Source organism: Streptomyces sp. NPDC050610, assembly GCF_040654875.1.
Classification (GTDB): domain Bacteria; phylum Actinomycetota; class Actinomycetes; order Streptomycetales; family Streptomycetaceae; genus Streptomyces.
Window position 1 is genome coordinate 1 of record NZ_JBFAIV010000040.1, and the last position, 57671, is coordinate 57671.

Consider the following 57671-nt stretch of genomic DNA (forward strand, 5'->3'; position numbering starts at 1 on the left):
AGCACGACCGCCACGAACCGCTCCGCACCCACACCACGCTCCACCAGCACCCGCGCCAGACGGTTCACCCGAGCGTTCAACTCGGCGTAGGTGAGGGACTCGTCGCCGGAGACGAGCGCCGGGGCGTCTGGAGTGCGCGCCGCCTGCGCCTCGAACAGCTCGGGCAGCGTCGCGTCGGGGACCTCGCGGGCGGTGTCGTTCCAGCCTTCCAGCAGTTGGCGGCGTTCGTCCGCGCGCAGCACGCCGGTGCGGCCCACGGGCTGGTCCGGGTCGGCGGCGAAGGCGTCGAGGATCTGGAGGAGGCGGTCGCCGATGGTCTCGACGTCGGCCTCGGTGAGCAGGTCGGGCTGGTAGAAGAAGCGGAAGCCCAGGTCGGAGTGGGGCATCGCCACGAGGCTGAGCGTGTAGTGGTTCGCGGAGGTGCTCTCGGCGGCGGACACGCGCAGTTCGCCGGGGGCGGCGCCGGTCTGCTCGCGGGCCTGGTCGAGCGGGAAGTTCTCGAAGACCAGGGAGGTGTCGAAGAGTTCGCCGATGCCTGCCTGCCGCTGGATGTCGGCGAGGCCCAGGTGCTGGTGGTCCAGCAGCCGGGACTGCTCCTCCTGTACGCGCGCCAGGAACCGCGAGAGGGGTTCGGCGGGGCGCAGCCGGGCGCGCAGCGGGAGGGTGTTGATGAAGAGGCCCACCATGTCCTCGACGCCCGGCAGGTCCGCCGGGCGGCCGGAGACGGTGACGCCGAACACCGCGTCGTCGCTGCCGGTGAGACGGCCGAGCACCAGCGCCCAGGCGCCCTGGACCACGGTGTTGAGGGTCAGGCCGTGGGCGCGGGCCCGCTCGACGAGCGCGGCGGTCGCCTCGTGGGTGAGCCCGAACTCGTACCGCCGCGGCGCGGCCGGCAGCCGGCCCGCGTCCATGGGGGCGATGCGGGTCGGCTCGGTCAGTCCGGCCAGCGACTCCTGCCAGGCCCGTTCCGCCGCCGGCCGGTCCTGCTTGGCCAGCCAGTCGAGGTAGTGCCGGTAGGGCCGTGCCTCGGGCAGGCCACTTGCGTCGCCGCGGCTGATGTAGAGGGCGTAGAACTCGCGCAGCAGGACGGGCAGGGACCAGCCGTCGAGGAGGGTGTGGTGCATGGAGAGCACCAGCCGGTGCTGCCGTTCGGCGAGCTTGACCAGCAGGAACCGTACGAGCGGCGGGCGGCTCAGGTCGAAGCGGCGGGCGCGGTCCGCGGCGACGAGGCGGTCGGCCTCGGCGGTGCGTTCCGTCGCGTCGGCGATGGTGCTGAGGTCGGCGTCCTCCCAGGGCAGCGGGACGGTGCGGGCGACGAGCTGGGCCCATTCGCCGGTCTTGCGCTGCCGGAAGGCGACCCGGAGGTTGGAGTGGCGCTGGAGCAGCGCGCCGCCGGCGGCGCGCATCGCCTCGTGGTCCAGCTCGCCGTCCAGCTGGAAGACGAGCTGGACGGTGTACACGTCCGGTGCCGCCTCGTCGTACACGCTGTGGAAGAGCAGCCCTTCCTGCAACGGGGACAGCGGCAGAATGTCCTCGATTACCCGCGACTGTCGGCTCACGTTCAGATCTCCCACTCGGCTACCAGGTCGTCTTCGAATTCATCGATCTCGTGCTGCGTGATCGAGCCGAGGCCGACGTCGGAGGGGGTGAGCCCGCCCGCGTCGGGGTGTTCGGCGTGTTCGGCCAGCGCGGTCAGCGCCCGGAACCAGCCCTCGGCCAGTTCCCGCACGCTCTTCTCGTCCAGCAGTCGCTCGGCGAAGGTCCAGGACGCGACCAGCTCCGGGCCGCGCGCGCCGTCCTCGGTGAGGGCGTTGAGGCCCAGGACGTGCGGGAGCGGCATCTTGTCGTCGGTGCCCGGGGCGTTGCCGTCCGCTTCGGGCGTGAGCGCCCAGTCGGCCGGCCGGGCGTCAGTGGCGGTCCCCGTAGCTGTGGCGAACCGCCCGAGGTAGTTGAAGCCGAGCTGCGGCGCGCCGAGGCCCGCCAGTTCGCGGCCGGTGTCCGGGTTCAGGTACCGCAGGAGGCCGTAGCCGATGCCGTTGTCCGGGACGGCCCGCAGCCCTTCCTTGACGCGCTTGAGCAGCGCGCCCGCGGCCGGTCCGGCGGCCCACGCCTGTGCGCGGTCCAGCCCCGACACATCCAACCGCACGGGGTACACGCTCGTGAACCACCCCACGGTGGCGGATACGTCGACGCCGCCGACGGCGTCCTCCTCGCGGCCGTGTCCTTCGAGGTCCACCAGGACGTCCGGGGACGCGGATCGGTCGTCGCCGCGCCACTCGGCGACGGCGAGCGCGAATGCCGACAGCAGGACGTCGTTGACTCCGGCGCGGAAGGTGCTCGGCACGGTCGTCAGGAGCGCGTCCGTGACCTCGGGTGCCAGCCGCAGTGTCACCGAGGCCGCCGATCCGTACGTGTCCAGCTCCGGGTCCAGCGGACCGGCGCCGATCACGGGGTCGGGTGCCGTGAGCGTCTGCCGCCACAGCTCCAACTCGCCTACGCGAGACGCCTTTTCGGACTCCTCGGCCAGCCGTCGGACCCAGCCCCGGAAGGACGTCGCCACCGGTTCCGGTTCCGCGGCGCGGCCCGCGGCGGCCGCCCGCCAGGCGTCGGCGAGGGCGGGCGCCAGCACCCGCCAGGACACGCCGTCCACCGCGAAGTGATGCACCATCACCAGCAGCCGGCCCGGCTCGTCCGGTCCCCGGTCGAACCAGACCACCTGCACCACCGCGCCGTCGGCGGGCGACAGGCGGTCGCGCGCCGCCGCGGCCTCGGCCGCGTACTGGGCGCTGCGGGCCGCGTCGTCCAGGCCGTACTGGTCGACGCGGAGGACGCGCTCCTCGGCCCGTACGGAGCCGGGGGCGGTGACCTCCATCGTCCAGTCGGCCGCGGCGGGCCCGGTGGCGACCTTCACGCGCAGCGCGTCGTGGTGGTCGAGCACGGTCTGCACGGCGGTCACCAGGTCCTCGCGGGCCATGCCGGCGGGGGCCTGGAGGACCGTCGACTGGTTGAACCGATCGAGGGGGCCGCCGCGTTCGGCGAGCCAGTGCATGACCGGCGTCAGCGGTACGGGGCCGGTTCCGGCGCCCGGCGCTTCGGCGACCGCGCCCCGGGCGACGGCGACGGCTCCGGCGAGTCCGGCGACGGTCTTGTGGTCGAAGACGTCGCGCGCCGACAGCTCCAGCCCCGCCCGGCGGGCGCGGCTGACCAGCTGGATGGACATGATGCTGTCCCCGCCCAGCTCGAAGAAGCTGTCGTCGATCCCCACCCGCTCCAGCCCCAGGACCTCGGCGAACAGCCCGCACAGCAGCTCCTCGCGCGGGGTGCGGGGGGCGCGACCGGTGAGTTCGGCTCGGTACTCGGGTGCGGGGAGCGCCTTGCGGTCGAGCTTGCCGTTCGGGGTGAGCGGCAGGGCGTCCAGGGGCACGAACGCGGCGGGCACCATGTAGTCGGGGAGCGTGGCGGACAGGAAGTCCCGCAGCTCGCCGGTGGCGGGGGCCTGGGCGCCGTCGGGTACGAGGTAGGCCACGAGCCGTTTCTCCCCCGGCCGGTCCTCGCGGACCAGGACGGTGCTCTGGGCGATGCGGGCGTGCGCGGAGAGGGCCGCTTCGATCTCGCCGAGTTCGATGCGGAAGCCGCGGACCTTGACCTGGTCGTCGGCGCGGCCGGCGTAGTCGAGTGCGCCGTCCTTGCGCCATCGGGCGAGGTCGCCGGTGCGGTACATGCGGGCGCCGGCCGGTCCGTACGGGTCGGCGACGAACCGCTGGGCGGTCAGTCCGGGGCGGCCGAGGTAGCCGCGGGCGAGGCCGCCGCCCGCGATGTACAGCTCGCCCGCCACGCCGGGCGCGACCGGCCGTAGCCCCGCGTCGAGCACGTACACCTGGGTGTTGTCGACCGGGCCGCCGATGGGCGGCAGGGCCGGGCCGGTGACGGGGGCGCTGATGGTGGCGGCGACGGTCGCCTCGGTCGGGCCGTAGGCGTTGACCATCCTGCGGCCGGGCGACCAGCGGGCGACGAGCTCCGCCGGGCAGGCTTCGGCGCCGACGACGAGGGTGCGGAAGTGGGGCAGTTCGCGTTCGGGCACGCTGCCGAGGACGGTCGGCGGGATCAGCGCGTGGGTGATCCGCCGGTCGGCCAGGATGTCGGCCAGTTCCTCGCCGGCGAGGGGGCCGGCGGGCGGTACGACGAGGGCGGCTCCGGCCGGGAAGGCCATGAGCAGTTCCATGACGGCGGCGTCGAAGCTCGGCGACGACAGTTGCAGGACGCGGCTGTCGGAGTCGATGGCCAGCCGTTCCACCTGGGTGGAGCCGAGGCTGGTGAGGCCGGCGTGGGTGACGGTGACGCCCTTGGGGCGGCCTGTGGAGCCGGAGGTGTAGATGACGTAGGCGGGGTGGCCGGCCGTCAGCGGTGCGGTGCGTTCGCTGTCCTGTACGTCGCCGTCGGCGCGGCCGTCCACGCCGTCCAGGGCCCGGATCGCGGGGGCCTCGTCGAGGAGCAGCCGCGGGGTGCCGGTGGCGGGGAGCCGTTCGGCGGTCTGCGTGGTGCTGATCAGGAGCACCGGGTCGGCGTCGTCGAGCATGTAGGCGATGCGGTCGTCCGGGTAGCCGGGGTCGACGGGCAGGTACGCGCCGCCCGCCTTGACGACCGCGAGGAGCGAGACGACGAGGTCGGCGGAGCGCGGCAGGGCGAGGGCGACGGTCGTCTCCGGGCCGACGCCGTGCCCGATGAGCAGCCGGGCCAGCCGGTTGGCCTGGGTGTTGAGCTCCGCGTAGGTGAGGACGGTCTCCCCGGCGAGCACCGCGGCGGCATCGGGGGTCCGGGCGGCCTGGGTCTCGACGAGCGCGCCGAGGGTGCGCCGGGGCAGGTCGCGGGCCGTGTCGTTCCAGTCGGCGAGGACGTGCCGGCGTTCGGCGGCGTCCATGATCTCCAGCGTGCCGAGGGGCTGCCGGGGGTCGGAGGCGACGGCGGACAGCAGTCGCACCAGCCGGTCGCCCATGGTGGCGGCGGTGTCCGCGTCGAAGAGGTCGGTGCTGTATTCGAGGTGTCCGGTGAGGCCGCCGGGCGTCCCGTCGTCGGTGTGATGCTCGGTGAAGGAGAACGCCAGGTCGAACTTGGCGGCGCCGGTGTCGACCGCGGCCGGGGCGACGCTGAGGCCGGGGAGACGGCCTATCACGTCGAGTGCGCCGCGGTGGTCGGTCTCGAAGGTCAGCGCGGTCTGGAACAGCGGGTGGCGGGCCATGGAGCGGGTCGGGCTCAGGACGTCCACGAGCCGTTCGAAGGGCACGTCCTGGTGCGCGTAGGCGGCTAGGTCCGCTTCCCGTACGCGTTCGGTCAGCTCGGCGAACGTCGGGTCGCCGGACACGTCGGTGCGCAGCACCAGCGTGTTGACGAAGAATCCGACGATTTCCTCCACCGCGCTGTCCGTGCGGCCCGCGATGGGCATGCCGATCGGTACGTCCGTCGAGCCGCTGAGCTTCGCCAGCAGCGTCGCCAGCGCCGCCTGGACGACCATGAACAGGCTGCCGCGGCTCTCCTTGGCGAGTGCGGCGAGGCCGTGGTGGACCTCGGCGGGGACGTCGAAGGAGATCCGGGCGCCCTGGTGGGTGGCCGTGGCGGGCCGCTGCCGGTCCCGGGGCAGCTCCAGCTCTTCGGGAAGGTACGCCAACTGATCGACCCAGTAAGCGAGTTGGCGGGATATCTCGCTGTCGGCGTCGTCCTCGCCGCCGAGCATCTCGCGCTGCCACAGCGCGTAGTCGGCGTACTGCGCGGCCAGCGGCGCCCAGTCGGGGGCCCCGCCGGCGCAGCGCGCCTCGTACGCGGTCATCAGGTGCTGTACGAGCACGGGCAGCGACCAGCCGTCGGCCGCGATGTGGTGCACCAGGACGAGCAGTACGTGGTCGTCGGCGCTCTCCTTGAAGAGGGTGGCCCGTACGGGGGCGGCGGCGGCCAGGTCGAAGCCGCGCCGGGACGCGGCGTCGAGCCGTTCGCGGAGGGCGGCGGGGGTGTCGGCGCTCGCGTCGACGGTCTCGACGGCGAGGCGGGCGCGCGGGTCGGCGGCGTCGAGCACCACCTGGTATCCGCCGTCGGCGTCCTCGGCGAAGAGGGTGCGCAGGCTCTCGTGGCGTGCGACGACGTCGGCGAGGGCGTGGCGCAGGGCTTCGTGGTCCAGGGCGCCGGACAGGCGCATCGCGATGGGCAGGTTGTAGGTGGCGCTGGGGCCGTCGAGGTGGCTGAGGAACCAGAGGCGCTGCTGTGCGTAGGACAGCGGGACGCGCTCCGGGCGCGGGCGGGCGGCGACGCCGGTGCGCGCGCCGCCCGCTCGGGCCAGGGTCCCGGCGAGCGCGGCCACGGTGGGCGTCTCGAAGAGCTGGCGGATGGCCAGTTCGGCGCCGAGGGCGGCGCGGACCCGGCTGACGAGGCGGGTCGCGAGCAGCGAGTGGCCGCCGAGGTCGAAGAAGCTGTCGTCGATGGTGACGTGGGCGACGCCGAGCACCTCGGCGAAGACGGCGCACAGGATCTCCTCCTGCGGGGAGCGCGGCGGGCGGCCGGTCGCTTCCATGCCGTATTCCGGTGCGGGCAGCGCCTTGCGGTCGAGCTTGCCGTTGAGGGTGAGCGGCAGCGCGTCGAGGGCGACGATCGCGGAGGGCACCATGTACTCGGGGAGCGCCTTGGCGATGTGCGCCCGCAGCGCGTCGCGGTCGAGGGCCGCCCCGGAGACGGCCACGGCGTAGCCGACGAGCCGCTTGTCGCCGGGGCGGTCCTCGCGGAGGATCACGGCGGCCTGCGCCACCTCCGGACGGGCGGCGAGCACACCCTCCACCTCGCCGAGTTCGACGCGGAAGCCGCGCAGCTTGACCTGGTCGTCGATACGGCCGACGAACTCCAGCCGCCCGTCCGCCAGCCACCGCACGACGTCGCCGGTCCGGTACATCCGGCCGCCGTCGCCCTTGAAGGGATCGGCGACGAACCGCTGCGCCGTCAGCTCCGCCCGGCCCAGATAGCCGCGGGCGAGGCCCGCGCCCGCGATGTACAGCTCACCGCTGACGCCGACGGGCACCGGGCGCAGCGCGCCGTCCAGGACGTAGACCTGGGTGTTCCACAGGGGGCGGCCGATGGGGACGACGGCCTCGGGCACGTCGTCCCCGGCGCGCAGCGGGTTGACGCTGGAGAAGACGGTGGTCTCCGTCGGCCCGTACTCGTTGGCGACGGTGATCCCCGGGCAGGCGTCAAGGACACGGCGTACGGCGGTCGGTGACACGACGTCACCTCCGGCCCAGATCTCGCGGACGCCCGCGAAGCACTCCGGGCGCTCCTCGGCCAGCACCCGGAACAGTCCGGCGCTGACGAAGAGGCCCGTCACTTCCTGTTCGGCGATCACCGTCGCGAGGTCGGCGGCGCCGAGGCGGCCGGCCGGGGCGACGACGACGCGGCCGCCGGTGAGCAGCGGCGTCCAGATCTCGAACGTCGAGGCGTCGAAGGCGTACGGGGAGTGCATCAGCACCCGCTCGTGGTTGCCGCCCCGCCAGTAACGGTCCGCCGCCAGATGCACCACATTGCGGTGCGTGTTGGCCACGCCCTTCGGCGCACCCGTGGAACCGGAGGTGTACATGGCGTAGACGAGCTGCTGGGCGTTCGTCGGCACGCCCGGGTCGGTGTCGGGCTCGTCGGCGAAGTCCTCACCGATGGCGTCGCCGACGCGGACGACGGGGGCGTAGACGGCGAACCCGGTCTCCTCGGGGTTCCGGTCGGTGAGCAGCGCCACCGCTTCCGTGTCGCGGAGGATGAATTCGGAGCGGCTCGCGGGCTGGTTCGGGTCCAGCGGTACGTACACGCCGCCCGCCTTGAGCACGGCGAGGCTGGAGACGACCACGTCGGCGGAGCGCTCCTGGAGCACCGCGACCCGGCTCTCGGCGCGTACCCCGAGGCCGATCAGCCGGTGCGCGAGGCGGTTGGCCCGCGCGTTCAGCTCGGCGTACGTGAGGGTGTCCGCACCCGAGACCACGGCCACCGCGTCGGGTGTCGCGGCCGCCTGCTCCTCGAAGAGCACATGGACGGCCGTGTCCGCCGGGAACTCGACGTCCGTGTCGTTCCACTCGGTCACCATGCGGCGCCGTTCGGCGGGGTCGAGGATGTCGACGGACGCGACGGGCCGGCCCGGGTCCTCGGTCATCGCGGTGAGGACGAGCACGAGCCGGTCGACGAGGCGCTGGACGCTGTCGCGGTCGAACAGCTCGGTGCTGTACTCCACGACGCCGCCGAGGCCCGCGGGCGCGCCCTCGGGGCCGTACAGCTCGGCGACGTTGAAGTCGAGGTCGAACTTGGCGACGCGGGTGTCCACCGGCTGCGGCACGGCGGTGAGCCCCGGCAGGGCGCCGATCGCGTCCAGGGCCTCGCGGCGGTCGGTGTCGAAGGTCAGGGAGGTCTGGAAGAGAGGGTGCCGGGACAGCGAACGGGCCGGGTTGACGACCTCGACCAGCCGCTCGAACGGCACGTCCTGGTGGGCGTAGGCCGCCAGGTCCGTCTCCCGCACCCGGTCGATCAGCTCGGCGAACGTCGGGTCGCCGGAGACGTCGGTGCGCAGCACCAGCGTGTTGACGAAGAACCCGACGAGGCCCTCCAGCGCGTCGTCCGTGCGGCCCGCGACGGGCGTGCCCAGGGGGATGTCGGTGCCGGCGCCCAGCCGTGCGTACAGCGTGGCGAGGGCCGCCTGGACCAGCATGAAGAGGCTGGCGCGGCGCTCCTTGGCCAGGGCGGCGAGCGCGGTGTGCAGGTCGGCGGGGATCTCGAAGGCGAGGTGGCCGCCCTGGTTGGCGGAGGCCGCGGGCCGCGGCCGGTCGGCGGGCAGCTCCAGCTCTTCCGGGAGGCCCGCCAACGCGCCCTTCCAGTAGGCGAGTTGCTGGGCCGCCGGGCTGTCGGGGTCGCTTTCGTCGCCGAGGGTCTCGCGCTGCCAGAGGGTGTAGTCGGCGTACTGGACGGGCAGCGGCGCCCAGTCGGGGGCCGCTCCCGTGCGGCGTGCGGCGTAGGCGGTGGAGAAGTCGGCGGCCAGGCGCCCCATCGACCAGCCGTCGCCCGCGATGTGGTGCACGAGCAGCAGCAGTACGTGCTCGTCGGGGGCGAGCTCGAACAGGGTGGCCCGCACGGGGATTTCGGCGGTGAGGTCGAAGCCGTGCCGGGCGGCGCGGCGCAGCTCCCCGGGCAGCTCCTCTTCGGTGACGGTCGCGACCGTCAGTTCGGGCCGGCTGGCGGCGGCGTCGACGACCCGCTGGTACGGGCCTTCGGCGTCCTCGGCGAACACGGTGCGCAGGCTCTCGTGCCGCTCCACGACGTCGTCGAGGGCGTGCCGTAGCGCCTCGCGGTCCAGACGGCCCGTCAGGCGGAGCGCGGCGGGCAGGTTGTAGGTGGCGTTGGGGCCCTCGAACTGGCCGAGAAACCAGAGGCGTTGCTGTGCGAAGGACGCGGGAATCCGTTCGCCGCGGTCCCTCGGCGCGAGGGCGGCGCGCGCGGTGCCGGCCGCCCCGATGGCCGCCGCGAGACCGGCGACGGTGGGCTCCTCGAAGAGCTGGCGGATGGACAGCTCGACGTCGAGCACTCCGCGCACGCGGCTGACGAGCTGGGTGGCGAGCAGCGAGTGGCCGCCGAGGTCGAAGAAGCTGTCGTCGATGGTCGCCTTGGGGACGCCGAGCACGTCGGCGAAGATCCCGCACAGGATCTCCTCCTGCGGGGAGCGCGGCGCGCGGCCGGCCGCCGTGCCGCCGTATTCGGGGGCGGGCAGCGCCTTGCGGTCGAGCTTGCCGTTCGGGGTGAGCGGCAGCGCGTCGAGGACGACGACGGCGGACGGCACCATGTAGTCGGGCAGCGTGTCGGCCACGTGCCGGCGGAGCTCTCCCGCTTCGGCGTCGCCGGAGGTCACCGCGTAGGCCACCAGGCGTTTGTCGCCGGGCCGGTCCTCGCGCACGATCACGGCGGCGCGGGCCACCGCCGGGTGTCCGGCGAGCGCCGCCTCGACCTCACCGGTCTCGACGCGGAAGCCGCGGACCTTGACCTGGCTGTCGGCGCGGCCGGCGAATTCGAGGTCGCCGTCGGGGCGGCGGACGGCCAGGTCGCCGGTGCGGTACATGCGGGCGCCGGCCGGCCCGTACGGGTCGGCGACGAACCGCTGGGCCGAGAGGGCCGGGCGGCGGTGGTAACCGCGGGCCAGCCCGTCGCCCGCGATGTACAGCTCGCCCGGGACGCCGGGCGCGGCAGGCCGCAGGGCCGAATCGAGCACGTACAGGCGGGTGTTGACGATCGGCCGGCCCATCGGGGGCACGACGGATCCGGCCAGCGGGCCGCTCATGCTCGCGCAGACGGTGGACTCGGTGGGGCCGTACGCGTTGATCATGCGTCGGCCGCGCGAGAAGCGCTCCACGAGGTGCGGCGGGCACGCCTCGCCCGCCACCGTCAGGGTCATGCGCGCGGGCAGGGCGTCGTCGGCCAGTTGCGCGAGGGCGGACGGCGGGAGCGTGGCGTGGGTGATCCGCTGTTCGGCGAGGAGCGCGGTCAGCGGCGCGCCCGGCAGCAGCCGGTCCGCGTCCGCGAGGACGAGGCAGGAGCCGGAGAGCAGGGCGATGCAGAGTTCGGAGACGGCGGCGTCGAAGCTGGGCGAGGCGAACAGCAGGACGCGGCTGCCGGGCTGCACCGCGAAGCCGTCGAGCTGCCCGGCGGCCAGGCTCGCCAGGCCGGTGTGCGTGACGACGACGCCCTTGGGGCGACCCGTGGAGCCCGAGGTGTAGATGGTGTACGCGGGGTGGGTCCGCTTGAGCGGCGCGGTCCGGTCGGCGTCCGTGGGGTCGGCGGCGTCGTAGCCGCTGGTGTCGGTGTGGTCGACGAGCAGCAGCGGCACGTCGGCGCCGCCGTAGCGCGCGGCGCGCGCGGTGTCCGTGAGGATCAGCGCGGGCGCGGCGTCGTCCAGCATGTAGGCGATGCGGTCGGCCGGGTACTCGGGGTCGACGGGCAGGTACGCGCCGCCCGCCTTGACGACGGCGAGGAGGGAGACGACGAGGTCGGCGGAGCGGGGCAGCGAGACCGCCACGGAGCGCTCCGGGCCGACGCCCCGGTCGATGAGCAGCCGGGCCAGCCGGTTGGCCCGCGCGTTGAGCTCGGCGTAGGTCAGCTCGCCGTCCTCGGACGCCGTGGCGGGCGCGTCGGGGGTGCGGGCGGTCTGGGCCTCGAAGAGCGCGGGCAGCGTCGCGGCCGGCACGTCGCGGCGGGTGTCGTTCCAGCCGGTCACCAGCGTCCGGTGCTCGGCGTCGGTCAGCAGGGCGATGCGGCCCACGGGCCGGTCCGAGTCCGTCCGCATCGTGTCCAGGACGCGGGTGAAGCGGTCGGCGACGGTCCGTACGGCCGCCGCGTCGAGCACGTCGCCCTGGTAGTCGAGCCGGAAGCCGAGGCTGTCGCCGGGCATGGCGACGAGGGCCAGGGTGTAGTGCGTGGAGTCGCTGATCGCGGCGTCCGCCACGCGCAGTCCGCCGAGGGCCGCGAGGTCGTCCAGCGCGTTCCGGTCGAGGGGATAGTTCTCGAACACCACGGAGGTGTCGAAGAGTTCGCCCGTTCCGGCCTGCTGCTGAATGGCCGTCAGGCCGAGGTGCTGGTGCTCCAGCAGCCGCGCCTGCTCGTCCTGGACGCGGGCGAGTAGGCGCGAGAGGGGTTCGGCGGGGCGCAGCCGGGCGCGCAGCGGGAGGGTGTTGATGAACAGGCCCACCATGGACTCGACGCCCGTCAGCTCCGGCGGCCGGCCGGAGACCACGAAGCCGAACGCCACGTCGTCCTGGCCGGTCAGGCTCGCCAGGACCAGCGCCCAGGCGCCCTGGACGACGGTGTTCAGCGTCAGCCCGTGCGTACGGGCCCGCTCCGCGAGCTCGGCCGTGGCCTGTTCGGACAGGGCGAACCGCAGGTGCTCGGGGGCGGCCGGGGGCCGCCCGGCGCGGTCGGCCGGGGCCAGCCGGGTCGGCTCCTCGAAGCCCGCCAGCGCCTCGCGCCAGGCCGCTTCGGCAGCGGGCCGGTCCTGCTCGGCGACCCAGCCGAGGTAGTCGCGGTACGGGCGTACGGGCGGCAGCGCGCCGGCGCCCGTGTAGAGCTGGAACAGCTCGCGGACGAGCACGGGCAGCGACCAGCCGTCGAGCAGCAGGTGGTGGTTGCTGAGCACCAGCCGGTGGTGTCCGGCGTCGAGCTTGAGCAGGGTGAAGCGCAGCAGCGGGGGCCGGGCCAGGTCGAAGCGGAGCGCGCGGTCCGCCGCGAGCAGCCGCTCGGCCTCGGCGGCCCGTTCCGTCTCGCCCAGGCCCGTCAGGTCCGCTTCGTGCCAGGGCAGGGGGACGCCGGCGGGGATCACCTGGACGGGGCGGGCGAGTCCTTCGTGCCGGAAGCCCGCGCGCAGGTTGGCGTGCCGGTCCAGCAGCGCCTGTCCGGCGGCCCGCATGGCGGAGGCGTCGAGGGCGCCGTCGAAGTCCAGGACCATCTGGACGGTGTAGACGTCCTGGGCGTGCTCGTCGAAGAGGCCGTGGAAGAGCAGGCCGGACTGGAGCGGGGAGAGCGGCAGCACGTCGGCGGTGTCCGGGTACGCGGCGAGGACGCCGTCGAGTTCGGGCTGGGTGAGGGAGGCCAGCGGCACGTCGGAGGGGGTGAGCCCGCCCGCGTCGGGGCGTTCGGCGTGCGCGGCCAGGGCGCGCAGCGCCCGGAACCAGCCCTCGGCCAGTTCGCGCACGCTCTCCTCGTCCAGCAGCCGTTCGGCGAAGGTCCAGGTCGCGACGAGCTCCGGGCCGCGCGCGCCGTCCTCGGTGAGCGCGTTGAGTTCGACGGTGTGGGTGAGCAGCAGCGCGTCGTCAGTGCCGCCGCTGCCCGCCGACCCGGCCAGTACGGACCAGTCGGCGGATTCGGCGGCGCTGTCCGCCGCGATGCGCCCGAGGTAGTTGAAGCCGAGCCGCGGCGTGCCGAGGCCCGCCAGTTCGCGGCCGGTGCCGGGGTTCAGGTACCGCAGGAGCCCGAAGCCGAGGCCGTTGTCGGGCACGGCCCGCAGCTCCTCCTTGACGCGCTTGAGCAGGGTCCCGGCGGCGGGCCCGCCGTCCCACGCCTGCGTCCGGTCGAGTCCGGAGACGTCCAGCCGCACCGGGTAGAGGCTGGTGAACCAGCCCACGGTCTCCGACACGTCCACGCCGCCGACCGCTTCCTCCTCGCGGCCGTGGCTCTCCAGGTCCACCAGGACGTGCGGGGAGATGTCGTCGCCGCGCCAGTCGGCGACGGCCAGCGCGAACGCGGAGAGCAGCACGTCGTTGACTCCGGCCCGGAAGACGCCCGGAACGGTCGTCAGGAGCGCGTCCGTGGTCTCGGCGGGCAGCCGGAGCGTCACGGAGCCGGCCGAGCCGTACGTGTCCAGCGCCGGGTCCAACGGCCCGGAACCGATGACCGGGTCGGGGGTGTCGAGCACGCCTCGCCACTGCTCCAACTCGGCGGTGCGCGAAGGCTGTTGTGCTTCCTCGGTCAGACGCTGGGCCCAGCCGCGGAAGGACGTCGCCACGGACCTCGGCTCCGCGTCACGGCCGGTAGAGGCAGTCCGCCAGGCGTCGGCGAGGGCGGGAACCAGCAGTCGCCAGGACACGCCGTCCACCGCGAAGTGATGCACCATCACCAGCAGTCGGCCCGGCTCGTCCGGTCCCCGGTCGAACCACACGATCTGCACCATGACGCCGTCGGCGGGCGACAGGCGGTCACGTGCCGCGTCCGCCTCGGCCGCGTAACGGGCCTCGCGGGCCGCCGCGTCGAGCCGCGTCTCGTCCACGCGCAGCACGCAGTCCCCGGCCCGTACGGAACCGGGCGCGGTGACCTCCGCCGACCAGTCGCCGGCTCCGGAGACCACCCGCATGCGCAGCACGTCGTGCTGGTCGAGCAGGGTCTGCACGGCGGCCACCAGGTCGCGCTCCGCCATCCCGGCGGGTACCCGCAGCGCCAGCGACTGGTTGAACCGCTCGACGGGCCCGCCGCTCTCCGCGAACCGGCGCATGATCGGCGTCAGCGGTACGGGGCCGGTCCCGGCGCCCGCCTCCTCCGCCACCGTCTCGTGGGCGTCGCCCACCGCCGTGGCGAGCGCCGCGACGGTCTTGTGGTCGAAGACGTCGCGCGCCGACAGCTCCAGCCCCGCCCGACGGGCGCGGCTGACCAGCTGGATGGACATGATGCTGTCCCCGCCCAGCTCGAAGAAGCTGTCGTCGACGCCGACCCGCTCCAGCCCCAGGACCTCGGCGAACAGCCCGCACAGCAGCTCCTCGCGCGGGGTGCGCGGCGCGCGGCCGTCGGTCTCCGTGCCGTATTCGGGTGCGGGCAGCGCCCTGCGGTCCAGCTTGCCGTTCAGGGTGAGCGGCAGCGTGTCGAGGGGGACGATCGCCGACGGGACCATGTACTCGGGCAGCGACTCGGCGGCGTGGGCCCGCAGCGCGTCGGGGTCGACGTCCGCACCGGAGGCCGCGACGACGTAGCCGACGAGCCGTTTCGCGCCGGGCCGGTCCTCGCGGAGGATCACGGCGGCCTGCGCCACCTCGGGGCGGCCGGCGAGCACGCCCTCCACCTCGCCGGGTTCGATGCGGAAGCCGCGCAGCTTGACCTGGTCGTCGACGCGGCCGACGAACTCCAGCCGCCCGTCCGCCAGCCACCGCACGACATCGCCGGTCCGGTACATCCGGCCGCCGTCGCCTTGGCCGTCTGAGCCGCCGAACGGATCGGCCACGAACCGCTGCGCCGTCAGCTCCGCCCGGCCCAGATAGCCGCGCGCCAGACCGTCGCCCGCGATGTACAGCTCACCGCTGACGCCCGGCGCGACGGGTCGGAGGCCCGTGTCGAGGACGTACACCTGCGTGTTCCACAGGGGCCGGCCGATCGGCACGACCGCCTCGGGGACCTCGTCGGCGGCGCGCATCGGGTTGACGCTGGAGAAGACGGTGGTCTCCGTCGGCCCGTACTCGTTGGCGACGGTGATCCCCGGGCAGGCCGCCAGCACCCGGCGCATGGCCGTGGGAGAGGCGATGTCGCCGCCCGCCCAGATCTCGCGGACGCCCGCGAAGCACTCCGGGCGCTCCTCGGCCAGCACCCGGAACAGCCCGGCGCTCACGAACATGCCGGTGACGGACTGCTCGGTGATCACATCCGCCAGCTCCGCACCGCTGAGGCGGCCCGCCGGAGCGACCACGACCCGGCCGCCGGTGAGCAGCGGCGTCCAGATCTCGAACGTCGAGGCGTCGAAGGCGTACGGGGAGTGCATCAGCACCCGCTCGTGGTTGCCGCCCCGCCAGTACCGGTCCGCCGCCAGATGCACCACATTGCGGTGCGTGTTCGCCACGCCCTTCGGCGCACCCGTGGAACCGGACGTGAACATCACGTAGACGAGCTGCTCGGCGTCCGTCCGGACCTCGGGGTTCGTGTCCGGCTCACCTGTGAAGTCCTCGCCGTCGTCGAAGCGGACGATCGGGGCGTCGACCGCGAATCCGACCTCGTCGGGGTCCCGGTCGGTGAGGAGCGCCACCGCGTCCGTGCTGCCGAGGATGAACTCGGAGCGGCTCGCGGGCTGGTTCGGGTCGAGCGGTACGTACACGCCGCCCGCCTTGAGCACGGCGAGGCTGGAGACGACCACCGCCGTCGACCGCTCCTGGAGGACCGCCACCCGGCTCTCCTGGCGCACGCCCAGGCCGATCAGCCGGTGCGCGAGCCGGTTGGCCCACGCGTTCAGCTCCGCGTACGTGAGGGACCGCGCGCCCGAGACCACGGCCACCGCGTCGGGCGTCTCGGTCGCCCGCTCCTCGAACAGCACATGGACCGCGATGTCGGCCGGGTACTGCACGTCCGTGTCGTTCCACTCGGTGACCACACGGTGCCGCTCGGCGGGGTCGAGGACGTCGACACGGCCCACCGGGCACTCCGGGTCCGTGACGACTGTCTCCAGCACCCGGGTGAAGCGCTCGGCGATCGCCTCGACCCTGGCCCGGTCGAGCAGGTCGGGCTGGAAGTCCCAGACGAAGCGCAGCTCTTCGCCGGGCAGCGCCTTGAGGCCGAGGGGGTAGTGCACGGCGTCGCGCGCCTTGGCCTGCCGCAGCCGCAGCCCGGACGCCTCGAACAGCGCGGTGAACTCGCCATTGTCGAGCGGGTAGTTCTCGAAGACGAGAGAGGTGTCGAAGAGCTCGCCGATGCCGGTCTGCCGCTGGATGTCGGCGAGGCCGAGGTGCTGGTGGTCCAGCATCGCCGTCTGGTCGTCCTGGATGCGGGCGAACAGGCTCGACAAGGGTTCGGCGGGGCGCAGCCGGGCGCGCAACGGCAGGGTGTTGATGAACAGGCCCACCATGTCCTCGACACCCGCCAGCTCCGGCGGGCGGCCCGAGACGGTGACGCCGAACACGACGTCCTCTCGCCCCGTCAGACTGCCCAGCACCAGCGCCCACGCGCCCTGCACCACGGTGTTCAGCGTCAGCCCGTACGCACGGGCCCGCTCCGCCAGCGCGGCCGTCCGCTCCCGCGACAGGGCGAACTCCACCTTCTGCGGGTCGGACACGGCGTGCTCCGCGTCGGCGGGCGCTACGCGGGTGGGCTCTTCGAAGTCCGCGAGCGCTTCCCGCCAGGCGGCCTCGGCGGCCGAACGGTCCTGTCCGGCGAGCCACTTGAGGTGATCGGTGTACGGGCGTACGGGCGGCAGCTCGCGGTCGCCCGCGTAGAGCGCGAACAGTTCGCGCAGGACGATCGGCGACGACCAGCCGTCCAGCAGGAGGTGATGGCAGGTCAGCACCAGCCGGTGACGGCCGTCGCCGAGGGCGAGCAGGGTGAAGCGCAGCAGCGGCGGCCGGGACAGATCGAAGCGGCGCTGCCGCTCCTCGGCCAGGAACCGCTCGGTCTCGGCCTCGCGCTCCCCCTCCCCCAGCCCCGACAGGTCCAGCTCCCGCCACGGCACCTCGGCCTCGGCGGGGATCACCTGCACGGGACGGCTCAGCCCCTCGTGCCGGAACCCGGCGCGCAGATTCGCGTGCCGCGCCAGCAGCGCCCGCCCCGCAGCGCGGAAGGCCGGGATGTCGAGGGCGCCGTCGAAGTCCAGGACGGTCTGGACGGTGTAGACGTCGTCGCCGCGCTCATCGAACAGGCCGTGGAAGAGCAGACCCGACTGGAGCGGCGACAGCGGCAGCACGTCCACCGCGCCGGGCTCGGCCGCCGCCAGCGCCGCGAGCTCGTCGGCGGGCAGCGCCGTCAGCTCCACGTCGGCCGTCTCGTCCGGGGCGGCGGTCGGCGCCATGCGGGAGTGCGCGTCGAGGGCGGCGACGGTCCGGTGCGCGAAGACCTCGCGGACGGAGAACTCCAGTCCCGCCCGGCGGGCCCGGCTCACGAGCTGGATGGACAGGATGCTGTCGCCGCCGAGGTCGAAGAAGCTGTCGTCGATGCCGACCGCCGGCACGCCCAGCACCTCGGCGTAGAGCGCGGCCAGCAGCTCCTCGCGCGGGGTGCGGGGCTCGCGGCCGGCGGTCTCCGCACCGTATTCGGGTGCGGGCAGCGCCTTGCGGTCGAGCTTGCCGTTCGGGGTGAGCGGCAGCGCGTCGAGGACGACGACGGCGGACGGCACCATGTAGTCGGGCAGCGACTCGCCCACGTGGCGGCGCAGCGCGCCCGCGTCCGCTTCCGCGCCGTCGGCGGCCACCACATACGCCGTGAGGCGCTTGTCGCCGGGGCGGTCTTCCCGTACGACCACCGCGGTCTGAGCCACCGAGGCGTGCCCGCCGAGGACGGCCTCGATCTCGCCGAGTTCGATGCGGAAGCCGCGGATCTTCACCTGGAAGTCGGTCCGGCCGATGTACTCCAGCTCGCCCTCGGCATTCCACCGCACCAGGTCGCCGGTCCGGTACATACGGGCTCCGGGACGGCCGTACGGGTCCGCGACGAACCGCTCGGCCGAGAGGCCGGGCCGCCCGTGGTAGCCGCGCGCCAGGCCCTCGCCCGCGATGTACAGCTCGCCGCTGACGCCGGGGGCGACCGGGCGCAGCCCGGCATCCAGCACGTACAGCCGGGTGTTGCGGATCGGCCGCCCGATCGGCGGCGTCACCTGGGCCCCCGACCGCGAATACCACGCCGCCGCGTAGACCGTAGCCTCGGTCGGCCCGTAGATGTTCGCCAGCCGCTCCGCGCCGACCGCCCGCACGATGTCGTTCGCCGCCTGCGCCGACAGCGCCTCACCCGCCAACACCACACTGCGCGCGCCGGCCCGCAGTTCGCCGCCCGCCACGATGTGGGCGAGGGCGGAGGGCACGCCGCTCACGATCCCGGCGCGGGCGCCGGAGTAGGTGCCGTCGGCGAGGGCGAGCAGGTCCCGTACGACCTCGATGGAGCCGCCCGAGAGCAGCGGCCCGAACATCTCGAAGACGGAGACGTCGAAGTTGAGGGACGTGGACGCCACGACGCGGGCCAGTTCCTCGGCACCGAACTCGCCCGCCGCCCACGCCGCCAGATCCGTGACGTTCTCGTGCGGCACCACGACGCCCTTGGGCAGACCGGTGGAGCCGGAGGTGTAGATCGCGTACGCGGGGTGGAGGGGGGACAGGGCGCTGGAGCGGTCTGTGTCCGCCGGGTCGGTGGCGGGACGGTCCGCCACTGCCGCGACGGTCTGCGGATCGTCGAGGACCAGGCGCGCCGGGCCGCTGCCCTCCGGCAGCCGCGACAGCACGTCACGGGCCGTGATCAGCAGGGCGGGAGCGGCGTCGGTGAGCAGATGGGCGATGCGGTCGGCCGGATATCCGGGGTCCACGGGCACGTAGGCCGCGCCGGACTTCAGCACCGCGAGCACCGCGACCATGGTCAGTTCCGAGCGCGGCAGGGAGATCCCCACAAAGCCCTCGGGGCCCGCGCCCAGCGCGATCAGATGATGGGCGAGACGGTTGGCGCGTTCGTTCAACTCCGCGTAGGACAAAGTCACTTCATCGGACACGACGGCGACGGCGTCCGGGGTACGGGCCGCCTGCGCCTCGAAGAGTGCGGGCAGCGTCGCCCGCGGCACCTCGGCCGCGGTGTCGTTCCACTCCTCCAGCACCCGCCGCCGCTCGTCCACGCCGAGCACATCGATCTGACTGACCGCCAGCTCCGGCGCGACCGTCACCGACTCCAGCAGCCGCACGAACCGCTCGCCGATCCGCTCGACCGAGCCGCGGTCGAACAGGCCGGGCTGGTAGTGGAGGCGGAAGCCGAGGGACTCGCCGGGCAGGGCGACCAGGCCGAGGGGGTAGTGCACGGCGTCGCGCGCCGTGGCGCCGCGCAGCCGCAGGCCGGCCGCGGTGGCCGACGCGTCGAGTTCGTCCGCGTCGAGCGGGAAGTTCTCGAATACGAGGAGGGTGTCGAAGAGTTCGCCGAATCCGGTGCGGCGCGCGATGTCCGTCAGGCTCAGGTGCTGGTGGTCCAGGAGCCGCGCCTGCTCGTCCTGGAGGCGGGCGAGGAACCGGGCCAGGGGTTCGGCGGGGCGCGGGCGGGCGCGCAGCGGCAGGGTGTTGATGAACAGCCCCACCATGGACTCGACGCCCGCCAGCTCCGGCGGACGGCCCGAGACGGTGACGCCGAACACGACGTCCTCACGCCCCGTCAGACTGCCCAGCACCAGCGCCCACGCGCCCTGCACCACAGTGTTCAGCGTCAGCCCGTACGTACGCGCCCGCTCCGCCAGCGCGGCCGTCCGCTCCCGCGACAGCGCGAACTCCACCCGCTCCGGCTCCGCCTGCGTGTACTCGCCGACGGGCGCGACGCGGGTCGGCTCCTCGAAGTCGGCGAACGCCTCCTGCCAGGCGACCTCCGCCGCCGAACGGTCCTGTCCGGCCAGCCACTTGAGGTGGTCGCTGTACGGGCGTACGGCGGGCAGCTCGCGGTCGCCCGCGTAGAGCGCGAACAGTTCGCGGGCGAGCACGGGCAGCGACCAGCCGTCGAGCAGCAGGTGGTGATGGGTGAACACCAGCCGGTGGCGGTCGTCGCCGAGGGTGAGCAGGGTGAAGCGCAGCAGCGGCGGCCGGGACAGGTCGAAGCGCTCCTCCCGGTCGCGGGCGAGGAAGAGTTCGGCTTCCGCCTCGCGCTCCGTCTCCCCCAGGCCGGACAGGTCCAGCTCCCGCCACGGCGCCTCGGCCTCGGCGGGGATCACCTGCACGGGACGGCTCAGCCCCTCGTGCCGGAACCCGGCGCGCAGGTTCGCGTGTCGCGCCAGCAGCGCCTGTCCCGCGGCGCGCAGGGCGGGGGCGTCGATCGCGCCTTCGAGGTCGAAGCGGACCTGGAGGGTGTAGATGTCGGGGCCCTGCTCGTCGTAGAGGCCGTGGAAGAGCAGGCCGGACTGGAGCGGCGACAGCGGCAGCACGTCCACCGCGCCGGGCTCGGCCGCCGTCAGCGCCGCGAGCTCGGCGGCGGGCAGCGGCGTCAGCTCCGCGTCGGCGGTCTGGTGCGCGGAGGCGTCCGGCGCCGTGCGGGAGTGCTCGCCGAGGGCGGCGGCGGTGCGGTGCTCGAAGACCTCGCGGACGGTGAACTCCAGGCCCGCGCGGCGGGCCCGGCCGACGAGGCGCAGGGCGAGGATGCTGTCGCCGCCGAGGTCGAAGAAGCTGTCGTCGATGGTGGTGCGGGGCAGACCGAGGACGTCCGCGTAGAGGCCGGTGAGCAGCGTCTCGCGGGCGTCGCGCGGGGCCCGTCCGGCGGAGCCGGCGCTGTAGTCGGGTGCGGGCAGGGCGGCGCGGTCGAGCTTCCCGTTGGGCGTCAGGGGCAGCTCGTCCAGCGTGACGATCGCGGACGGCACCATGTAGTCGGGCAGTGCGGCGAAGGCGTGCTCGCGCAGTTCGCCGGGGTCGGGGCGCTGGCCGGGAGCGGGCACGACGTAGGCGACGAGGCGCTTGTCGCCGGGGCGGTCCTCGCGGACGACCGCCGTCGTGCGGGCCACCGAGGGGTGGGCGCCGAGGACGGCCTCGACCTCGCCGGGTTCGATGCGGAACCCGCGGATCTTGACCTGGAAGTCGGTGCGGCCGGCGTATTCCAGCTCGCCGTCCGCGTTCCACCGCGCCAGGTCGCCCGTGCGGTACATGCGGGCGCCGGCCGGGCCGTACGGGTCGGCGACGAACCGCTCCGCCGTCAGGCCGGGGCGGCCGAGGTAGCCGCGGGCCAGGCCCGCTCCCGCGATGTAGAGTTCGCCGGCCGTGCCGGGCGGGACCGGGTGCAGGGCGCTGTCCAGGACGAGTACGCGGGTGTCGCTGATCGGCCGTCCGATGGGGGCCGCGTCGCCGTCGGACACGGCGAAGAGGCTGTCGCCGGTGATCTCCGAGGCTCCGTAGAGGTTCACGAGCCGGGCGTGTGGCAGGGTCTCGGCGAACTGCCGGGCGTAGGCGGCGGGCAGCGCCTCGCCGCTGCTGATCCACAGGCCGCATTCGGTGAGCCGCTCGGCGCCGCCGCTCTCCAGCAGCCCGGCGAGCAGGCTGGGGACGACGGTGATGCGGCCGATGCCGTGCCGTGCGCCCAGCTCGGCCATCTCAGCTGCGTTACGGGCTTCTTGAGGGCCCGTCATGATGACGGGCGCGCCGTGGACGAGGGCGCCGAGCAGCTCCGTGGTGCCGTCGATGAAGCTGATGGAGGTCTTGGCGAGTACGGGCTCGTCGGCGCGGTAGGGGAAGGTCTCGCCGAACCACGCCAGGCGGTTGGCGACGCCTTCGTGGAGTCCGACGACGCCCTTGGGGAGCCCGGTGGAGCCCGAGGTGTAGATGACGTACGCGGGGTGGTGCGGGGTGAGGGGCCCGGTGCGTTCGGCCGGGGCGAGGTCGCCGCCGTCGTGGGCGGCGAGTGCCCGTACCACGTCGTCGGCGTCGAGGACGGTACGGGCCGTGCCGGGCGTCTCGGGCACGGCGGCCGCGGCGGCGCGCGAGGTGAGCACTCGCGCCGGGCGGGCGTCGGTGAGCATGTGGGCGATGCGGTCGGCGGGGTGCGTCACGTCGAGCGGCAGGTAGGCCGCGCCGGATTTGAGGACCGCGAGGAGCGCTGTGGCGAGGTCGGCCGAGCGGGGCAGGGCGACGGCGACCAGGGACTCCGGCCCGATGCCGTGCGCGGTCAGGTGGCGGGCGAGTCGGTTGGCGCGGGCGTTGAGCTCGCGGTAGGTGAGCGTCTCGTCGCCGAAGACCAGCGCGGTGGTGTCGGGGGCGCGGCGGACCTGGTCCTCGAAGAGCTGGGGCACCGTGGCGGGCGGGGTCCGGCGGGGCGTGCCCGTTCCCGCCGCCAGGGCCTGGCGGCGTTCGTCCTCGGTCGCCGTCGCGAGCCGTCCGATGGCCTGGTGGGGTGCGTCCGCGAGGCCGTCGAGGAGGGCGAGGAAGCGGTCCTGATGCGCCGTCAGCTGTTCGGCGGTGTAGAGCGCCGGGTTGGCCTGGAACTCGATCTGGAGGCCGTCGCTGCCCATCGCGTCCCCGGACACGACGATGGAGAGGTCCTTGACGGCGCCTGTCGACAGGTAGTGGGTGCTCGTCGGGAGCGTGCCGAAGCGGGGCTTCTTGGAGAAGGTGATGGCGTTGACCGAGGGCCCGTCGAAGCCGGTGCGGCCGAGTTCGCGCTGGAGGTCCTCGCTGCGGTAGCGCTGGTGCTTGCCGACCATCGGCACCTGCCGCGCGGCCTGGCCGATCAGTTCGGTGAAGGGCGTCGAGGGGCGTACGGACAGCCGCAGCGGCAGTTCGTTGGCCAGCATGGCGGGGGTGGCCAAGGACGCCTTGGTCATCCGGGCCGTCGTCGGCAGGCCCAGTACGACGTCGTCGGCGGCCGTCATGCGGTGCGTGTAGGCGGCCGCGGCGGCGATGACGAGCAGCGGCCAGCGGCCCGAGAGCGCGGGGACCGCGGCCAGCAGGGCGGCGAGGCGGTGCGCGGGCAGGGTCGCGGTGCGCCGCAGGGCGGTGGGCGAGGGGGGTGCGGTGCGGCCGGCGAGGTTCGCGGAGTCGGGGCGGTCGGCGAAGGCGGCGAGCCAGTAGTCGCGGTCCCGTGCGTGGCGTGCGGAGTCGCGGTAGGCCGCTTCCTCGTCGAGCAGGTCGGCGAGCGGGTGGAAGGGGGCGGGTGCGGGTTCGCGGCCCGCCGCCAGCTCGGTGTACAGCTCGCACAGCCGGTCGAGGTACAGGGTCTGGCCGTAGCCGTCGAGGGCGATGTGATGGAACCGGACGTAGAAGTGGTAGTGGTCCGGGGCGAGTTCGAGGAGGACGTGGGTGTACAGCGGGTCGCCGGAGCACAGGTCCGCTCCGGTGGCCATGTCGTCGTCGATCCACGCGGCCGCGGCGGCGGCCGGGTCGGCGGTGCCGCTCACGGTCACGGTGCGCAGCGGCTCGTCGGGGGCGGGGGCGATGTCCTGCCAGAGGTCGTCGCCGTCCGCGGTGAACCGGGCGCGCAGCGCCTCCGTCTCGGTGAGCGCGCGGTGCACGGCCTGCCGCAGCGACGGGCGGTCGACGGGGCCGCTGATGTCGAAGTAGACGCCGCAGTTGTAGAGCGGGCTGCCGGGGGCGAGTTCCTGAGCCACCCAGACGCCCAGCTGCGCGGCCGAGACGGCTCGTCGGGCGATCCGCACATCAGTCACTTCTCACTACCCACGCTCTCTTGGGACTGCGGTTGTCTTCGATTTCACCGGGCCGCGGCGGCCGGTTCCGGGCCGGGCCGTCGGGGCTCGGTCAGGCGGTTTCGCCAGTGAGGAAGCCGACGAGTTCGTCGATGGTCGGGTGGTTCCACATGACGGTGGGGTCGAGGTCGATGCCGAGGTGGTCCTCGATCTCGCTGGCGACCGTCAGGGCGTAGATGGAGTCCAGGCCGTAGTCGGTGAGCGGGACGTCGGGCTTGATCTGCTCGGGCGTCAGCTGTACGTGCAGGGCGACGCATTCGGTCAGCCACGCGCGCAGGTCTTCGGTGGACCTGCCGTCGGCCTGGTTCTCTACCGCGGAAGTGGACATGACGGCTCCTTCGCCTGGTGCGGGTCGTGATGTGCGGTTCGGGGCGCGGCGGCCGCGGGCGGCCGTGCGGCGGCGCCGGTCGCGCCGGTGTGCGGTCAGCCGGCGGACAGGCCGTTCTTGTTGATTCCGAAGCCCTGTCCGGCTTCGTGACGCTGGGTCAGTTCGGTGAACAGGTGGTGTTCGAGGTGGTCCGGGAGGGGTTCCCGGATGGCGCCCGCCGGGGCGGAGAGCCGGTGCAGGACGGCGATGAGCCAGGCGGGGTCGCGCCAGAAGGGGTCGGGGTGGTGCTGGTTGTGCCGCCAGGTCTCGTAACAGGCCGCTGCTACCAGGATGTTGATGTAGCGGGCGGTCAGGTCGTAGGAGTGTGAGCCGGCGTCGACGGCGAGTTCGGATACGGGCAGCCGTCCGCACTCCTCGGCCAGGGAGGCGAGTTCGGTGACGAACCCTTCGGCGAGCCGGCGGACCTCGCGGTGCGCGGGGTCGTCGGCGGAGAGCGCTTCCAGCCCGGCGGCGAGCGAGGAGCTGAGCCGTTCGCGGCCGCCGGCGCTGACGGCGAGCCGGCCGAAGGGCATGGGCGGCAGGTCGGCGTCGAGCCGGAAGAGGTCGTCGGGCGCGGGGGCGCCGGGCAGCCAGGACCGGCGGGCGAGCAGCGGGAGCTGCTGGAGCAGGGACATCTGGCAGACGGAGCGGGCGATGTGGCCGAAGCCGGCGGGCTGGATGTCGCGCAGCATCTTCTGGAAGATCGCGTTGGTGCTGTGCGGGTCGCGGATGTAGAAGTGCGCGCCGAGTACGCCGGAGAGCCGGTTCATCGCGTCGATGAGGGTCTTGGAGACGAAGTACTTCACGGCCTGCGCGTAGATCCCGGTCTCGGCGGGGACCAGGTGCAGCGCTCTGGTGGAGACGGTGGCGAAGACCTCGGACATCAGCAGGTCGAGGAAGACGCCCGCCAACGTGGAGCGTACCTGCGGGAGTTCGGTGGCGGTACGGCCGTACAGCCGCCGGTCGCGCACGTGCCGCAGGGTGGTGCGCAGCCCGGTGTCGAGGGCGCCGGTGAACATGCCGACGAGGGTGGTCCGGGTGATCTGGAAGGACTTGAGCATGGTCTCAAGTCCCTGGCCGAGGTTGCCGAGGACGCGGTCCTCGGGGATGGGGCAGTCGCGGAACTCGACGCCGCCGAGCTGGACCCCGCGCATCCCGGCGCTGGCGAACCGCGGCAGGTAGCTCATCCGCCCGTCGGCGACGCGGTCCTTCTCGACGAGGATCTGGGAGTGGCTGCGGCTGCCCTGGCGGGCGTCGGTGCGCGCGAACATCACCATGGCGTCGGAGCGCTGGATGTTGGTGACGACCTCTTTGCGGCCGTTGAGCAGCAGGCGGCCGGCGCCGGAGGGCAGGGCCTGGAAGTCGGTGCGCGCCATGTCGTTGCCGTGGGCGAGTTCGTGGTAGGCGGCGGCGATCCTGCCGCCGCGCAGCAGGATGCCGGCGACCTGGCGCTGCTGGGCCTCGTCGGCGGCGGTCCAGACGTTGACGGAGGAGATGAAGGAGCTGAAGCCGTAGCCGAGGCCGAGGCAGGGGTCCCGGCGGTAGACGGTCCGCATGATCTCGACGAGGTGGTCGACGCGGGTGAGCCGGCCGCCGTGCTCGGCGGGTACGAACTCGGCGTTGAGGCCGTAGGCATCCAGCGCGCTCTCGCCGTCGGCGAACATCTCGGCGCGTTCGTCGGCTTCGAGCACGGCCGTGAAGCCGAGCGGGTTGCCGCTGTCCCAGGGGTCGCCGAGCCGCTTGTCGAGTTCGGCGAGCCGGGTCCGCGCGGGGGCGGTGGCGGTGGTGGCGTCCGACGGGCTCTGTGTACCGGTCATGAGGTGCTCCAGGCCAGGTCGTCGGTGCTGAGGAGGGAGAGCGTTCCCGTGGGCGCTTCGAGCAGGAGGTCGGCGACCCGGTCGTAGGAGGCGGCGTGCGACGCGTCGACGGGGCTGCCGAGCCGGGTGAGCACGGCGGCGAGGGCGGCCCCGAGCCACAGTCCGTTGCGCCACAGCCGGGGGCCCTCGGCGGCGTCGGCGAGGTGGGCGTTGTGCAGCCACAGCCGCAGGGCGGCGGTGCCGGCGTAGAGGAGTTCGTAGCGTTCGGCGAGGTGGAAGGCGGCCGGCGGGACGTCGCGGGGGGTGCGCCGGAGGGCGGCCATGGACTCGTGCAGCCGGTCGGCGACGGCGGTCAGTTCGTCCGCCATGCGGGAGACCTGGAGCGGCAGGAGGCCGCGGTCGGCGAGGCCGGCGATCTGCCGTGCGGCGTCGGGCAGGCTCTGTACGAGGCTGCACCCGTCGCTGGAGAGCAGCCGCTGGCGGGCGGGTTCGAAGGCCGTGAGCTCCCGCCGCGTGTCGACGGCTTCGGCGAGCCCGGTCTCGTTCCAGCGGCCGCCGCGGTATGCGCGGGCCAGCCGGGCGAACTGGTCGATGAGGGCGTTGCGGTTGACGGCGGTGCTGCCGTCGAAGATGGCGACGATGCGGTGGTCGCGCTCCAGCTTGGCGTACTGGCCCTCGGCGTAGGTGCGGCTGAGGAAGCCGCGTGTGCCCATGAGTTCGGTGAGCCGGTCGATGGCGTCCTGGGCGAGGGTGGGCACGGCGGCCTTGGTGACGGCGGAGACGACGCTCATCTCCGCGGTGAGGGCGTGCGGGCTGCGGGCGGAGACCAGGGCGGTGGCCTCGGCGAGGAAGACCGTCGCGGAGATCTCGCCGAGGATGCGGCGGACGCGCGGCAGGTCGGTCAGCCGCCGCCCGTAGAGGTTGCGGCCCTCGGCGAAGCCGGTGGCCAGGCTCAGCGCGTGGTCGGCCGCGCCGAGGGAGAGTCCGACGGCCACGGTCCGGGTGAGCTGGAGCGCCTTGAGGACCGTCTCGACGCCGCCGCCGGCCTCGCCGATGAGGGCGTCGTCGGGGACGGGGGCGTGGTGGAAGGCGATGCCGCTGATGTCGGCGCCGCGGATGCCGTGGGTGAGGATCTTGGGCCGGTGGCTGTAACTGCCGTCGGGGAGCGTCCGCTTGTCGACGAGGAAGAGGCTGAAGCCACGGGGGCCGCCGGCCGGGTCGGTGCGGGCGAGTACGGAGATCAGGTCGCCGCGGGTGGCGTTGTTGATCAGCCATTTCTCGCCGTCGAGGACCCAGCCGTCGCCGGTGCGGGCGGCGGAGAGTTCGCCGGCGAGCAGGTCGCTGCCGTGGTGGCGTTCGGTGAGGCCCCAGGCGGCCACCGCGCCGCGCTGGATCTCCGCGCCGAGGTCGGCGGCCTGTGCGGTGCCGCCGGCGACCCAGGCGCAGGCGCCGCCGAGGAAGGTCTTCGCGTGGGCGACGGCGACGGTGAGGTCGCGGCGGGCGACGGCGCGCAGGAGTTGCAGCAGTTCGCTGTGGTCGTCGAGGAGGCCGCCGTAGCGTGCGGGCACGTAGTGGCGGGCCAGTCCGAAGTCGTCGAGGGCCCGGATCGCGGCGGCGGGGAACGCCTCCCGCTCGTCGAGTTCGGCGAGGCTGCCGGGCCGGAAGGGGCCGTCGTGCCGGCCGTCGTCGCCCATCGCTTTTTCGAGAGCCGCAACTGACGAATGATGCATGCTCATGTCCAACTCCCCCATTACGTGCCTTCTGTCCGTGGCGGTGGCGGCTCGGCCGGGCGGCTGCCTGCCGCCGGCGGTCCGCCCGCCCGCCGTCATGCGTCGAGCAGTGTGCGCAGCTTCGGGTCGGCGTCCAGGTGGACGATGTTGAGGCCGCCGGTGAGCAGCAGGTCCCGCATCGCGGTCCGCTGGATCTTGCCGCTGGTGGTCCGGCGGATGCCGCCGCGCCGCACCAGGACCACGCCGGAGGCGCTCGCGCCGAACTCCCGCGACACGGTCCGCTTGATGTCGCTGGCGAGCTTGGCCATGTCCGCGTCCGAGTGGCGGCCGCGGAGTTCGTGGGTGATGACCAGCAGGTTCTCCGTGACCCCATCGCCCTGTTGGTAGGGCACGGAGAACGCGGCACCGAAGAGTCCGACGAGTTCGCCGTGCTGGGCGCGCAGTTCGTATTCGAGGTCCTGCGGGTAGAGGTTGCGCCCGCGGATGATGAGGACTTCCTTGAGGCGGCCGGTCGTCAGGATCTCGCCGTTGTGGAGGGTGCCGAGGTCGCCGGTGCGCAGGAATCCTTCCTGGCCGTCGGCGGTGCGGGCCCGGAACACCTCGCGGGTGGCCGCTTCGTTGCCCCAGTAGCCGTGGGCGACGCTGGGGCCGCGCAGCCAGATCTCGCCGACGCCCCCTTCGGGCAGCGGCTCCAGGGTGCGGGGGTGCACGACGCGCACGTCGTACTCGTCCGCCCGGCCGTTGCTGACGACGTCGCGTCCGGCGCGGGAGCCTTCGGCGGCGCGGAACTCGTCGTTCGCCAGCGCCTCGGCGTCGGCGCGCCGTACGACGGGTTCGCGCGGTCCGGTGCCGGAGACGAAGACGGTGGACTCGGCGAGCCCGTAGCAGGGGGCGAAGGCGTCGCTGCGGAATCCGGCGGGCGCGAAGCGCTTGGCGAACGCCGTGAGCGTGGCGGCCTGTACGGGCTCGGAGCCGTTGGGCGCGTACGTCCAGCGGGAGAGGTCGAGCCCGGCGAGCTGCTCGTCGGTGACCATCCGGGCGCACAGTTCGTAGGCGAAGTTGGGCGCGGGCGACCAGTCGAGGTCGTAGACGTCGATCATCTTCAGCCACCAGTGCGGCCGCTTGAGGAAGGTCGTGGGGCTCATCAGCACGCAGGAGCCGCCGAGCAGGAGCGGCGGGATCAGCAGCGCCATCAGGCCCATGTCGTGGTAGTGCGGGATCCAGGACCCGAACCGGCTGCGGTCGGTCATGCCGAACGGCTTGGTGAGGCACATGGCGTTGTGCAGCAGGTTGCCGTGGCTGACCATGACGCCCTTGGGGTCGCCGGTGGAGCCGGAGGTGTACTGGAGCAGGGCGAGGGTGTCGCGGCCTCGCGCGGGCTCGGTCCAGGCGTCCGGGTCGGCGAGGTCCGCGGTGTCGGTGGCGGCCAGCGCGATGGCCGTGCGGCCCTCGGCCTCGGCCCATTCCCGTACGGACGGCAGTGTGGCCGTGTCGGTGAGGATGGCGGACGCGCCGGCGTCGTCGGCGATCGAGGTGACCCGCCGCCGCTGGTAGACGTACTGGCCGGGGAGGGAGCTGGGGACGGCGACCATGCCGGCGTAGAGGCAGCCCAGGAAGGCGGCGGTGAAGTGCAGCCCCTCCGGGTAGAGCAGCAGGACGCGGTCGCCGGGGGCGCAGTGGGCCTGGAGCCAGGAGGCGGCCTTGCGGGTCTCGGCGTCCAGTTCGGCGTACGACCAGGTCTCGTCCTCGGGCGTGCCGTCCAGGCTCTTCACGAAGGTGAGGGCCGTTCGCCGCCCGCCGGCCGCCACGTTTTCCCGGACGAGCCCGGTCACGCTCGAAGCCTGTTCAAGCGCAGTACTCATAACGCCCCCTCAGAGAATTCACGGCGCCCGAATGGCCGCTGTCAGAAATGGAGTCGCGCGGAATCGCGACTCGACATCATCGCGACAAGAAAAGCAGAAACAGACTTTCAGTTGCGGCCGCGAAATGAACAGCGACCCGCAATCCTCCCCGTAGCGCGCGGCACGCGCAGTCCCCCGTCCGTCAAACCTTCGGCTGCCGCGTTCGCTGTGCGAACCGTGCGGCCGCCCGCCCCGTTGCCCCGCCCGTCGACGCCTCGACTGGCGAGCATGGAATCGACACTAGACAAGTGATCGATTTGGAGTCAATGGCCGCTAAAAACGGAAGAGGGAAATCCGCCCAAACGGCAGAAGACGCGCAACTGACCGCATCATGATTCACCGAGGTCAATTACGGTATGCCGAACCCGGCCCACGGGTACGCACGCACACGGACCGGCGACGCCCGTGCCTGAACGGGCTCTCAGTCGCCCGGAAGCGGAACCACGTCCTTGGCCGCCAGCCGGCCGTGCGCGAAGCACACCCGGTAGGCGTGCGTCGGGTCCGGCTCCCGCGACATCCGGTAGTAGCGGCACGTGGAGCCGTGCGGCATCGGCTTGGTGTCCCGGCGCGGGGGCACATCGGTCTGGAGCGTCGGCAGCAGATCCTCCGATTCCGAGCGCCGCTGGCCGACGTGCAGCCGCTCGTAACTCGCCGAGTCCAGTACGGACTGCTCCGTCTGGATATAGGAGAAGCCTCCCATCAGGGCGGCCAGCACCGCGGCCACCACCAGCGGCACGAAGATCACCTGCTTCAGGCCGCGGCGGGCCCGGCGCTGCGCGTGCCGGCGCTGGAACGCGGATTCCGACGCGTCCGCGCTCTCGCTCTCCTCCCCCTCCGGCCGCGCCGCGCCCGCCGCGTGCGGCAGCCGCGCCCGCACCTCGAAGCCGCCCTCGTACGGCCCGGTGCGCAGCGTCCCGCCCGCGAGCCGCACCCGCTCGCGCAGCCCCACCAGCCCGTTCTTCCCCGAAGGGAGCCCGGTGTGCCGCGCCGAGGGGGCGTCCGGGTGCGCGGGGGGCGGCTCGTTGACGACCCGTACCTCGGTCACGTCCGCCCGGTGCGCGATCCGCACCGAGACGGCGGCGCCCGGCGCGTGCTTGGCCGCGTTGGTCAACGACTCCTGGACCACCCGGTACAGGGCCCGGTCCACCATGAACGCGAGCTGCACCCGCTCGCCCTCTTCCACCAGGCCGACCGCCAGTCCGGACGCGGTCGCCCGCTCCACGAGATCCGTGACGGACTCCCGCGCCGGGGCCTTGGGAGCCGTCTCCGCGTCCTCGCGCAGCACCCCGATGACGTCGTGCAGGCTCTCGGTGACGCTCGCGGCCGCGGCCCGCAGCTCCCCCGCCGCCTTGCGGTGGCGCTCGTCGAGGTCGGGGGCCATCTCCAGGGCGCCGGCGCGCAGCGCCAGCAGGCTCAGTTCGTGTCCCAGCGAATCGTGCATGTCGCCGGCGATCCGCGAGCGCTCGCGCAGCCGGGTGCGGTCCGCGACGATCTGCTGCTCGCGCTCCATGCGCTCGGCCAGCTCCCAGCCGGCCCGCGTGAGATCGGCGTACTGGCGCCGGTAGCGGCCGGCCATCCAGGGCAGCAGCACATTGAGGCCGAGCGTCACGGCCATCGTGAACCAGGTCCACAGGTTCTCGCCGCTCGCGGCCACGGCTGCCAGCCCGGCCGCCGCGATCACCGCGAAGCCGACGAGCGCGGGCCGCTCCTGGCGCATCCTGCGCCCCACGAGATAGCCCATGACGAGCATGGCCACGCAGAACGAGGAGTTGAACAGGTTCAGCGTCACGCACAGGCTGAGCGCCACGGTGATGTAGAGCGAGAGCAGCGGCAGGACCCGGGCGAGCAGGATCGCGAGGGCCAGGGCGGGCATTCCCGCGTACACCGCCAGCGCCGGCGCGGGCAGCCGGATCAGGTCGTAGGCCACGGGCACGCACAGGCACGCCCACAGCACGAGGTCCGCGAGGCGCTCACGGCGGCCCAGTTGTGCCAGGGCCGAGGAGACCTCGTGCCGCCGGCGGTTCACCTGATCAACGAGCTGCCCCATCACCCTGCCCAAACTACAAGCCCGCCCGCCGCCACCGGCACTGACGAAAGACATGATCAAGGGCGCTGCCCGGCGGCTCCGGCCTGGGCCGCCGAGCGGCCTTCGGCCCGGCCCCGGGGCCGCTTTCGGCAGAGCCGCCGGGCTTGCGGGCCGTTGGCGCCGGGGCCGTCCGGCGGCTCCCGCCCGGACCGCTGCCGCCGGTGGCCGGCCGACCGCCGTGGCCTGAGCCGGCCGGTCGACCGCCGTGTCCGGAACCGCCCGGCCGCTCGTACCAAAGGGCCGCCGGGCCGTCTTCGCCGGTTGCCGGTTCTGCGAGGGCGGCCGTCAGTCGCGGGACGCCACCAGCGACCGCAGCCGCCCCAGGTGCTCAAGGCTCGCGAGGACGTCCTTGGTCTGCACCCCGAAGTCGATGAGGCAGGCGATCTCGTCCACGCCGATCTCGCCGATGCGCGCGGCCACCTCGGCGGCGTGCTCGACGGAGCCGAACAGCCCGCCCTGGTGGAAGTAGCGCTCGAAGGACTGCGCGGCGAGGAAGTCCACGTCCTCCGGGGGCAGCGTGCTCAGGTCGACCGAGTCGCCCACGACGGAGCGGGCGCTCAGGTGCAGCGAGCTCTTGAGGTACTCCGTCAGCGGCTGCCGGGCCTGCTCCTTGACCGCGGCGACGTCCTCGCCGACGAGGGTGTGCACCATCAGCGCCACATGGCCCGGCCAGCCATCGTGCTCGGCGGCGGCGACCCGGCGGTACTCCCGGATCTTCTCCGCGAGGATGTCCAGGTCCTGCACCAGCAGGTGGGTGAGCACACCGGCCTTGAGCCGCCCGGCCTCCTGGAACGTCTCGACGCTGCCGCCGCTGGTCAGCCAGACCGGCAGCTCCCGCTGCACGGGCGGCGGGAAGGCCCGTACGTCCACCGACCGGCCGAGCCCGTCGGTCCCCGGCACGCTCCCGCCCTGCCAGAGCGTGCGCACCTCCCCCACCCGGTCGGAGACGATCCGCTTGCGCTCGTCGTAGACGTCCGGCCGCAGCGCGAAGTCCACGGAGTTCCAGCCGGAGGCGAAGGCCACGCCCACCCGGCCGCCGGAGAGGTTGTCGACGACGGACCACTCCTCGGCGATGCGGGCGGGGTGGTGCAGCGGCGCCACCACGCTGCCCGCCCGGATGGCGACCCGCTCGGTCACCGAGGCGACGGCCGCGCCCAGCACGGAGGGGTTCGGATACATCCCGCCGAAGGGGTGGAAGTGCCGCTCCGGGGTCCAGACCGCCGAGAAGCCGTGCTCGTCGGCGAATTTGGCGCCTTCGAGAAGAAGCTCGTAACGCCCCTTGTCGCCGGGCTCGGTGCTGTCGTTGGCGAAATAGAACAGGCTGAGATCCACCGTACGTTCCCCGCTCTCGCGTGCCCCCGTCAGGGCACAGTGAATTCCTTCGAATGCGCCGCCCGGTCCTGCCGAGCAGCGGCCCCTACTTAAGTCAATCGCGATGTACTCCGGCCGATGGACGCAGCCGCCCGCCGGAAAGTGCCAGGCTGTGTCCACGCACTTCGCGGGCGGATTCCACCGCCGGGAAAGGGAGTTCGCAACCGGGCGCCGCCTCTCCGGCGCATTCCGGTGCGTTACGGGGCGGCGCGGAGTGCGGTGCGCCCCGGCATTCAACTGACCGATCCGATCGGTTGAACACTCACGCGTCGTACGAGCCGCCCGGAGCGGTGCCCACCGTACGCGCGGCGCGGTTCAGCTCGCCAGCACGGCCTTCATGACCGATCCGTCCGCGACCGCGGACAGCGCCGCGGCGTGCTCGGCCAGCGGGTAGGACGTGACCAGGCTCCGCAGGTCGAAGCGCGCGGTGAGGGCCGGCAGCAGCTTCACGTACTCGACGAGATGCGCCCCGGTGAACGCCCAGGAGCCGATGACGTCGAGCTGCCGGTGCACGATCTGGTGCGGGTTGATCAGGGTGTCCCCCGCGTCCGTGTACTGGCCGATGACGAGGTACGAACCGCCCCTGCGCGCCAGTCGCAGCCCCTGCCCGACGGCGGCGGGCACGCCCGCGCACTCGATGACGAGGTCCGCCCCGTCCCCGCCGGCCTCCTCGCGCACCCGCGCCAGCACCTGCTCGGGGTCGGCGGCGCCCGCGATGTCGAGGTGTACGTCGCCGATGCCCGCCGCGGCCGCGGCTTCGAGCCGGCCGGCCGGGCCGCCGACGATGACGACCTTCGCCGCGCCGGAGAGCTGGGCGAGCGCCGCGGCGGCGAGACCGACGGGACCGCTGCCCTGGACCACGACGACCTCGCCGACCCGCACGGGGCGCCGCTCGTACAGGGCGTGCACGACGGTGGGGCCCGCGCAGGCCAGCGACATCGCGGCGAGCGGGTCCACCCCGTCGGCGGGCTTGACGACCGTGGTGCCCTCCTGGAGCACGATGTGGTCGGCCCAGGCGCCGGAGAGGGCCGGGCCCTGCTCGACGGAGCGGTTGACCCCGTACGTACGGCGGTTCTCGCAGAGCGTGGGCTCGCGGTGCAGGCGGCAGGGCACGCAGCTGCCGCAGGCGATCGAGGAGGCCCACATCACGGTGTCGCCGGGCCGCAGTTCGGCGCCCGTGGCGTCCCGTGCGGCGCCCGCGCCCAGCTCCTGTACGACGCCGATGCCCTCGTGGCCGAGGACCAGCGGGGTGGGGATGGCCAGGTGGCCCTGTTGCAGGTGCAGGTCGGTGCCGCAGATCCCGCCGTACGTGCACGCGACGACCATGCCGCCGTCGGGCGCGGCCGGGAGGTCGAACGTGCGCAGGACCGGCGGGCGGCCGAAGCTCTCCAGGACGACCGCGCGGCCGGTGCGGGCGCTCATGCCGCCACCGTCTCAAGGCCGTCGAGGAAGGGCGTCTCACGGGTGCGCAGCGGTTCGGTGTCCCGGCACACCACGTACTCGGGGCGCGGTTCGCCGGTCCAACTCGGCAGGTTGGCCACGTCGTTGTAGGTGGTGATGAGCAGCCTGCGGGGGAACGGCGACATGTTGGGGGCGGAGCCGTGCACGATCTCCGGCGAGAAGAAGACGAGCGTTCCGGCGGGGCCCTTGGGGCTGACCATGCCGCGTGCGGCGACGAGGTCGGCCAACTGCTCCTTGGTGAGGGCGATGTCGTCCGGGTCGAGGTGCTGGTCGGACTTGACAGCCGTGTCCCGGCTGTCGCGTACGAGGCCGGAGCGGTGCGAGCCGGGCAGGTAGATCACGGGGCCGTTGAACTCGTCGACGTCGTCGAGGAATATGCCGATGTTGACCTGGCGGGGCGCGGGCAGGTTGTCGGCGACGCGCCAGGCGACGTAGTCCTGGTGCCAGGACCACTTCTCACCGCCGAACGCCGGCTTGGCGTTGATCTTGAACTGGTAGATGTAGACCTGCTCCGTGAGCAGTTGCTTGACCGGCGCCAGGAGGCGCGGGTCGCGGACGAGCGAGGCGAACTCCGGCTGGCGTTGGTGTGAGGCGTAGAGGGCGCGTACGTCGTCGCCGTTGTCCTCGGCGATCCGCTGCGGCCCCGGCACCTCGCAGTCGCGGGCGAACGCCGCGCGCAGGCACTCGATCTCGCCCCGGTCCAGCGCGGATTCGACGGTGAGGAAGCCGTCCTCGTGGTAGCGGTCGACTTGTTCCTGGTTCAGGCGCATTCTTTCTTCTCCAGATGTCCAGGGGGAAACTGCCGGCGGGCGCCGGGCGGGCGTGGGGCCCGTACGGACGCGGGCTATGCGGCAGGGGTGTCTCCGCGCAGGAGGCCCGAGCCGGCGGGCACGTCCGCGGGGTCGCCGCCGAGGTGCGCGGCCTTGTTCTCGTCGTCCACGAAGACCACGCGCGGCTCCAACACCTTGGCCTCCTCGTCGGTCACCTGCGCGTACGCGATGATGATGACGAGATCGCCGGGGCTGATGAGCCGGGCCGCCGCTCCGTTGATGCCGATGATTCCGGAGTCCCGGGGCCCTTCGATGACGTAAGTGGAAAGCCGGGCGCCATTGTCGATGTCGACGATGTCCACCTTTTCGCCGGGCAGCAGATCGGCGGCTTCCATCAGGTCGGCGCTTATGGTGAGTGAGCCGACATAGTGCAGATCCGCCTGGGTGACGGTCGCTCGATGGATCTTGGACTTCATCATGGTCCGATACATGAGTAATTCACTCCGTATAATCTGGGATGAAATGCCATGGCGAAGTATCGGCCACACCTGGAGACGGCGTGCACCGGCACTGCCGGATACGCGGGACTACAGCGGATCTTATTCCGGCCATGCGCGGATTTGCCAACACGGGCCGCCGCCGCGGCCGTCGCCGGGCCCGGGCCCTGCGGGCGGCGGGCCGACAGGAATGGGCGCGTCCAATCGTGGAAGCGGCCGGTGGGACCGGCCGCGCAGAGATGATTGACTCATTCCGCTTATTCGGGGGGCATCGGATACGGGCGACCGGTGTGGCGCGGATCTCGTGAGCCGGGTGCCCGGCGAACGGCACTCCCCCGGCAGGCGTTCACCGGCCGGACGGAAATCTTTGACACTGCGTAAATAGCCGCCGTAGCGTGCCGTGCGCGCCGATATGACAACTCGTCATCGGCGACGCGTCGCACATGGGGGTAATAGATGCATGGACCGATGATCGAGGCAATCGGAATCGGAAAGAGCTTCGGACAGGTCACGGCGCTCTCATCCGTGGATATTTCGGTGCACGCGGGCACGGTGCACGGACTACTGGGGCACAATGGCGCCGGAAAGACCACGCTGATCAATATTCTCTGCACGGTGCTGCCGCCGGACCGCGGCGCCGCCCGCATCGCCGGCTACGACGTGGTCCGCGAGAGCCACGAGGTCCGCGGCCGCATCGGACTCACCGGTCAGTACGCCGCGGTCGACGAGAACCTGTCCGGCACCGACAACCTCATCCTCATCGCCCGGCTGCTGGGCGCGAGCCGCCGCCAAGCCCGCGCCCGCGCCCACGAGTTGTTGGAGATCTTCGACCTCGCCAAGGCCGCGCACCGCCCGTCCCGGACGTACTCCGGCGGCATGCGCAGGCGGCTGGACCTGGCCACCAGCCTGGTCGGCCGGCCGGACGTGGTCTTCCTGGACGAGCCGACCACAGGGCTCGACCCGAACAGCCGCCTGGCGCTGTGGGAAGTGGTCGAGGGCATCGTTCGCGAGGGCGCGGCCGTACTGCTGACGACCCAGTACCTCGACGAGGCGGACCGGCTGGCGGAGGCCATCACCGTGCTCGCCGACGGCGCGGTGGTGGCGTCCGGCACCAGCGCGCAGCTCAAGTCCCAGGTCGGCAGCCGCGCGGTGCACATCGCGCCGGCCGACCCGGCGGACTCCTACGCCATCCTGCTGGCCCTCCGCCAGGCCGGCCTGACACCCGCTCAGGACGAGGTCACCGGCGCCATCAGCACCCCGGCCGAGACCTCGGCGGACCTGGCCACCGTCGTCCGCGCCCTGGACCAGGGCCGGCTGGACGTCACCGAGTTCTCCCTGACCGAGCCGACGCTGGACGACGTGTATCTCGCGTTGACCAAGCGGTCCACCGTCCTCGCCCACTGATCCCGTCCAGGAGTTGTGATGACTACCCCGGCCATCAGCCCCGCCGCGCCGCCGGTGCGGGTGTCCTCCGCGCCCGGCTGGCCGGCCAGCGGCCGCCTCACCCAGATCGGCGTGCTGGCCGGCCGCTCCATACGCGCCTTCGTGAACAACCGGCGACTGCTGCTGTTCGAGCTGGTCCAGCCGCTGATCCTGCTCCTCATCATGAGCCAGGTGTTCGGCAGCATGTCGAACCCGAAGAACTTCCCGCCGGGCGTCGCGTACATCGACTACCTCCTCCCCGGCATCCTCATCACGACCGCCACCGGCACGGCGACGGGGGCCGGTTACAGCCTGCTGTTCGATATGGAGAACGGCGTGCTGTCGCGGTTCCGGTCGATGCCGATCCGGATGTCCTCGGTGCTCGTGGCCCGCAGCCTGGACTATCTGGTCCGGGTCGCGGCGCAGCTCGCGGTGTTGCTGGCGACGGCCCTGCTGCTGCTCGACTGCCATCCGCGAGGGGGTGCGCTGGGGCTCGCGGTGGCGGTGCTGCTGACGCTGTTCGTCACCTGGGCGGTGGTCTGGGGGTTCCTGGCACTGGGGTCCTGGCTGCGCAACAAGGAGGTCGTCGCGGGCATCGGGCCGCTGGCGATGTTCCCCCTGACCTTCGCGTCGAGCGCCTTCGTGCCGATCCATGTGCTGCCGGGCTGGCTGCAGTTCGTGGCCAAGGCGAACCCGCTGACGTACGTGGTGAACGCCGCCCGCCGGGTGGCGCTGGACTGGCCCCTCGGCAACTCCGTGTACGCGGCGGTGGGCGCGACGCTCGCGCTGCTGCTCGTCGTGGTGTTCCTGGCGGTGCGCGGGTTCAACCGCACGCCGTCCGACGGCTGAGGCCGTGGCTCGCCGTCGGTCGGACCGCGGCGAGCCGGATACGGCCGAACCGAACCGCTGCGGGCCGGAACGCCGTGGGCCGAGCCGTCCTGAGCCGACCGGACCGCGGTACGCCGAACCGCCGATGGCCGGGAGACCGTGGGCCGAGCCGCGGCTCGCCGGATGGCGGCACGCCGGACGGCCGGTGGCCGGACGATCCTTTGCCGGACCGAAGGGTTCGGCCCGCCGGCGCTCTCCGAACCGGCGGGCCGAAGAGCGGCGGTGCTCACACCTGGGCGGGGCGCCGGAAGAACTCCACCATGGCCTTGTTGACGGCCGCGGGGTCCTCCAGATAGCCGTAGTGGCCGCAGCCGGCGATCTCGTCGAAGGTCGCGCCGGGGATGGCGTCGGCGACCTCCCGGCCCAGCTTCGCGGGCGTGATCACGTCGTCGGCGAAGGCGATGACGTGGCTGGGCACGGTGATCCGCCGGTAGGCGCGCAGCCGGTCCGCGGGCGGCGCGATGTCCATCTGCACCCGTGTGCCCGGCCCGTCCTGGACCACCATCTCGAAGAGGTCGAGCCAGTCACGCGCCTGCTCGTCGTGTTCCAGGGTGCGCGGGGAGAGGTTCTGCTGGGCCCGTACGACCGCGGCGTAGCGGGGCGGCAGTTCCAGCCCCGAGTCGTACAGTTCGGCCTCCGCCGTGGCGAGCGCCCGGCCCATGGCGTCCACCCGCCCGCGGGTGGCCATCAGCACCGCCTGGCGCACCAAGTCCGGCCTGGCGAGGCTGAGTTCCTGGGCGATGTAGCCGCCCAGCGACGTGCCGACGACGCGGGACGGGCCGAGGCCGAGGGCTTCGATGAGCCCCGCCGTGTCGGCCACCATGTCGTCGATGGTGAATCCGCCGGCGCATTCGTCGGTCGGCGGGATGCCGCGGTTGTCGAACGTGATGACCCGGTAGCCGGCCGCGGTCAGCGCGGGCACCTGGTGCAGCCGCCAGGCGCGGCCGCCGCCTCCGGTGCCCATGATCATCACCACCGGTTCGCCCGAACCGTGGTCCTCGTAATTGATGCGAATTCCGTTGACGGATATCAGTGCCATCGCGACGGATTCCCCCTCACCCCGCGTCAAGCGCCTTGCTGTACGGCGCGAAACTATCAGCTGGGGTCGGGAGTGCCAATGACGGTGATGTGCCGTACGGAACGGGGCAGGGCGACCGGGCCCGGCTGTTCGGCCGCCGGGCCCGGTCGGTTGAACGCGGGGCGGTCGGGATCAGCCCTTCGACCCCGAGTCGCCGAAGATGAATCCGGCGAGGTACTGGTGGAGTTCTTCCTTCGACAGGTCACCGCTGCGGTCCGTGTCGAGCTTTTCGAAGGTTCCCTCGATCTGGTCGGTGGGAACTCCCCATGCGCGGTGGTAGCGTTCGAACTCGCTGCGGGACACCTTTCCGTCGCCGTCGGCGTCGAAGAGGTTGAAGAGCAGCCCTGCGAAAGGCTCCATGGCCCGCCGGATCACGGCCGGGTCGGCGTCGGCGTAGAAGTCGACGTATTCCTTCCGGCTGATCTTCTGGTCGCCGCTCTGGTCGAGCTGGTGTTGCAGATCGCGCCACAGATCGACGCTTGCCTGCCGGAATTGGTCGTGCTGCTTGGAGTCGGCCGTGAGCCCGAAACGACTGGTCAACTGCTGCGTCAGGGACTCGATTTCCTCGATGCCCACTTCGCCGTTGCCGTCGACGTCGATCAGATCGAACGCCTTGCTCGCCCTGCTGCGCTGGCTCTCAACGTGCTCACTTGACATTTCTCTGCACACCCCGCCTTCTCGTTCAGCGTGCGCCATCCTTTGTCGCCGGATACTAGACGCGATCGGATGGGGTGTTCAACGGCCGGGATCGCCTAGAAACACATTGGCCGATTCTGTCGGCGGACCATTTCGGAACGGCGGTCCGGCAGATCTTTCCTGCAATTCACAGAAGGCTCAAGTCGCCCCACCGGCACCATCGATGACGATCCGTCAGTACAGCCCTTCGGGCGCTGAACTCGTGGTCTGCAACGGGCGGATGTTGGCGACGCCGTCGCATGGCCACTCCTCGGCCCGGTGGCGCAGCGCCTGGTCCCGTTCCAGGATGTTGGGCAGGAAGAGGTCCTCGTGCAGCACGGTGAGCCGCACCTGGCCGACCGCGCCGGGATCCACGAGGGCCGACCAGTCGTCCTTGCGCACGACCGCCGTCGTCACCTGCGGGAAGTTCGGCACGTACGAGATCAGCTCGCCGCCCCGCTCCACTTCCCAACAGGCCGAGTTACCGAAGGTGTTGCCGTACGTCATGCCGCAAATCCCGCCATTCAGCGCCGATTTGAAAGCACGGTACATGTCGGCGGTGATCTGCGTGCCGCTCAGCCGGACGCCGTCGAGGGCGGATACGAGTTCGGGATGGCGCTGCCGGAGCGCCTGGAAGAGCGCGGGCGTGGTGTTGAGGTAATGCACCGGCGCCTGCCGCAGCACGTCGGTGATCTGCTCCAGGAGGTGGGCGGTGTAGTCCCCCACGTCCTGGTGCCGGCCCGAGCGGATGAGCCGCTTGACCCACCGCGGGTCCATGTCGATCGCGTACGCCTGGCCCGCGTGCAGTTCGGAGACCTCCCACACGCCGTGGCCGATCAGATGCGGTCCCGTGGGGGTGGCCTGGAGCCAGGTGCGCCCGGGGGCGAAGCCCTCCCGTACGAACGACCACCGCCGCCAGACCGCCCTGTGCAGCAGCATGTCCGGGGTGTAGAAGACCCGGCAGGGGGTGCCGGTGGTGCCGCCGGTGTCCCAGGCGCGGCCGGCCAGGGGGCGGGGCACGGACCGCGGGACCAGGTCCCCGGGGTCCTGCTCCCGCAGGCTCTCCAGCCGGAACGGGCCGAAGGCCGCGAGCTGGTCGTAGCGCGTGATGTCGCGGGGGTCGAAGTCGAGCTGCTCGGCTCGCCGCAGCCAGTACGGGCTGCCGGTCTCCGGGTGGAAGTGGCGCCGGACGACGTCACGGGTCCACTGGTCGAGGTCGGTGTCGAGCCACCCGGCGACCAGGGCGTCGGGGTCGTCCGACAGCCCGGTGGGGGCGGCTACCGAGCTGGTGGTCATGTCCGCACCTGCCCGCCGGTGAGGTCGATGCCCAGGTCGTACGCGGTGCTGATCGCCTGCTGGATGTGTTCGGGCTTCTCGATGTGGACGACGGGGAAGGGGAAGTCCAGGATGCCCTCCGGGATCGACGGCCCCATCACGAGGCCGAGTTCCACGCCCTCGCTTCGCATCCCGGTGTAGACGTCCACCAGGCTGATCGGGTCGGTGGAGTTGCGCTGGAAGAGGTCGCGGACCTCGTCCGCGCTCGTCAGCGTCTTGGGCTCCAGGCAGGAGAGCAGGGGCAGTTCGGGCGCCGAGAAGGCCATCGCGTCGATGCGGGGGGCCATGAAGTCGCGGAAGTGCCGGCGCAGCGGCGAGTGGACCGCGATGGTGCGGCCCGGAAGCGGTACGACCGTGCCGGGCGGTGCCTCGGCGGCCAGGGTGTTCAGCGCCTCGGCGTGGCCGGCGAGCATGAGGATGCGCTGCTTGCCGTCCGCCGTGGGGCCGAAGTCACCGGCGAGGTAGACGCCGGAGCGTCCCGCGCCGGGGTGCGCCGGGCCGCCGTCGGCGCTCTGCGCGAAGGCGAGGGCGATGCCCTGGGCGGGGGCGTCGGCGGGGAGTTCGGGGGTGTCCCGAGCGCCCGCGAGCATCTCGAACAGCTCCTGTCTGCTGAGCGCCCCCGCCAGCGCGCTGGCCGTCATCGCGCCGAGGCTGAGGCCGCCGATGGCGGTGGGGCGCAGGCCGGACTGGGCGAGCGCGTCGTGCACGCCGATGGCGAGCGCGGCCTCCCGTACGGTGCCGACGCTCTGGCGCTCCTCCTGCGCAACCGGCAGATCATCCTCCAGGATCTGACCTACCGTCAAGTCCGTCCACTGAGCGACCTGTTCGTACCAGCTGCGGACGACCGGGTACTCGTGGTACAGCTCCATACCGTGCGGCTCGGTGCCGACGCCGCCGCCGAACAGATAGCCCAAAGTCATTCTCGCCCCCAGCGGGAAGGTAACAGGAGAAAGACGCGGTACGGCGCCCGTGACAGGCGCGGCTCCCCTGCCGAGGGGAATTCCGACCACGACGCCATCGCACCGTAACACCGATTCACTTGCCACCGGAAGGCGCAATTATCCGCACGGGAAATGTCGCAGCTCACGCTATCGAGACGATATTGCGGGCTGAAACAATCCGTACACGCCTCTCTGTAATTCCCCGGACAACCCGGTTCGGCGAATCCCGTAAAGCACCGCGCGGGCCCGGTTCGGCCCGCGTGGCTCAGTCGGCCTGTACCACGAAGTTCTTCGGGACTCGCGGCGGCCAGGTGCCCACGGTGAGCATACCGATCGAATGGGCGCGGGAGACCAGGGCCACCCGATTCGGCGCCTGGAACTGACGCAACATCAGGCCGATGCGGTATTCGACGCCCTTGCGGCTGAGGTAGAGGGACGCCGCCAGTTCCACGGTGGAGGTGCCGACGGCGATGCCCTCCAGGATGCACGCGTCGAGCGCGGTGAGCCGCTCGGTGTCCGGCGGGGGCGTTCCGCTCCCGGCGTCGTGCAGCCGCCCCGCCGATTCCCCGCGCCCCGATGCCCGTTCGGCCGCGGGACGGCAGGGGCCCCTTCGGTCGCCGGCCTTCGGGAGCGCCGCGGTGGAGCCGACCGCCGTGGAACCGCGTAACGGCGTCAATCCGTACACCCGCCTTCCTCAATGGTGCGTCAGGTGCGTCGATGCGTCGGCCGGCCGCCGGTCGCGGGCCGGCCGCCGACGCGTTCGGCCGCGTCGGCGCTTACGCCTGAATCAGCGCGTACGCCCGAGACGGTGCGTGAGACCGAGTCGGCGCGCACGCCCGAGTCGGCGCGTCACCGATCGAAGTGGTCTCTGAGAACGTTCATCACGTCGGCGGGCCGGCTGGTCAGATAGAAGTGGCCGCCGGGGAAGACCTTGAAGTCGAAGGCCGCGGAGGTGTGCGCCTTCCACTCCCGGACCTCGTCCAGGGGCGCCCTCGGGTCCTGGTCCCCCGCCAGGGCGGTGATCGGGCACCGGAGCACCGCGTCGGCCTCGCCGCGGTAGGTCTCCACGGCGCGGAAGTCGCCGCGGAGCGCGGGCAGCATCATCCGGACCAGTTCCTCGTCGTCGAGCAGGCTCTCGTCCGTACCGCTCATCTCCCGGACCGCGGCCACGATGCCGTCGTCGTTCCGCAGGTGCAGACGCTCCTCGTGCGGCACCGCGGGCCCTCGGCGGCCCGAGACGAAGAGGTGCTCGACCCCCTGCCCCGCGCCCTCGAACCGGCGGGCCACCTCGAAGGCGACGAGGGCGCCCATGCTGTGGCCGAAGAAGGTCAGCGGCAGTCCGGTCCAGCCGCTGAGCGCCTCGAACACCTCGTCCGCCAGGACCCGGAGGTCGCCGATGGTCGGCTCCGCCCGGCGGTCCTGCCGCCCCGGATACTGCACGGCCAGCACCTCCGTCCGGCCCCGCAATTCTCCCGAGACCGGGAAGTAGAAGGACGCCGAGCCGCCCGCGTGCGGGAAGCAGACAAGGCGGCTCGTCGCCGCCGGGGAGGGGTGGAAGCGCCTGCACCAAAGGCCGCTGTCCGCGGGTAAGGAAGTCATGTCGCCTGGGTTTTCCCTTCACGGTTCCACAGATCCGAAGGATCTGGGTACGGTGATTCCCACCCTGCCACGCCCTGCCGAATCTCAGCAAGGGCGCAAAACAATTCGAACACTTGCACTTCGAATACCGCTCGTCCATGTGAATTCCGGTGGCCCAGCAGGGAAAGGCCGCGATGCGCCCCGGAGAGCGACGGCTTGAATTTGATTCAGAAACCCACTCCGCACGTCACAGGGGTGCGGTACACACCCGCCTCAAACGGACAAAACAGGCTACGGAGATGTCAAACATGACATGGCCCCCCGGTAAGGGCTCTAGGAATATGCCTAAACATCTCGGCATATCGTTGACCGGTTCAGAGCGCTCCCAAGATGCTGGAGGTCGCGCACGACGTCGTTGGCCGACGGGCCCGCGAACCGCCAGACGGCCCGTTCCGTCACGACTCCTGCGTGACGAACAGGACGAATGGGGAGTTCGTTGGAATTCTTGCTGCTCGGCCCGCTCTCTGTCCGGCTGAACGCGCGGGAGGTGTACGTATCGGCCCCCAGGCAACGCGTCGTCCTGGCGACGTTGCTGCTCAACGTCAACCACGTGGTCTCGGTGGACCGCATCGCCGGCTACGTCTGGGACGGATCCCCACCGCCCAGCGCCGCCGCCACCATACGCACGTACGTCATGCGACTGCGGCAGGTGCTCGGCGAGCAGGCGTCCGCGCGCATCATCACCCGGGCGCCCGGCTACCTGATCGCACTCGGCGAGGACGAGAGCGATCTCGGCCGCTTCACCGCGCACCGCCACCGCGCGGCCGCCCACGCCGACGTCGGCAACATGGAGGACTCCTGCGCCGAGCTCACCGAGGCCCTGGCCGGCTGGCGTGACGAACCCCTGGTCAACGTACCGTCCCAGACGCTGCGCGACGTCGAGGGCCGCTACCTCCAGGAGCTGCGGCTACAGACCATGGAGCTGCGCTTCGACGCCGAGCTGGCACTGGGGCGGCATGCCGAACTCATTCCGGAACTCTGGAAGTTGGTGAGAGAGAATCCGCTGCGCGAGGCGCTCGTCGGGAAGCTGATGCTCGCCCTGTTCCGCTCCGGCCGGCAGTCCGAGTCCCTCTCCCTCTACCAGCGCACCCGGGACCTGCTCGTGGAACAGCTCGGCGCCGAACCCAGCGCCGACCTCCGGGAAGTCCAGCGGCGCATCCTCGCGGCCGACGACAGCCCCGACGTCCGGGCCGCCGGAAGGCGGAGCGCCCGGCAGACCGCCTCGGTGACGCGTTCCACCCCGACGGCGGCCCGGCCCTGGCACGGCCCTTTACGCCTCAAACCCGCACAACTTCCCGCTGTTCCACCTGAGTTGACAGCACGCGATGAGCCGCTGGCGGAACTGCGCCGGGTCCTGACCGCCACCGGCCTGCCGACCGGCTCGGTCGGCACGGCCGTGGTCACCGGCCGGGGCGGCACCGGAAAGAGCGCGCTGGCGCTGCACGCGGCCCACGCCCTGCGGGAGTTCTTCCCGGACGGCCAGCTCTACGCCGCGCTCGGCGGCCGCGAACGCCCCCTGTCCTCCGGAGAGGTGCTGAAACGGTTCCTGGCCGCGCTCGGCGTCCCCCGGGCCGACATCCCGGCCGACGAGAACGAGCGGGAGGTGCTCTACCGCTCCCTCACCGCCGGCAGCCGGCTGCTGGTGCTCCTCGACGACGCCGACAGCACCACGCAGATCCGGCCGCTGGTACCGGGCAGCGGCGGCAGCAAGCTCCTGGTGACCAGTCGGCGGCGGCTCGCCGACCTGGAGGGCGCGCACACCGTCGCGCTGCCGCCGCTGGACGAGCGCGAGTCGCTGGAACTCCTCGGCAGGCTCGTCGGACCGGCCCGGGTGGACGCGGAGCCGCAGGCCGCGCGTACGGTCGTGGCGATGTGCGCGGGCCTGCCGCTGGCGCTGCGCATCGCGGGCGCCCGCCAGCTGGACCGTCCGCACTGGAGCCTCGGCGACCTCGCCCAACGGCTCACCGACGCGCCGCAGTTGCTGGACGCACTGCGGATCGGCGACCTCGACGTGCGGCCCAGCCTCGACGCGGGCCACACGGAACTGCCGCGGCGCTGCGCGAACGGCGTCGATCCGGCCTCCGTGTTCACCGCGCTGGGCGCGGCCAACGCCGCGCACACCTCCCGCGGCAGGGTCGCGGCCATGCTGAACTGCTCCGAGGAGAGCGCCGAGGACGCCCTCGACACGCTGGTCGAGGCGCACCTCCTGCACCCGCCCATCGCCGGGCGCTACCGCCTCGACGCGCTGCTCCAGGCGTACGCGCGAGAACGGGCCCAGGACCACGAGGCGTTCCGGCGCCAGAACGTGTTCCAAGCGAGCGGCACGTCCGCGCCCCGGGCCGTGTAAGGCACACGCTCTCCGCCCATCCGACGACCGCATCCGCTTCGATGACTTCACACAGCGGATTCACACAGCAGAGGGGAAGGCCGCCTCCATGGCCCACCAGACAGCAGCCACCGATGAACTGCTCGACTACGTCAGGGAGGTGTCCCTGCGGGACGACGCGATTCTGCGGGAGCTGCGCGAGGCGACAGCGGTGCTGCCCGCCGGTCAGGCCATGCAGGTGATGGCCGAGGAGGGCCAGCTGCTGGCCCTCCTGACCGGGCTGACCGGCGCCCGGTCCGTACTGGAGATCGGTACGTTCACCGGGTACAGCACCCTGTGCATGGCCCGCGCCCTGCCGGCCGGCGGTTGCCTCGTGACCTGCGACATCGACGACCGGTGGCCTGCGTTCGGCGCCGAGTACTGGCGGCGCGCCGGGGTCGAGTCGCGGATCGACCTGCGGATCGGCGACGCGAACGGCACCCTGGCCGGACTGCTGGACGAACAGGGGCCCGGCTCCTTCGACTTCGTCTTCATCGACGCGGACAAGGCCAACTACTGCCGTTACTACGAGCGTTCGCTGGAACTGGTCCGGCAGGGCGGGCTCATAGTCATCGACAACACGCTCTTCTTCGGCCGGGTCGCCGACCCCGACGCGCGGGACGCGGACACCGAGGGGGTGCGCGCCCTCAACCGGCTGCTGCACCACGACGGCCGGGTGGAGCTGTCCTTGCTGCCCATGGCCGATGGCATCACCCTGGCGCGCAAGCTCTGACCGGCCCTGACAGGCCCTGGCAGGTTCCGGCACGCTCCGAACGGGACCGTACGCGGCACCGGTGACCGCACCGGCGACCGGCGCGGTCAGCGCAGGGAGCGGATCGCCGGGCTCGCGGCGACCAGGGCCGCGCACGCCAGGACGGAGCCGCCGCAGACCAGGAACAGCGTCGTCGTGCCGTACGGGAGCAGGGCGCCGGCGAGCACGTAGGAGAACGGGTCGAACGCCACCGTGGCCAGGACGAGGAGGCTGATCACTCGGCCGAGCAGCCGCGCGGGCACGCGCTCCTGAAGGGTGGCCACGATGACCACTCCGAGGAACCCGGACCCGAGGCCGACGAGCGAGACGACCGCCGTCGCGGCGACGACCTGGGTGACGGCGGCGAGTCCGGCCGTGCCCGCCCCGATCGCCGCGACCCCGCCGGCCACGGTCCAGCCGCGCCGGGCGGGCGGCCGCCACCCGGCCATGAGCGAACCGGCCAGTGAGCCGGCGCCGAAGCCGGAGAGCACGATGCCCAGGGCCCCCGCGCCGCCGAGGCGTTGATCGGCGAGGACCGCGCCGCCCACGAGCACGGGCCCCACGACCGCAATGTTGATCATGGCGATGGCTGCCAGCATTCCTCGCACCATCGGTTCACGCCAGGCGTACCTCAAGCCCGCCCCGAGGGCACGCGCACTGCTGAACTGCTCGCCCTCGACCTCGCCCTCGCCCTCGACCGCGCCCGGACCGGCGTCGTCCGGACCGGCCGCGTCCCCGGCACCTTCGCCCCGCCGGACCACGCGGATGAGCGTGCTGAGGACGACGGCGGCCAGTGCGGCCAGCGACGCGATCCCGCCGAGCGTCGCCTCGAAGCCGACCGCGGCGATGACTCCGGCCGCCACCGCCGGGCCGACCAGGTCGCCACCCGACTCCGCGCCCTGCACCAGCGCGTTGACCCGGGTGAGCTTCCCGGTCGGCACGACGGCGGGCAGCAGCGCCAGGGCCGCCGGGAAGTACGCGGCGTCGGCGGCGCCGAGCAGCCCGGCGAGCACCGCGACCGTCGTCACCGATGGTGCGGTGAAGGTGACCAGGGCGCAGAGCGCGAGCAGGACGGCGACTCGGAGCCAGGCGGCGCCGGCCGTGATACGGGCGGGTCCGAGGCGGTCGACCAGCACTCCCGCGGGCAGCAGGAGCGCCGCTCGCGGCAGCGCCACGGCCACGAGAACGAGCCCTGTGGCCATCCCGGGTTCCGACAGTTCGAGCACGAAGAGCGTGAGCCATACGAGGAACAGCGCGTCGACCACGGCCGCCAGCCCTTGGCCCACGACCAGCCGGCGCAGGTGCGGATCGCCGAGCGGTTCGCGTGGCAGGGAATGTGCGGTCGGCTCCGTCGTCATGGCCGGCTCCCCGGGCCACCGGGTGGATCGGTCCCGCGCGAAAGGCCCGCCGGATTCGGCTCCGAACGGACATGACCGCATCGCTCACTGATCGACAACATCAACACATCCACTCGCGGATTCCGGTGGGTCGCGCTGCTCGGCCGGAGGAGATCGCAGCCGCGGGGTGCTCTCTCACCAGTGATCGGGCTGCCTGCGTCACTGGAGCTGTGGTGGTGGGGAATGTCAGCCGTTGCCGGCCGGTTCCGCGCCGCGTAGCGCTATGCGATGTGCGTGCCCCCGTCGACCGTCAGGGTGGTCCCGGTGATGTAGGACGCCGCGTCGGAGACGAGGAAGACCAGAGCCGCGGCGAGTTCCTCAGGCTGTCCGATGCGGCCCGAGAGCACCCGCGGCATCACCGCCTCCAGGTAGCCCTCGGCGTAGCCGTCGGTCATCGCGGAGGTGAAGAGGCCCGGCGCGAGGGCGTTCACGCGGATGCCCTTGTCAGGGGTCCACTGCTGGGCGAGATCGCGGGTGAGCCCGAGGAGCCCGGCCTTCGACGCCGAGTAGGCGGCCTGCGGCAGCCCGCCCGTGACCAGCGCGAGGATGCTGGAGACGTTGACGATGGCGCTGCCGGGCCCCATCACCGCGCCCGCGGCCTGGGCCATCCAATAGGAGCCGTTGAGGTTGACGTCGATGACCTCGCGGAACTGTTCCGGCGTCTCCTCCGTCGCGGGTTGTTCACTGCTGATCCCGGCGTTGTTGACGAGGATGTCAACCCGCCCGAACGCGTGCACGGCCGCGTCGACCAGTGCGCGGCAGTCCTCCGGCTCGGCGACGTCGGTTCGCACCGCGACGGCCCGGCGGCCGAGCTTCTCGACGGCCGTGCGCGTCGCCTCCAGCAGCTCGGCGCGCCGCGCCCCGAGCACGACGTCGGCGCCGGCCTCGGCCAGCGCGGTGGCGAAGGCGACGCCCAGCCCGGAGGACGCTCCGGTGACGATGGCGACGCGGCCGTCGAGCCGGAAGCGATCGAGGACGCTCATGACCGCCTGCCTCTCTGGGGAACCGTTCTGTGCACGGCACATCTCCCGACGTGAGTCTTGTTCGGTGCGGGGGACCGATCCTGTGGTGACTGATCGAGTCCCAGTCGATCGTTCGCACGCCGGGCGCATCGTGTCTCGCACACGGCCGGGACCGGTGTCCGGCCGACGGCGGCCGGTACGAGCCGAGCGGGGCCGCGGCCGGGCCGTCCGGCAGCGGTCACCGGTGGTCGGCGATGTAGCTCACCACGTCTCCGACGGTTCTCAACCCCGCGACCTGGTCGTCGGGGATCCTCACCTCGAAGCTGTCCTCGACCTGCACGGTGATCTCCACCATCAGCAGCGAGTCGATGTCGAGATCGTCGGCGAAGGACTTCTCGGTGGTCACCTCGGCCGAGTCGACGCCAGCGATCTCTTCGACGATCTCGGCGACGGCGTTGAGGATGTCGGTGTTGCTCACCACGGGTCTCCTTCTCGGGGTGGGGAGTTGGCATGAGCCGACCGCCGCGTGTGTCCCACCGAGGGATCTCTGCCACGGTCAGCGGTCCGGCCCGGTCGGTCATGCCGGTCAGTCGGTCGTGCCGGTCGGTCATCGGTTGTCGGTCGGTGTGGCGAACCCGGTGGGTGGCGTCAGAGTCCGAGGCGCCGTCGGTAGGTGACGAGGGTGCGGAGGAAGCCGTCCATCTGCTCCTCGGTGTGGCCCGCGTGCGGGAACAGGCGCAGCAGCGCCTGGTTGCGGGTGACGGCCGGGTAGGAGAAGACGGGCACGAGGTAGCCGTCCTCGACGAACCATTCCCGCATCTGGAGGGCGGCGGCGTCCTTCCCGATCGGCACCGAGAGCATGTACGACTCGGTCGGCAGCGTCGGCGTGCCGGCCTCGTGCATCTGCCGGCGCAGGCGGGCGGCGTGCGCCAGGTAGTCGTCGACGATCTCCGGTTTCGCGGCGAGGGCGTCGATGGTGCGCTTGGCGGTGTAGGCGGTGGGCGGCTGGATGGCGGCCGTGAACATCGAGGTGCCGGAGAGCAGTTCGAAGGCGTCGACGGCGTCCGCCGGCCCGGCGATCGCGCCGCCTTCCAGACCGACGGCTTTCGACAGCGACACCATGACGAAGTCGGCCCGTTCCCGGATCGCGGCGGCCTCCCGGGCGTACGGACGGTTCTCGGGCCCGTAGACCATGAAGCCGTTCGCGTCGTCGATCATGCTGATGGCACCGTGCCGGTCGCACTCGTCGAGGATTTCCGCGATCGGCCCCATGGTGCCGTCGGCCGAATAGAGGCTCTCGGCGATCACGACGGTCTTGCGGGTACGGACCCGGCCCAGGACGCGTGCCAGGTCGGCGACGTCGTTGTGCCGGAACGCGTGGACCTTGCGGCCGTAACCGAGCCCTTCGAGGCCTTTCCAGATGCTCCAGTGGACGTCGCGGTCGACGACGAAGACGGTGTCGTGGTTACGTACCTCGATCCCGGTGTCGAAGTGCGCGGAACTGCTCATGGCGTGGACGAACCCGATGTTGGCCAGCAGCCCCGTGGCGAAGCTGATGGCTCGTTCCTTGCCGGTGTGGCGGGCGATCGTCTCTTCCAGCACGTGGTGCGGGCGGCAGATCCCCTGGGTCATCCTCGATCCGCTGGTGCTCAGGCCGTGGGCGAGCGCCCCCTCGGCGAAATGGCGTCGTACCGGGACGTGGCGCTCCAGATCGAGAAAGCTGATGCTCGCGAAGTTCACCAGCTCGCGGCCGTCGCGGACGATGGTGGGCCCGACGGGGCCGTCCACCACCGGCGGACGGTATGCCGTGTCATGGGTGTTCGCCTCGACGAACTCGCCGAAGGCCCACGGGGCCAGGCGGTCCACGGACGGTGCGGGGGCGGCGTGGGACGCGGTCATGGTGAGGTTTCTCCTCCACGAGGGGCGCGGGGCGGTGCGGGCTCCAGGGCCGCGGCGAGGTGGCCGAGCGAGGCCGTTCCGGCCAGTTCGTCCGAGGCGATCCCGGTGAAGCCGGACCGGTGGAGCAGCGCCAGCAGACGGGGGACGGCGACCAGGGTGACTCCGTGGTCGGCGAGGCAGCGGTTCATGTCCACGGCGTCAGGGCTGCCGATGGGGCCGGCCGGCGGTCCGCCGAAGCCGGCGGCGGCCACAGCGGCGGCCAGGGCCCGTTCGGCGTCCGTCGCGGGCGGGCGCGACGGGACCTGCCAGGCTTCCGTGCCGCCGGTCGCGGTGCGGGACCGGTCGGAGCGAGGGCCGGGTTCGCGGCCGGCCGGGGACAGGACGTAGCGGCCGGGTGCCACGATGCCGGGCACCTCTCCGAGGTGGTCCAGGACGTGGCGGTGCAGGTCGCCGGGGGTGACATCAGGGGCGGTACGGGCGTGCACGACGAGGTGCGGTTCGCCGCCCTCCCCCGTGTCGCCACCCTCCCCCGCGTCGCCCCCGCTGGGTGACACGGTCGCGTCGAGCACCCCGGGATGGCCGCGCACCACGTCCTCGACCTTGGCCAGGCACACCCATCCCTGCGGGGCGCGCCACCATCCGGGGGCGGCTGGTGTGAGCGGGCGGGCCGGAACCGGGCACTCGGCGCCGTCGGCGAGCGCGCGCAGGAGGTCGCACAGACGGGTGGGCAGCGCCAGGGCCTGCCCGGCGTCGAGCAGGTGGTCCCCGACGGTGACGTCGAGGGTGACGACCCCCGCGTCGCGGCTGAGGTCGACGTAAAGCGTGTCGCAGGGCTCGTCGGGCGCGCTGCTGATCCAGGCGGCGGACCCGTCCGGCGGGGTGTTGGGCACGGGGACCAGGTAGTCGCGCGGCCATGAGTAGCAGTTGTACTCGATGGTCGGTACGGTCACGACGCCGCGGCGGCGGTCCATGCGGGCCTGGGCGGCGACCAGCTCCGCGGGGCGCCACTGACCGTGCCGGTAGGCCGCGGCGGAGGCGGCGGCGACCGAAGCGGCCACCTCGCCGAACGCCGCGCCGGGGCGGAGGTCGATCTGTACGGGAACCGTCAGGGCCCGGACGCCGATGCTGCTCCGCAGAGCGGCCCGGGCCCGGTTGGAGACCACCACGGACGCGAGGAACCGGTGTTCGCCGGTGCGGGTGGCGACGTCGTGGGCCAGCGCCGCGAGCACCACGGTCTCCGGGCTGACCCGATGGCGCCGGGCGACGCGGTCGAGGTCGCCGTACGCGCGTACGGAGCGGTGCTGGAGGCGGTGGCGCCCGTCGCCGTCGTCGCTCCCGCCGAACGGGGCCAGCACGCCGCTCGGGTTGCTCCCCAGGCGCGTGAGCCACTCGCGCTCCGCCGCGCGAACGCGTTCCGAAGGCTGGGCGGTGACCGTGTCGAGCGGGTGCGTGGCCGCCTCCGCCGGCGGGTCGCCGCCGCGCAGCTCGTCGTGGAGCTGGTCGATCAGTACCGCGAGGCCCCATCCGTCGATCAGTACGTGGTGGACGGCCACCAGGACCGCTCGCGGCTTCCCTGCCTCCAGCAGCACTCTGGCGAGCCAGGGCGGGTTTCGCTCGGGATCGATCGGGCGGGCGGCGAGCGCCGCCGTGGCGGCTTCCAGGGTGTCGGCGTCGACGGCGGGCACGTCGACGTAGTCGACCGGCAGTGGTGCCCAGTCCGGGCGGTGGACGTGCTGTACCGGGCGGAGCGGGTCGACGGTGGTGCGCAGCGCCTCATGGCGGGCGGTGAGGGACGCGAGCGCCGCGAGGACGTCGGCGACGGTCGCCGGGGGCGGGATGCGGCAGTGGTCGGCGAGCGGCGTCGGGTTCACCCGCCGTGGTGAGGGGATGGTGCGTTCGAACCAGTGCCACTGCTGGACCCAGGTCAGCGGCCCGCTGCGGGTGACGGTGGCGGCGGGGCTCGGGGCCGGTTGCTGAAGGTGTTTCACGGCCGGGACCTCATACTGCCCGGACCACGAGAGCGGCGTTGTGGCCGCCGAAGCCGAACGAATTGCTGAGAGCGATGCGCAGGCGCTCGTGGTGCTGCGTCCGGTGCGGCACGAAGTTGATGTCCGGGTCGATCGGCTCGTCGCAGTTGATGGTCGGCGGGACGTCACCGGTGCGCAGGGCCTGGATCGAGGCCACGAGCTCGACCGCCCCGGCGGCGCCGATCATGTGCCCGGTCATCGACTTGGTGGAGCTGACCGGGATCCGGGTGACGTGATCACCGAGCACCTTGCGCAGGACGGCCGCCTCGGTGACGTCGTTCAGCAACGTTCCCGTGCCGTGCGCGTTGACGTAGTCCACGTCCGACCCCGTTATCCCCGCGTCGCGCAGCGCCGCCTCGACGGCGAGGCACGCGCCCCGCCCCTCCGGGTGCGGGGCGGTCCAGTGGTGGGCGTCGGAACTGGCCCCGTATCCCGTGAGTTCGGCCAAGGCCGTCGCCCCTCGTCCGTCCGCTGTCTCGGCGGCCTCCAGCACCAGCACGGCGGCTCCCTCGCTCATCACGAACCCGTCGCGGTGCGCGTCGAACGGCCGGCACGCCGCGGTCGGGTCGTCGTTGCGTTTGGACAGGGCGCGGGCGTTGCCGCTGCCCGCGAGGTCGACGGCGGTGACGCAGGCGTCGGCGCCGCCGGCGATGACGATGTCCGCCTCCCCGTGGCTGATCATGCGCATCCCCGCGCCCACCGCGTCGGCGCCGCTGGCGCACGCCGTGCTCTGGGCGCGGCTGGGCCCCTGGGTGCCGAGCCGCATGCTGATCTCGCCGACAGCGCTGTCCATGGCGGTCGTGACCTGGGTGAACGGGCCGATGGCCCGGGCCCCTTTGTCGCGCAGGGTGTTCGCGGCGCGGTAGATCGACCCTACGGGGCCGTAGCCGCTGCCGATGATCACGGCGACCCGGGGCGCCAGCCGGTCGTCGACGACGAGTCCAGCGTGCTCGCGGGCCTCCAGCGCCGCGGCGAGGGCGTACTGCGCGTACGGGTCGGCGCGGCGGCTGACCGTCGGGGGCATGTAGCGGCCGGGCGTGAATCCGCGGACCTGGCCGCCGATCCGGACTCCGAGACCGGTCACGTCGATCGCGTCCACGGTGGCGATGCCGCTGCGCCCGGCCAGCATCGCCGTCCATGTCTCGTGGGCGCTGTGGCCCAGCGGCGTCACGGCCCCGTACCCGGTGACCATCACCCGGCGCCGGGCCCGGCCGCGCCCGGCGTCGTCCCGCTCCGTCACTGGGGGACCACCTCGGCGTCGTGGAGGGCCGGGAGGATGTCGTCGGGGGCGACCGGCACCATGAGCACGGCTGTGCCTCCCTGGGCGCAGAACCGTCGTGCGGCGAGGATCTCCTCGGTCAGCGCGGCCTTGTCGCGCAGCACTCGGCAGTGGATGTCCGGCCCGTCCACCGCGGGCGGCTGCGCGCCCGGGCGGGTGAAGGGGTAGCGCTCGGCGTCGAGGCCGAGGCGGGCGCGCTGGGCGTCGAGCCAGCCGTAGCCGCCGTTGCACAGCACCACGTACAGGACGCCGCCGTGGGCCGGAGCGGCGACGGCGATGTCCGCGCGGGCCGCGAGGAACGCTCCGTCCCCGATGAACGCGGTGACCTCGTGGTCCGGGGCGGCCCGTTTGACGCCGATGGCCGCGGCCGCTCCGAAGCCCAAGGGGGTCTGCTCCGACGGCACGATGGACCCGCCGCCGGTGTGGAAGGGGAAGCCGTAGGACCACATGTCCTGCAACCCGTTCTCCTGGACCAGCACGCGGGGCTCGCCGGAGGTGGCGTCGAGGGCGGCGAGCAGCTCGGCGACGCGGATTTCCGGCAGCGCCGCCGCGCGGGCCAGTTCCGCTTCGACGTCGCGCGACATGGCGTGGCGGGCGACGGCGATCTCGTTCGCCCACGCCTTGGTCGCGTCCGTGTCCGCGTCCGTGTCCGCGTCCGTGTCCGTGTCCGTGTCCGTGTCCGCGTCCGTGTCCGAGTCCGCGTCCGTGTCCGCGTGCTCGGCCTCGCGGTCCTCGTCCAGCGCCCGTGACCAGGCGAGCACGGCGTGCCGGGCGTCTCCGAGCACGCGCGGGCCCGCGAACTCGGCCGACAGTCCGGCCGGATCGATGTTGACCTGCACCACCGCGACCGCGGGCCACGGCGTTCCGCCTTCGACTACCGTCTCCTCAAGCCGCCCGGCGAGGGACACCACCAGGTCGCAGGACGACCACAGGTCACGGGCGGGGGCCCCGGCGTAGAGGCCCGCCACGCCGCAGAACAGCGGGTGGCGCTCGTCGACGGCGCCGCGGCCGGAGGCGGTGGTGAACAGCGCCGCGCCGAGGCGTTCGGCGAAGCGCTCGACCGCACCGCCGTCGTTGCGGTGCCGCATTCCGCCGCCCACCAGCACGACCGGCCGCCGGCTCGCGCGGATCGCCGCCAGCGCCGGTCCCTGTGCCACGGGAGCGGGCTCGACGAGCAGTGGTTCGGGCAGTGTCGGCCGCGGTCCGGTGACGAGGATCTCCGCCGTGCGGACGTCGTCGGGCACCTCCAGGTAGACGGGTCCGGACGGCGGCCCCATGGCTCGGGTCAGTGCCGTCACCGTCGCGGGGACGACCCGTTCGGGGTGGCCCACCCGGTGTGCCCACCGCACGAGGGGCGCTGCCACGGCGACTTGGTCGAGTTCCTGGAATCCGCCGCTGCCCCGGCGCCGTTCGGGTGCGCCGGCGGCGAGCACGAGGACCGGGGCGCCGGACTCCCGCGCTTCGAGCAGCCCCGTGGCCGCGTGGGTGACAGCCGGTCCCTTGCCCAGTGCGCAGACGGCGAGCCGGCCCGATTGCAGCGCGTAGCCGGTCGCCATGTACATCGCGTTGCGCTGGTCGCGGCAGGGCACGAGGTCCAGGCCGGCGGCGTCGAGGGCGCGCAGCAGCTCCAGGTCGTCGCCGGGCAGCCCGAAGCAGGTGTCCACCCCGTTCGCCGCCAGCAGGCCGACGACCGCGGACCACGCATCGGCGTACCGTTTGCTCATCTGGGGCACTCCCCGCACGCCGCGACAGGGGCGGCCGTCGGGAGATGCCGCGCCACGGCCCGCGACATGAGCAGTGGTTCGGCGTGCCGTTCGCCGCCGTAGGAGCGGTAGTTCGCCATCATCCCGAACCCGCCGAACGGGCGGTTGCCGTCCTCGGCGTCGAGCAATGTGCGGTCTACGCAGGTCTGGTGACGCTTCGTCAGCACTTTCACGGTCTCCGGATCGTTTCCGTAGACCATCGCTCCCAGCGCGCGTTCGCCGAAGAAGGGGCTCGACAGCCGTTCGCGCAGCCGCCGCGCGCTGTGGTACGCCACGACGTTGAACACCGGGGCGAACATCTCGTCGAGGGGGATCTTGTCGTCGAAGTCCCACAGCAGGACGGTCGGCTCGATCCTGCGGGACGGCAGATCGATGCGCCCGCCGTGCCGGATGTGACGCGCGTGGCGCACCAGGTAGTCCGAGCAGTTCACCAGCGCCGAGTCGTAGTAGATCGGGCCGTAGTCGACGGCCGGGTCGGTGTTCTGCCCGAAGCGCAGCGAGTTCAGTTCCGCGGACAGCAGGCCGACGAACTCCTCGGTGCGGCCTCGCGGCGCGAACACGACGTCGGGACCGAAGCAGTCCTGGCCCGAGTTGTAGAGCCGGATGTTCGTGACGTCGTGGGCGGCGCGCGTGAGATCGGCGTCGGGCGCGATCACGAAGGGGTTGATGCCGCGGCCGAAGAAGAGGAAGAGCTGGTCCTCCGCCAGCCCTTCGCGGATGATCTCGGCATTGGCGTAGTTGCCGGTGAAGACGATGAGGTCCGCCTCGCGCACCGGCCCCGTCACGAACTTGCGCTGGCTGAGTTCGAAGATCTTGACGGGTAAACCGTGGACCGGTGCCAGCAGCGCGTGCAGGCGTTGCGTCTGGCTTTTGATCTCGGAGGACGGCCGGAAGGCGATCCGGTCGCTGTAGAGGGATGCCACGAGCGTGTAGAGCGCGTAGGAGTAGAGCGGGATGTTGGAGGGCATGAAGACCGCGGTCCGGGGCACGCGGCCGGGCCGCTCCCGGCGGATCTCCTCCTCCGCCCCGTCGAGGGCCGCGAGGAACGAACGGATCTCCGCGGCGGCGGTCTGGTGGGGGGAGATCTCGGTGAGGATTCCCAGCACCGCGTCTTCGTTGTCGGCCACGTACCGGCGCACCGCGCGCAGCGCGTCGAGGCGGTCGGCGAAGGGGATGCGGTAGTCGGTCGCGGCGACGGGCGGGCCGGACGCGGTGGCGTCGGCGGCCGTGTTGTGCGCCGCGGGTAGCGAGGTCATGGCTATCTTCTCCAGAACGGCCAGGTCGGGCTTGCCGGTGCTCGTGAGGGGCAGCGCGGGAAGCACGACGATGCGGTCGGGCTGCTCGTAGCGGGCGAGCACGGAGCGCAGCACCCGTTTCCAGTGCGCGGGCTCGCGACCGTCCGGGTCCGCGATCACGAACACCAGATGACAGCCCAGACGCTCGTCGGGGACGGCGACGACCTCCGTCCGCACGCCGGCCGCCTCGGCCCGCTCGGCGAGGTGGTCGGGGTAGAGCGTGTGGCCGTCGCGGTGCACGGCGTGCTTGCGTCCGACCACCAGGACACGGCCGGCGTCGTCGAGCAGACCGATGTCGCCGGTGCGGTGCACGGGGCCCGGGACCGG

At 72.6% G+C, this 57671-nt stretch carries 29 protein-coding genes and 1 pseudogene (1 of these 30 running past the window's edge); 5 read left to right on the forward strand and 25 right to left on the reverse strand.

Annotated elements, in window-relative coordinates:
- The 11 genes from AB0I22_RS33835 to panD form a co-directional block, all read right to left on the reverse strand.
- The coding region (locus tag AB0I22_RS33835) for a condensation domain-containing protein (protein WP_363134830.1) at positions 1-1559 on the reverse strand (1559 nt) is incomplete at its 3' end.
- A gap of 2 nt (positions 1560-1561) precedes the next feature.
- Positions 1562-23590 carry a non-ribosomal peptide synthase/polyketide synthase gene (locus AB0I22_RS33840; RefSeq protein ID WP_363134831.1) on the reverse strand — a complete coding sequence of 7343 codons (22029 nt, stop codon included), beginning with the start codon at positions 23588-23590 and terminating at the stop codon, positions 1562-1564.
- Between the two features lie 91 nt (positions 23591-23681).
- Positions 23682-23957, reverse strand: a complete 276-nt coding sequence (locus tag AB0I22_RS33845) for an acyl carrier protein (protein ID WP_363134832.1) — start codon at positions 23955-23957, stop codon at positions 23682-23684.
- Positions 23958-24052: 95 nt separating this feature from the next.
- Positions 24053-25813, reverse strand: coding sequence for an acyl-CoA dehydrogenase (locus tag AB0I22_RS33850; RefSeq protein WP_363134833.1), 1761 nt, complete (start codon positions 25811-25813; stop codon positions 24053-24055).
- Positions 25810-27549 carry an acyl-CoA dehydrogenase family protein gene (locus AB0I22_RS33855; protein WP_363134834.1) on the reverse strand — a complete coding sequence of 580 codons (1740 nt, stop codon included), beginning with the start codon at positions 27547-27549 and terminating at the stop codon, positions 25810-25812. The genes AB0I22_RS33850 and AB0I22_RS33855 overlap by 4 nt, the downstream gene beginning before the upstream one ends.
- Before the next feature lie 89 nt (positions 27550-27638).
- Complete coding sequence (locus AB0I22_RS33860; RefSeq protein ID WP_363134835.1) at positions 27639-29405, reverse strand: fatty acyl-AMP ligase; 1767 nt, start codon at positions 29403-29405, stop codon at positions 27639-27641.
- Between the two features lie 460 nt (positions 29406-29865).
- Positions 29866-31491 (reverse strand): histidine kinase, encoded by a 1626-nt coding sequence (locus AB0I22_RS33865; protein ID WP_363134864.1) that lies wholly within the window; start codon positions 31489-31491, stop codon positions 29866-29868.
- 324 nt (positions 31492-31815) lie between these two features.
- Entirely contained in the window at positions 31816-32862 is a 1047-nt protein-coding gene (locus AB0I22_RS33870; RefSeq protein ID WP_363134836.1) for a MupA/Atu3671 family FMN-dependent luciferase-like monooxygenase, read from the reverse strand.
- 354 nt (positions 32863-33216) lie between these two features.
- The gene (locus tag AB0I22_RS33875; RefSeq protein WP_363134837.1) at positions 33217-34323 is read right to left on the reverse strand and encodes an alcohol dehydrogenase catalytic domain-containing protein; all 1107 of its coding nucleotides are present in this window, start codon (positions 34321-34323) and stop codon (positions 33217-33219) included.
- A complete protein-coding gene (locus AB0I22_RS33880) occupies positions 34320-35132 on the reverse strand; it encodes a phytanoyl-CoA dioxygenase family protein (RefSeq protein WP_363134838.1) in 813 nt (270 codons plus the stop codon). The genes AB0I22_RS33875 and AB0I22_RS33880 overlap by 4 nt, the downstream gene beginning before the upstream one ends.
- A 74-nt stretch (positions 35133-35206) precedes the next feature.
- Positions 35207-35623 carry an aspartate 1-decarboxylase gene (panD, locus tag AB0I22_RS33885; protein ID WP_363134839.1) on the reverse strand — a complete coding sequence of 139 codons (417 nt, stop codon included), beginning with the start codon at positions 35621-35623 and terminating at the stop codon, positions 35207-35209.
- Between the two features lie 474 nt (positions 35624-36097).
- On the opposite strand from panD, the gene AB0I22_RS33890 reads away from it, so the two are divergent.
- Positions 36098-37033, forward strand: coding sequence for an ATP-binding cassette domain-containing protein (locus AB0I22_RS33890; protein WP_363134840.1), 936 nt, complete (start codon positions 36098-36100; stop codon positions 37031-37033).
- Positions 37034-37051: 18 nt separating this feature from the next.
- Positions 37052-37900, forward strand: coding sequence for an ABC transporter permease (locus tag AB0I22_RS33895; RefSeq protein WP_363134841.1), 849 nt, complete (start codon positions 37052-37054; stop codon positions 37898-37900).
- A 265-nt stretch (positions 37901-38165) separates the two neighbouring features.
- Here the strand turns inward: AB0I22_RS33895 and AB0I22_RS33900 are convergent, their stop codons facing one another.
- From AB0I22_RS33900 to AB0I22_RS33925, 6 genes are all read right to left on the reverse strand, one after another.
- Entirely contained in the window at positions 38166-38978 is an 813-nt protein-coding gene (locus tag AB0I22_RS33900) for an alpha/beta hydrolase (protein ID WP_363134842.1), read from the reverse strand.
- Between the two features lie 171 nt (positions 38979-39149).
- Positions 39150-39674 (reverse strand): EF-hand domain-containing protein, encoded by a 525-nt coding sequence (locus AB0I22_RS33905; RefSeq protein ID WP_363134843.1) that lies wholly within the window; start codon positions 39672-39674, stop codon positions 39150-39152.
- A gap of 213 nt (positions 39675-39887) precedes the next feature.
- On the reverse strand, positions 39888-40988 hold the full coding sequence (locus AB0I22_RS33910) for an arylcarboxylate reductase (RefSeq protein ID WP_363134844.1): 1101 nt from the start codon (positions 40986-40988) through the stop codon (positions 39888-39890).
- Positions 40985-41947 (reverse strand): ACP S-malonyltransferase, encoded by a 963-nt coding sequence (locus AB0I22_RS33915; protein WP_363134845.1) that lies wholly within the window; start codon positions 41945-41947, stop codon positions 40985-40987. The genes AB0I22_RS33910 and AB0I22_RS33915 overlap by 4 nt, the downstream gene beginning before the upstream one ends.
- Positions 41948-42233: 286 nt before the next feature.
- Positions 42234-42653: a LuxR C-terminal-related transcriptional regulator gene (locus AB0I22_RS33920; RefSeq protein WP_363134846.1), complete on the reverse strand. Its 420-nt coding sequence runs from the start codon at positions 42651-42653 to the stop codon at positions 42234-42236.
- Positions 42654-42817: 164 nt separating this feature from the next.
- On the reverse strand, positions 42818-43567 hold the full coding sequence (locus tag AB0I22_RS33925; protein WP_363134847.1) for an alpha/beta fold hydrolase: 750 nt from the start codon (positions 43565-43567) through the stop codon (positions 42818-42820).
- 475 nt (positions 43568-44042) lie between these two features.
- On the opposite strand from AB0I22_RS33925, the gene AB0I22_RS33930 reads away from it, so the two are divergent.
- Both AB0I22_RS33930 and AB0I22_RS33935 read left to right on the forward strand, forming a co-directional pair.
- Positions 44043-45953 (forward strand): BTAD domain-containing putative transcriptional regulator, encoded by a 1911-nt coding sequence (locus tag AB0I22_RS33930; protein ID WP_363134848.1) that lies wholly within the window; start codon positions 44043-44045, stop codon positions 45951-45953.
- Between the two features lie 88 nt (positions 45954-46041).
- Positions 46042-46704, forward strand: a complete 663-nt coding sequence (locus AB0I22_RS33935) for a class I SAM-dependent methyltransferase (protein ID WP_363134849.1) — start codon at positions 46042-46044, stop codon at positions 46702-46704.
- Between the two features lie 86 nt (positions 46705-46790).
- Here the strand turns inward: AB0I22_RS33935 and AB0I22_RS33940 are convergent, their stop codons facing one another.
- Positions 46791-48080 (reverse strand): MFS transporter, encoded by a 1290-nt coding sequence (locus AB0I22_RS33940; RefSeq protein WP_363134850.1) that lies wholly within the window; start codon positions 48078-48080, stop codon positions 46791-46793.
- Positions 48081-48151: 71 nt separating this feature from the next.
- On the opposite strand from AB0I22_RS33940, the pseudogene AB0I22_RS33945 reads away from it, so the two are divergent.
- Positions 48152-48286, forward strand: a pseudogene (locus AB0I22_RS33945) (SDR family oxidoreductase); the annotation flags it as partial.
- A 54-nt stretch (positions 48287-48340) separates the two neighbouring features.
- Here the strand turns inward: AB0I22_RS33945 and AB0I22_RS33950 are convergent.
- The 7 genes from AB0I22_RS33950 to AB0I22_RS33980 all read right to left on the reverse strand — a co-directional run.
- Positions 48341-49102, reverse strand: a complete 762-nt coding sequence (locus AB0I22_RS33950; protein WP_363134851.1) for a glucose 1-dehydrogenase — start codon at positions 49100-49102, stop codon at positions 48341-48343.
- 217 nt (positions 49103-49319) lie between these two features.
- A complete protein-coding gene (locus AB0I22_RS33955; RefSeq protein ID WP_363134852.1) occupies positions 49320-49562 on the reverse strand; it encodes an acyl carrier protein in 243 nt (80 codons plus the stop codon).
- A 167-nt stretch (positions 49563-49729) separates the two neighbouring features.
- Positions 49730-50980: an aminotransferase class I/II-fold pyridoxal phosphate-dependent enzyme gene (locus AB0I22_RS33960; protein WP_363134853.1), complete on the reverse strand. Its 1251-nt coding sequence runs from the start codon at positions 50978-50980 to the stop codon at positions 49730-49732.
- Positions 50977-52968 carry a condensation domain-containing protein gene (locus AB0I22_RS33965; RefSeq protein ID WP_363134854.1) on the reverse strand — a complete coding sequence of 664 codons (1992 nt, stop codon included), beginning with the start codon at positions 52966-52968 and terminating at the stop codon, positions 50977-50979. The genes AB0I22_RS33960 and AB0I22_RS33965 overlap by 4 nt, the downstream gene beginning before the upstream one ends.
- Positions 52969-52978: 10 nt before the next feature.
- Positions 52979-54247: a beta-ketoacyl-ACP synthase II gene (fabF, locus tag AB0I22_RS33970; RefSeq protein WP_363134855.1), complete on the reverse strand. Its 1269-nt coding sequence runs from the start codon at positions 54245-54247 to the stop codon at positions 52979-52981.
- Positions 54244-56010 (reverse strand): thiamine pyrophosphate-binding protein, encoded by a 1767-nt coding sequence (locus AB0I22_RS33975; protein ID WP_363134856.1) that lies wholly within the window; start codon positions 56008-56010, stop codon positions 54244-54246. The genes fabF and AB0I22_RS33975 overlap by 4 nt, the downstream gene beginning before the upstream one ends.
- Positions 56007-57671, reverse strand: partial view of an aldehyde dehydrogenase family protein gene (locus AB0I22_RS33980; RefSeq protein ID WP_363134857.1) — the 3' portion only. It continues 1008 nt past the right edge of the window; only the last 1665 of its 2673 coding nucleotides appear in the window; its start codon lies off the right edge, out of view; the stop codon is at positions 56007-56009. The genes AB0I22_RS33975 and AB0I22_RS33980 overlap by 4 nt, the downstream gene beginning before the upstream one ends.

What these genes read in the sequence shown, in the direction of transcription:
- AB0I22_RS33845 (WP_363134832.1), bottom strand. Translation starts at nt 23,957, where the DNA reads ATGTCCACTTCCGCGGTAGAGAACCAGGCCGACGGCAGGTCCACCGAA.
- AB0I22_RS33850 (WP_363134833.1), bottom strand. Translation starts at nt 25,813, where the DNA reads ATGACCGGTACACAGAGCCCGTCGGACGCCACCACCGCCACCGCCCCC.
- AB0I22_RS33855 (WP_363134834.1), bottom strand. Translation starts at nt 27,549, where the DNA reads ATGAGCATGCATCATTCGTCAGTTGCGGCTCTCGAAAAAGCGATGGGC.
- AB0I22_RS33860 (WP_363134835.1), bottom strand. Translation starts at nt 29,405, where the DNA reads ATGAGTACTGCGCTTGAACAGGCTTCGAGCGTGACCGGGCTCGTCCGG.
- AB0I22_RS33865 (WP_363134864.1), bottom strand. Translation starts at nt 31,491, where the DNA reads ATGGGGCAGCTCGTTGATCAGGTGAACCGCCGGCGGCACGAGGTCTCC.
- AB0I22_RS33875 (WP_363134837.1), bottom strand. Translation starts at nt 34,323, where the DNA reads ATGAGCGCCCGCACCGGCCGCGCGGTCGTCCTGGAGAGCTTCGGCCGC.
- AB0I22_RS33880 (WP_363134838.1), bottom strand. Translation starts at nt 35,132, where the DNA reads ATGCGCCTGAACCAGGAACAAGTCGACCGCTACCACGAGGACGGCTTC.
- panD (WP_363134839.1), bottom strand. Translation starts at nt 35,623, where the DNA reads ATGTATCGGACCATGATGAAGTCCAAGATCCATCGAGCGACCGTCACC.
- AB0I22_RS33890 (WP_363134840.1), top strand. Translation starts at nt 36,098, where the DNA reads ATGATCGAGGCAATCGGAATCGGAAAGAGCTTCGGACAGGTCACGGCG.
- AB0I22_RS33895 (WP_363134841.1), top strand. Translation starts at nt 37,052, where the DNA reads ATGACTACCCCGGCCATCAGCCCCGCCGCGCCGCCGGTGCGGGTGTCC.
- AB0I22_RS33900 (WP_363134842.1), bottom strand. Translation starts at nt 38,978, where the DNA reads ATGGCACTGATATCCGTCAACGGAATTCGCATCAATTACGAGGACCAC.
- AB0I22_RS33905 (WP_363134843.1), bottom strand. Translation starts at nt 39,674, where the DNA reads ATGTCAAGTGAGCACGTTGAGAGCCAGCGCAGCAGGGCGAGCAAGGCG.
- AB0I22_RS33910 (WP_363134844.1), bottom strand. Translation starts at nt 40,988, where the DNA reads ATGACCACCAGCTCGGTAGCCGCCCCCACCGGGCTGTCGGACGACCCC.
- AB0I22_RS33915 (WP_363134845.1), bottom strand. Translation starts at nt 41,947, where the DNA reads ATGACTTTGGGCTATCTGTTCGGCGGCGGCGTCGGCACCGAGCCGCAC.
- AB0I22_RS33925 (WP_363134847.1), bottom strand. Translation starts at nt 43,567, where the DNA reads ATGACTTCCTTACCCGCGGACAGCGGCCTTTGGTGCAGGCGCTTCCAC.
- AB0I22_RS33935 (WP_363134849.1), top strand. Translation starts at nt 46,042, where the DNA reads ATGGCCCACCAGACAGCAGCCACCGATGAACTGCTCGACTACGTCAGG.
- AB0I22_RS33940 (WP_363134850.1), bottom strand. Translation starts at nt 48,080, where the DNA reads ATGACGACGGAGCCGACCGCACATTCCCTGCCACGCGAACCGCTCGGC.
- AB0I22_RS33950 (WP_363134851.1), bottom strand. Translation starts at nt 49,102, where the DNA reads ATGAGCGTCCTCGATCGCTTCCGGCTCGACGGCCGCGTCGCCATCGTC.
- AB0I22_RS33960 (WP_363134853.1), bottom strand. Translation starts at nt 50,980, where the DNA reads ATGACCGCGTCCCACGCCGCCCCCGCACCGTCCGTGGACCGCCTGGCC.
- AB0I22_RS33975 (WP_363134856.1), bottom strand. Translation starts at nt 56,010, where the DNA reads ATGAGCAAACGGTACGCCGATGCGTGGTCCGCGGTCGTCGGCCTGCTG.